The 55,356-nt window shown below is 55.1% G+C and carries 53 protein-coding genes, 1 tRNA gene and 1 pseudogene (2 of these 55 only partly in view); 29 read left to right on the plus strand and 26 right to left on the minus strand.

Annotation, left to right across the window (positions count from 1 at the left end):
• The 10 genes from ispG to ACT3UM_RS16820 form a co-directional block, all read right to left on the minus strand.
• Positions 1 to 257: the beginning of a flavodoxin-dependent (E)-4-hydroxy-3-methylbut-2-enyl-diphosphate synthase gene (ispG, locus tag ACT3UM_RS16775; RefSeq protein WP_035576671.1), read on the minus strand. It extends 859 nt beyond the left edge of the window; only the first 257 of its 1,116 coding nucleotides appear in the window; it begins with the start codon at positions 255 to 257; its stop codon lies off the left edge, out of view.
• An 8-nt stretch (positions 258 to 265) separates the two neighbouring features.
• On the minus strand, positions 266 to 1,318 hold the full coding sequence (locus ACT3UM_RS16780) for a RodZ domain-containing protein (protein ID WP_498900638.1): 1,053 nt from the start codon (positions 1,316 to 1,318) through the stop codon (positions 266 to 268).
• Between the two features lie 47 nt (positions 1,319 to 1,365).
• Entirely contained in the window at positions 1,366 to 2,100 is a 735-nt protein-coding gene (gene pilW / locus ACT3UM_RS16785) for a type IV pilus biogenesis/stability protein PilW (protein WP_498900640.1), read from the minus strand.
• A gap of 116 nt (positions 2,101 to 2,216) precedes the next feature.
• Positions 2,217 to 3,413 (minus strand): dual-specificity RNA methyltransferase RlmN, encoded by a 1,197-nt coding sequence (rlmN, locus tag ACT3UM_RS16790; RefSeq protein WP_498900642.1) that lies wholly within the window; start codon positions 3,411 to 3,413, stop codon positions 2,217 to 2,219.
• Positions 3,414 to 3,502: 89 nt separating this feature from the next.
• Positions 3,503 to 3,928, minus strand: coding sequence for a nucleoside-diphosphate kinase (gene ndk, locus ACT3UM_RS16795; protein ID WP_008959763.1), 426 nt, complete (start codon positions 3,926 to 3,928; stop codon positions 3,503 to 3,505).
• Positions 3,929 to 4,173: 245 nt separating this feature from the next.
• Positions 4,174 to 4,500 carry a HesB/IscA family protein gene (locus ACT3UM_RS16800; protein WP_498900644.1) on the minus strand — a complete coding sequence of 109 codons (327 nt, stop codon included), beginning with the start codon at positions 4,498 to 4,500 and terminating at the stop codon, positions 4,174 to 4,176.
• A gap of 12 nt (positions 4,501 to 4,512) precedes the next feature.
• Positions 4,513 to 5,697, minus strand: a complete 1,185-nt coding sequence (locus ACT3UM_RS16805; protein ID WP_498900646.1) for an aminotransferase class V-fold PLP-dependent enzyme — start codon at positions 5,695 to 5,697, stop codon at positions 4,513 to 4,515.
• 39 nt (positions 5,698 to 5,736) lie between these two features.
• Positions 5,737 to 6,204, minus strand: a complete 468-nt coding sequence (iscR, locus tag ACT3UM_RS16810; RefSeq protein ID WP_498900648.1) for a Fe-S cluster assembly transcriptional regulator IscR — start codon at positions 6,202 to 6,204, stop codon at positions 5,737 to 5,739.
• A 78-nt stretch (positions 6,205 to 6,282) separates the two neighbouring features.
• A complete protein-coding gene (cysE, locus tag ACT3UM_RS16815) occupies positions 6,283 to 7,146 on the minus strand; it encodes a serine O-acetyltransferase (protein ID WP_498900650.1) in 864 nt (287 codons plus the stop codon).
• A gap of 168 nt (positions 7,147 to 7,314) precedes the next feature.
• Positions 7,315 to 8,067: an RNA methyltransferase gene (locus tag ACT3UM_RS16820; RefSeq protein ID WP_498900652.1), complete on the minus strand. Its 753-nt coding sequence runs from the start codon at positions 8,065 to 8,067 to the stop codon at positions 7,315 to 7,317.
• Between the two features lie 172 nt (positions 8,068 to 8,239).
• Between ACT3UM_RS16820 and ACT3UM_RS16825 the strand changes: the two genes are divergently transcribed.
• On the plus strand, positions 8,240 to 9,034 hold the full coding sequence (locus tag ACT3UM_RS16825) for an inositol monophosphatase family protein (protein ID WP_009288412.1): 795 nt from the start codon (positions 8,240 to 8,242) through the stop codon (positions 9,032 to 9,034).
• 87 nt (positions 9,035 to 9,121) lie between these two features.
• On the opposite strand, the gene secF is transcribed toward ACT3UM_RS16825, so the two are convergent.
• The 5 genes from secF to queA all read right to left on the minus strand — a co-directional run bounded on the left by secF (position 9,122) and on the right by queA (position 14,780).
• A complete protein-coding gene (gene secF / locus ACT3UM_RS16830) occupies positions 9,122 to 10,048 on the minus strand; it encodes a protein translocase subunit SecF (RefSeq protein WP_498900655.1) in 927 nt (308 codons plus the stop codon).
• Between the two features lie 49 nt (positions 10,049 to 10,097).
• Positions 10,098 to 11,951 carry a protein translocase subunit SecD gene (secD, locus tag ACT3UM_RS16835; protein WP_498900657.1) on the minus strand — a complete coding sequence of 618 codons (1,854 nt, stop codon included), beginning with the start codon at positions 11,949 to 11,951 and terminating at the stop codon, positions 10,098 to 10,100.
• A gap of 132 nt (positions 11,952 to 12,083) precedes the next feature.
• Entirely contained in the window at positions 12,084 to 12,410 is a 327-nt protein-coding gene (gene yajC / locus ACT3UM_RS16840) for a preprotein translocase subunit YajC (RefSeq protein WP_007111584.1), read from the minus strand.
• A 122-nt stretch (positions 12,411 to 12,532) separates the two neighbouring features.
• Positions 12,533 to 13,654, minus strand: a complete 1,122-nt coding sequence (tgt, locus tag ACT3UM_RS16845) for a tRNA guanosine(34) transglycosylase Tgt (RefSeq protein WP_498900798.1) — start codon at positions 13,652 to 13,654, stop codon at positions 12,533 to 12,535.
• A gap of 94 nt (positions 13,655 to 13,748) precedes the next feature.
• A complete protein-coding gene (gene queA, locus ACT3UM_RS16850; protein ID WP_498900659.1) occupies positions 13,749 to 14,780 on the minus strand; it encodes a tRNA preQ1(34) S-adenosylmethionine ribosyltransferase-isomerase QueA in 1,032 nt (343 codons plus the stop codon).
• Between the two features lie 114 nt (positions 14,781 to 14,894).
• Here queA and ACT3UM_RS16855 point away from each other — a divergent pair.
• The 3 genes from ACT3UM_RS16855 (at position 14,895) to ACT3UM_RS16865 (ending at position 15,757) form a co-directional block, all read left to right on the plus strand.
• Positions 14,895 to 14,981 (plus strand) — tRNA-Leu (locus ACT3UM_RS16855).
• A 141-nt stretch (positions 14,982 to 15,122) separates the two neighbouring features.
• Positions 15,123 to 15,455, plus strand: a complete 333-nt coding sequence (locus ACT3UM_RS16860) for a type II toxin-antitoxin system RelE/ParE family toxin (protein WP_498900661.1) — start codon at positions 15,123 to 15,125, stop codon at positions 15,453 to 15,455.
• Positions 15,452 to 15,757, plus strand: coding sequence for an addiction module antidote protein (locus ACT3UM_RS16865; RefSeq protein WP_295714944.1), 306 nt, complete (start codon positions 15,452 to 15,454; stop codon positions 15,755 to 15,757). The genes ACT3UM_RS16860 and ACT3UM_RS16865 overlap by 4 nt, the downstream gene beginning before the upstream one ends.
• Before the next feature lie 2 nt (positions 15,758 to 15,759).
• On the opposite strand, the gene ACT3UM_RS16870 is transcribed toward ACT3UM_RS16865, so the two are convergent.
• Positions 15,760 to 16,044: a helix-turn-helix domain-containing protein gene (locus tag ACT3UM_RS16870; RefSeq protein ID WP_498900664.1), complete on the minus strand. Its 285-nt coding sequence runs from the start codon at positions 16,042 to 16,044 to the stop codon at positions 15,760 to 15,762.
• 109 nt (positions 16,045 to 16,153) lie between these two features.
• Positions 16,154 to 17,524: a glycosyltransferase gene (locus ACT3UM_RS16875; RefSeq protein WP_498900666.1), complete on the minus strand. Its 1,371-nt coding sequence runs from the start codon at positions 17,522 to 17,524 to the stop codon at positions 16,154 to 16,156.
• Between the two features lie 188 nt (positions 17,525 to 17,712).
• Here ACT3UM_RS16875 and ACT3UM_RS16880 point away from each other — a divergent pair, with 188 nt between their 5' ends.
• The 9 genes from ACT3UM_RS16880 (at position 17,713) to ACT3UM_RS16920 (ending at position 26,174) form a co-directional block, all read left to right on the plus strand.
• Positions 17,713 to 18,480, plus strand: a complete 768-nt coding sequence (locus ACT3UM_RS16880; RefSeq protein WP_498900668.1) for a helix-turn-helix transcriptional regulator — start codon at positions 17,713 to 17,715, stop codon at positions 18,478 to 18,480.
• 193 nt (positions 18,481 to 18,673) lie between these two features.
• On the plus strand, positions 18,674 to 19,030 hold the full coding sequence (locus ACT3UM_RS16885; protein WP_498900670.1) for a RidA family protein: 357 nt from the start codon (positions 18,674 to 18,676) through the stop codon (positions 19,028 to 19,030).
• A 1-nt stretch (position 19,031) separates the two neighbouring features.
• Complete coding sequence (lhpI, locus tag ACT3UM_RS16890; RefSeq protein WP_498900672.1) at positions 19,032 to 19,973, plus strand: bifunctional Delta(1)-pyrroline-2-carboxylate/Delta(1)-piperideine-2-carboxylate reductase; 942 nt, start codon at positions 19,032 to 19,034, stop codon at positions 19,971 to 19,973.
• A gap of 78 nt (positions 19,974 to 20,051) precedes the next feature.
• On the plus strand, positions 20,052 to 21,125 hold the full coding sequence (dctP, locus tag ACT3UM_RS16895) for a TRAP transporter substrate-binding protein DctP (RefSeq protein ID WP_498900674.1): 1,074 nt from the start codon (positions 20,052 to 20,054) through the stop codon (positions 21,123 to 21,125).
• A 123-nt stretch (positions 21,126 to 21,248) separates the two neighbouring features.
• Positions 21,249 to 21,794 carry a TRAP transporter small permease gene (locus ACT3UM_RS16900; RefSeq protein ID WP_498900676.1) on the plus strand — a complete coding sequence of 182 codons (546 nt, stop codon included), beginning with the start codon at positions 21,249 to 21,251 and terminating at the stop codon, positions 21,792 to 21,794.
• Positions 21,791 to 23,065 carry a TRAP transporter large permease gene (locus tag ACT3UM_RS16905; RefSeq protein WP_498900678.1) on the plus strand — a complete coding sequence of 425 codons (1,275 nt, stop codon included), beginning with the start codon at positions 21,791 to 21,793 and terminating at the stop codon, positions 23,063 to 23,065. The genes ACT3UM_RS16900 and ACT3UM_RS16905 overlap by 4 nt, the downstream gene beginning before the upstream one ends.
• 21 nt (positions 23,066 to 23,086) lie before the next feature.
• Positions 23,087 to 24,118 carry a histone deacetylase family protein gene (locus ACT3UM_RS16910; protein ID WP_498900680.1) on the plus strand — a complete coding sequence of 344 codons (1,032 nt, stop codon included), beginning with the start codon at positions 23,087 to 23,089 and terminating at the stop codon, positions 24,116 to 24,118.
• On the plus strand, positions 24,115 to 25,221 hold the full coding sequence (locus tag ACT3UM_RS16915) for a class II histone deacetylase (protein ID WP_498900682.1): 1,107 nt from the start codon (positions 24,115 to 24,117) through the stop codon (positions 25,219 to 25,221). Before ACT3UM_RS16910 ends, ACT3UM_RS16915 begins: the two co-directional genes overlap by 4 nt.
• Positions 25,218 to 26,174: a branched-chain amino acid transaminase gene (locus ACT3UM_RS16920; protein WP_498900684.1), complete on the plus strand. Its 957-nt coding sequence runs from the start codon at positions 25,218 to 25,220 to the stop codon at positions 26,172 to 26,174. The genes ACT3UM_RS16915 and ACT3UM_RS16920 overlap by 4 nt, the downstream gene beginning before the upstream one ends.
• Positions 26,175 to 26,681: 507 nt before the next feature.
• Here the strand turns inward: ACT3UM_RS16920 and ACT3UM_RS16925 are convergent.
• Positions 26,682 to 27,560: a LysR family transcriptional regulator gene (locus ACT3UM_RS16925; RefSeq protein ID WP_498900686.1), complete on the minus strand. Its 879-nt coding sequence runs from the start codon at positions 27,558 to 27,560 to the stop codon at positions 26,682 to 26,684.
• 291 nt (positions 27,561 to 27,851) lie between these two features.
• On the opposite strand from ACT3UM_RS16925, the gene ACT3UM_RS16930 reads away from it, so the two are divergent.
• The 5 genes from ACT3UM_RS16930 (at position 27,852) to ACT3UM_RS16950 (ending at position 33,071) form a co-directional block, all read left to right on the plus strand.
• Complete coding sequence (locus tag ACT3UM_RS16930; RefSeq protein WP_498900688.1) at positions 27,852 to 28,886, plus strand: amino acid ABC transporter substrate-binding protein; 1,035 nt, start codon at positions 27,852 to 27,854, stop codon at positions 28,884 to 28,886.
• 131 nt (positions 28,887 to 29,017) lie between these two features.
• Complete coding sequence (locus tag ACT3UM_RS16935) at positions 29,018 to 30,175, plus strand: amino acid ABC transporter permease (protein ID WP_498900690.1); 1,158 nt, start codon at positions 29,018 to 29,020, stop codon at positions 30,173 to 30,175.
• 9 nt (positions 30,176 to 30,184) lie between these two features.
• Positions 30,185 to 31,285, plus strand: a complete 1,101-nt coding sequence (locus tag ACT3UM_RS16940; RefSeq protein WP_498900692.1) for an amino acid ABC transporter permease — start codon at positions 30,185 to 30,187, stop codon at positions 31,283 to 31,285.
• Positions 31,282 to 32,079, plus strand: a complete 798-nt coding sequence (locus ACT3UM_RS16945) for an amino acid ABC transporter ATP-binding protein (protein ID WP_498900694.1) — start codon at positions 31,282 to 31,284, stop codon at positions 32,077 to 32,079. The genes ACT3UM_RS16940 and ACT3UM_RS16945 overlap by 4 nt, the downstream gene beginning before the upstream one ends.
• Complete coding sequence (locus ACT3UM_RS16950; protein WP_498900696.1) at positions 32,076 to 33,071, plus strand: isoaspartyl peptidase/L-asparaginase family protein; 996 nt, start codon at positions 32,076 to 32,078, stop codon at positions 33,069 to 33,071. The genes ACT3UM_RS16945 and ACT3UM_RS16950 overlap by 4 nt, the downstream gene beginning before the upstream one ends.
• 308 nt (positions 33,072 to 33,379) lie before the next feature.
• Here the strand turns inward: ACT3UM_RS16950 and ACT3UM_RS16955 are convergent, their stop codons facing one another.
• The 6 genes from ACT3UM_RS16955 to ACT3UM_RS16980 all read right to left on the minus strand — a co-directional run bounded on the left by ACT3UM_RS16955 (position 33,380) and on the right by ACT3UM_RS16980 (position 41,085).
• A complete protein-coding gene (locus ACT3UM_RS16955) occupies positions 33,380 to 34,504 on the minus strand; it encodes a pyridoxal phosphate-dependent aminotransferase (RefSeq protein WP_498900698.1) in 1,125 nt (374 codons plus the stop codon).
• 56 nt (positions 34,505 to 34,560) lie between these two features.
• On the minus strand, positions 34,561 to 35,940 hold the full coding sequence (locus tag ACT3UM_RS16960; RefSeq protein ID WP_498900700.1) for an FAD-binding oxidoreductase: 1,380 nt from the start codon (positions 35,938 to 35,940) through the stop codon (positions 34,561 to 34,563).
• A 48-nt stretch (positions 35,941 to 35,988) separates the two neighbouring features.
• Positions 35,989 to 37,629: an ABC transporter ATP-binding protein gene (locus tag ACT3UM_RS16965; protein ID WP_498900702.1), complete on the minus strand. Its 1,641-nt coding sequence runs from the start codon at positions 37,627 to 37,629 to the stop codon at positions 35,989 to 35,991.
• Positions 37,630 to 37,638: 9 nt separating this feature from the next.
• On the minus strand, positions 37,639 to 38,472 hold the full coding sequence (locus ACT3UM_RS16970) for an ABC transporter permease (protein ID WP_146876019.1): 834 nt from the start codon (positions 38,470 to 38,472) through the stop codon (positions 37,639 to 37,641).
• A complete protein-coding gene (locus ACT3UM_RS16975) occupies positions 38,469 to 39,449 on the minus strand; it encodes an ABC transporter permease (protein WP_498900704.1) in 981 nt (326 codons plus the stop codon). Before ACT3UM_RS16975 ends, ACT3UM_RS16970 begins: the two co-directional genes overlap by 4 nt.
• A gap of 79 nt (positions 39,450 to 39,528) precedes the next feature.
• Complete coding sequence (locus ACT3UM_RS16980; RefSeq protein WP_498900706.1) at positions 39,529 to 41,085, minus strand: ABC transporter substrate-binding protein; 1,557 nt, start codon at positions 41,083 to 41,085, stop codon at positions 39,529 to 39,531.
• A 253-nt stretch (positions 41,086 to 41,338) separates the two neighbouring features.
• Between ACT3UM_RS16980 and ACT3UM_RS16985 the strand changes: the two genes are divergently transcribed.
• The 7 genes from ACT3UM_RS16985 to ACT3UM_RS17015 all read left to right on the plus strand — a co-directional run bounded on the left by ACT3UM_RS16985 (position 41,339) and on the right by ACT3UM_RS17015 (position 51,258).
• Positions 41,339 to 42,064, plus strand: a complete 726-nt coding sequence (locus ACT3UM_RS16985) for a GntR family transcriptional regulator (protein WP_498900708.1) — start codon at positions 41,339 to 41,341, stop codon at positions 42,062 to 42,064.
• Positions 42,042 to 43,064 carry a histone deacetylase family protein gene (locus ACT3UM_RS16990; RefSeq protein WP_498900710.1) on the plus strand — a complete coding sequence of 341 codons (1,023 nt, stop codon included), beginning with the start codon at positions 42,042 to 42,044 and terminating at the stop codon, positions 43,062 to 43,064. Before ACT3UM_RS16985 ends, ACT3UM_RS16990 begins: the two co-directional genes overlap by 23 nt.
• Before the next feature lie 101 nt (positions 43,065 to 43,165).
• Entirely contained in the window at positions 43,166 to 46,831 is a 3,666-nt protein-coding gene (locus tag ACT3UM_RS16995) for an ATP-binding protein (protein ID WP_498900712.1), read from the plus strand.
• A complete protein-coding gene (locus ACT3UM_RS17000; RefSeq protein WP_498900714.1) occupies positions 46,828 to 47,463 on the plus strand; it encodes a hypothetical protein in 636 nt (211 codons plus the stop codon). Before ACT3UM_RS16995 ends, ACT3UM_RS17000 begins: the two co-directional genes overlap by 4 nt.
• Before the next feature lie 2 nt (positions 47,464 to 47,465).
• On the plus strand, positions 47,466 to 48,713 hold the full coding sequence (locus ACT3UM_RS17005) for a hypothetical protein (RefSeq protein WP_498900800.1): 1,248 nt from the start codon (positions 47,466 to 47,468) through the stop codon (positions 48,711 to 48,713).
• The gene (locus ACT3UM_RS17010) at positions 48,710 to 49,579 is read left to right on the plus strand and encodes a DUF7281 domain-containing protein (RefSeq protein ID WP_498900716.1); all 870 of its coding nucleotides are present in this window, start codon (positions 48,710 to 48,712) and stop codon (positions 49,577 to 49,579) included. Before ACT3UM_RS17005 ends, ACT3UM_RS17010 begins: the two co-directional genes overlap by 4 nt.
• Before the next feature lie 557 nt (positions 49,580 to 50,136).
• Positions 50,137 to 51,258 carry a DNA cytosine methyltransferase gene (locus ACT3UM_RS17015; RefSeq protein ID WP_498900718.1) on the plus strand — a complete coding sequence of 374 codons (1,122 nt, stop codon included), beginning with the start codon at positions 50,137 to 50,139 and terminating at the stop codon, positions 51,256 to 51,258.
• Between the two features lies 1 nt (position 51,259).
• On the opposite strand, the gene ACT3UM_RS17020 is transcribed toward ACT3UM_RS17015, so the two are convergent.
• Positions 51,260 to 52,270 carry an O-methyltransferase gene (locus ACT3UM_RS17020; protein WP_498900720.1) on the minus strand — a complete coding sequence of 337 codons (1,011 nt, stop codon included), beginning with the start codon at positions 52,268 to 52,270 and terminating at the stop codon, positions 51,260 to 51,262.
• Positions 52,270 to 53,667 carry an ATP-binding protein gene (locus ACT3UM_RS17025; RefSeq protein ID WP_498900722.1) on the minus strand — a complete coding sequence of 466 codons (1,398 nt, stop codon included), beginning with the start codon at positions 53,665 to 53,667 and terminating at the stop codon, positions 52,270 to 52,272. The genes ACT3UM_RS17020 and ACT3UM_RS17025 overlap by 1 nt, the downstream gene beginning before the upstream one ends.
• A 320-nt stretch (positions 53,668 to 53,987) precedes the next feature.
• On the opposite strand from ACT3UM_RS17025, the pseudogene ACT3UM_RS17030 reads away from it, so the two are divergent.
• The 4 genes and pseudogenes from ACT3UM_RS17030 to ACT3UM_RS17045 all read left to right on the plus strand — a co-directional run.
• A pseudogene (locus ACT3UM_RS17030) lies at positions 53,988 to 54,163 on the plus strand (MBL fold metallo-hydrolase); the annotation flags it as partial.
• A gap of 147 nt (positions 54,164 to 54,310) precedes the next feature.
• Positions 54,311 to 54,589: a type II toxin-antitoxin system RelE/ParE family toxin gene (locus tag ACT3UM_RS17035; protein WP_498900724.1), complete on the plus strand. Its 279-nt coding sequence runs from the start codon at positions 54,311 to 54,313 to the stop codon at positions 54,587 to 54,589.
• Positions 54,589 to 54,882: a HigA family addiction module antitoxin gene (locus ACT3UM_RS17040; RefSeq protein WP_179916518.1), complete on the plus strand. Its 294-nt coding sequence runs from the start codon at positions 54,589 to 54,591 to the stop codon at positions 54,880 to 54,882. The genes ACT3UM_RS17035 and ACT3UM_RS17040 overlap by 1 nt, the downstream gene beginning before the upstream one ends.
• Before the next feature lie 119 nt (positions 54,883 to 55,001).
• Positions 55,002 to 55,356, plus strand: the 5' portion of a protein-coding gene (locus ACT3UM_RS17045; RefSeq protein WP_498900726.1) for a ribonuclease Z. 608 nt of this gene lie beyond the right edge of the window; 355 of the gene's 963 nt are visible here — the first part of the coding sequence; the start codon lies at positions 55,002 to 55,004; the stop codon falls past the right edge of the window.

The raw sequence follows: 55,356 nt of genomic DNA on the forward strand, positions 1-55,356 counted from the left end.
TCGGCAACGAGCGGTACATTGACGAGCTTTTTGATCTGACCAAAGGTTTCGGCGGCGTCCATATCGGGCACTGAGACGCGCACAATATCCGCACCGGCTTTTTCCAACTGCTGGATTTGCGCCACGGTGGCGGCGACATCCAGGGTGTTGGTATTGGTCATGCTTTGGACGGCAATGGGGGCATCACCGCCCACCGCGACGTTTCCGACCTGAATCTGACGGGAAAGGCGGCGTTTTATCGGAGAAGGGGCGTGCATAGGACGGGTCACTCTCCCAAGGTAAATCGGGCGACGTTGTTGGCGCCTGCGCGGGCGGGAAGGTCAACTTCCTCGCCTTGGTAGCGCAGTTCGACGCCGGTGGCATTACCCACGGTTAATCGAAACGGGGGCTCGCCCTCGACGGTCGTCGAGGTGCCAGGCGTTTGCAGGCCAACGAAGACGCGCTGGTTGGTGGCATCGAAAATTTCAGTCCATGACTGCTCGTTAAACGTCAGCTCAAGGACAGTGGCATTGGCGGTCTGCTCGGCAGCGGCTGTTTGCTCGCTGTCCGCACTGCTCTGTGCTTCACTGTCTTGTTGGGTACTGGCCAGCTCGTCGCTTCCATCAGCACTACTGGCGGTGTCGTTTGAATCGTCTAGCACTGACTCGTCGAGGCCAGCGATGGCGTCAGCATCATCTTGAGCGCTGGGCGTTGGATCTTGCGTAGCCGTCGCTGAAGGTGTGACGTTGGTGGCATTGCTGGGCAGCGTCGCGCTTTCGTCACCACTGGTGAAGCTTGAACTCGCGCTCCCTTCTGTTTCAGCGGGTTCACTGGCCGGCTCTGCAGGGGCGGTAGCGGTCTCTTCCGTGGAGGTGGAGCCAAAGCCCGGCGGCTCGTTGCCACCCCGGCTTTGCCACCACATCACCGTCACCGCGATAAGGCCCACAATGACCAACAAAGTCACCAGCTTGAACAGCCAAGCGCCAATCCGGGAGGGCGGCCTTGCCGTAGAGACCGGGGTGACTTTGCGTTCGGTATCGGTACCGCCACTGCGGGCCTGATAAGCCTCGAGCACCAGACGATCATCCAACCCCAGGTATTTAGCGTAGGAGCGCAGATAGCCGCGGCGATAGGCCGCGACAGGAATTTCTTGGTAGTTGTCCTGCTCAAGCCCGCCCACCACGGCGGGGCGCAGGTTTAGCGCCCGGGCCGCATCGGCGAGTGGAATACCTAACTGCTCGCGCTGGCGAACCAGCAGTTCGCCGGGAGAGGCGCTAGTGTTTTGGTCGTTCGTGATAGTGCTATCAATGACGCTTTCTTGTGACTGTGTATCGCTCATGGCTGAGCATCCTTCATTTAATAAGCGGTGATCAGGGCGTCAATCAGTCAGTCGTTGCCAAGCAGGCGCTGGTATTCGGCGGCGGTGCTATGCTCGCCCCGGGCTTGGGCGATATCAATCGCCATTGTTAGCGCTGCTTGGTCGGGCTCGGCGAGCTGTAAATAGGTTTGCAGCGGCGCCCAGGCCTGAGAGTAATTGCCCTGCGAATATTCGAGTTCAGCTAACATTAAATAGCCGCGTGAGTTACGCGGATCGATACTTTGCGCGCGCTTCAACCGAGCGCGCGCTTTATCAAATTCTTCCAGCGCCAGATAACACTGCCCTAAATTGGTAAATAACTGGGCACGGTTGGCGTACTGGGCATCCTCTGATGCGATTTCTAACTGCTCACAGGCGGCGTCGAACTGGCCCTGACCGTATAAGAACGCCGCGTAGTTATTGCGGGCGCGGGTGTAGTCAGGTTCGGCGTCCACCGCCTGTTGGAAGTAGTCATTGGCAAGGGCGCTTTCGCCCTGACGCTGGTAAACAAGGGCCAGCGCCTGCAGTGCTTCGGCATGGCGAGGGGCGATTTCCAGCGCCCGATCCAGTGCGTTGAGTGCGCGGGGGAGATTGTTGCGCTCCAGATAGGCGACGCCAAGCTGGGTATAGGCCTCTGCCGCCGCGGGATTGGCTTGCGGTGTAAGGTTGTTGGACGATGCACAGCCGGCTAGCCACAAGCTACCGATCAGCACGGTGAGCATGGGCACCCGCGATGGGTGTTGGCGCCTGCGGTGAGCGATCATGTAAATCCTCTTGTGGTGAACGTCCGAAAACTAACCCTATGCTACATAAAAACCGTGTCCATCAAAGCGCCGTGCCAAGCGGAAGTCAAGATAAGCCCAATTTTCTACACCTCACCCTAGTCCGCATCAAGCTGTACCGACTGGATATAGCGCGCGCTGCGTTTGGTACGGTCTTTCACGCGACCAACCAGCTGGCCGCAGGCGGCGTCAATGTCTTCACCTCGGGTCGTTCTCACCGTCGCGTTGTAGCCTAAATCGTATAGCCACTGCTGGAAGCGCATCACCTGATTGCGCGACGGTTTCTCGTACCCTGAGTTGGGGAACGGGTTAAACGGTATTAGGTTGATCTTACACGGCAGCTCTTTGAGCAGTGCGGCGAGCTGCTCGGCGTGCTCCTGCTGATCGTTGATGTCTTTGATCAGCGTGTACTCAATAGTGACCTGACGATTGTCCGGGCACTTGGCAAGATAGCGGTGGCAAGCGTCCAACAACGCGCGAATATTGTACTTACGGTTGATGGGCACCAGCTCATTGCGCAATTCGTCAGTCGACGCGTGCAGTGAAATGGCTAAGCTGACGTCCATTTCATCGCCGAGTTTGTCTATCATTGGCACCACGCCAGAGGTCGATAGCGTCACCCGGCGCTTGGACAGGCCGTAGCCGTTGTCGTCGAGCATTAGCTTCATGGCAGGTACAACGTTGTCGAAGTTGAGCAACGGTTCGCCCATGCCCATCATCACTACGTTGGTCACCGGACGGTTCGCCGTATCACGCCGCGGGCCAACGCTGCGCTGGGCGACCCATACCTGACCGATAATTTCAGCGGCGGTTAAGTTACGCTGAAAGCCCTGCTTGCCGGTGGAACAAAAACTACAGTCCAGCGAGCAGCCGACCTGGGAGGAAACGCACAGCGTGCGGCGCTTACCGTTCTCCGCCGGGATCAATACCGTTTCTACATAGCTGCCATCTTCCACTTCCAGCACCCACTTACGGGTGCCGTCGCTGGAAGTGCCCTCATAAATCACCCCTGGGCCACGAATTTCTGCCAGCCGGGCCAGTTTTTCACGCAGTGCTTTGGAAAGGTTCGTCATGGCAGCAAAGTCATCACTGCCTTCCTGGTGAATCCACTTCATTAGCTGTGCGGCACGGAACTTCTTTTCGCCGATCGACAAAAAGAAGGCTTCCATCTGCTCGCGGGACATGCCAAGCAGGTTTTGCCGCTCAGGCGTCGCTTTGGCAGCAGGCGTGCTGGCGGCGTCTGAGCTATCGGCGTCACGGGGGGCGGGCGTATGTTGGGCTACAGTGGTGGTCATGGCGGTCAGCGTTATAGAAAGGGGCGGGGGACAAACCCCCGCAAAATGGCCGGCAACGAAAGTTGATTCGGCGGCGCTACCTTGAAGGCTTAGCGCGGGCAGATTTCGTCGTTGCCAAAGAAGTAGCTAATTTCGCGCTCAGCGCTTTCTGGAGAATCAGAACCATGGACAGCGTTAGCGTCGATTGTTTCCGCAAAATCGGCGCGAATAGTGCCGGGAGCCGCTTCTTTCGGGTTGGTTGCACCCATCAGATCGCGGTTTTTAGCGATGGCGCCTTCACCTTCAAGCACTTGAACAACCACCGGGCCAGAGGTCATGAAGCCAACCAGGTCTTTAAAGAACGGACGCTCTTTGTGTTCTGCGTAGAAACCGCCAGCCTTCTCTTCGGAGAGGTGAACCATCTTCGCGGCAACAACGTTCAGGCCAGCTTTTTCAAAACGGGCGATGATCTCACCGATCGCATTTTTAGCAACGGCATCAGGCTTGATAATAGAAAGAGTGCGTTCAGTAGCCATGTTAATGGTCTCCTCAAAAAGGCTTAAGCAAAAAGTGCCGCCCCAGAAGGCCAGGGCGGCCCAGAAAATGATTCGGTTAATGGCGCTTCAGCAGCTAACGTTTAATCAGCTAGCATTTTAAAAAGCATGCGGGGTACGACCCAGCTGCCAGAGCGTTTTTATCCAGGTGCGCGATTATAGCGCTTAAGCCCGGGGATGAATACCGGCGATGAAACTCGACACGACCAAGCTCGGCACAACAAGGCTTAGACGGTGAAGCTTTCGCCGCAGCCGCACTCATCTTTGACGTTCGGGTTATTGAAGCGGAAAAAGCGGTTCAGCCCTTCGCTGACATAATCCACTTCACTGCCGTTAAGCATCTCCACCGCATCGGGCGCGACATAGACGCTGGCCCCGTGAGCTTCAAAATGCACTTCTTCGTCGCTGATAGTGTCGGCAAAGTCGAGCACGTAGCTATAGCCGGAGCAGCCGCTGGGCTTGACCGAGACGCGCAGGCCGAGCCCTTGGCCTCGCTCGTCAAGCACGTTGCGAATCTGTTGTGCGGCAGCCGGGGTAATATTGAGTGTTGCCATGAGGCGTCCTCCTTAAAAAGTGTCAGCCGCTTTGCGTGGCGGTGTCCGTAAACCGCTCACCGCATGGCGTATGAGCGTTAGCGCATGATCAATGTCGGCTTCAGTGGTAAAGCGCCCGAAGCTAAAGCGCAGCGACGAAAGCGCCAGCGAGCGCGGCGTGCCGATGCCGAGCAGCACGTAGGACGGGTCGACGCTGGCTGAGTTGCACGCCGAGCCGGTCGAAACCGCCACATCGCGCAGCGCCATCAGCAGCGACTCGCCGTCGACGCCTTCAAACGCCAGATTGAGAATGTTGGGAACAGCGTGGTCTAAGGGGGTATTGGCAAAAACACCCTCGACACCCTCAAGGCCGCGCAAAAAGTGCTGCTGTAGATGTGTAATATGGGCGTTGTCTTCGTCGTATTGCTGGTGCATTAGCGCAAAGGCTTCACCCATACCCGCAATCTGGTGGGTCGGTAGTGTGCCGGAGCGCATGCCGCGCTCATGGCCACCGCCATGAATCAGCGCTTCCACGCGAATGTCCGGGTGGCGCTTCACATACAGCGCGCCCACGCCTTTGGGGCCGTAGGTTTTATGGCCGGACAGCGACATCAGGTCAATCTGCTGGGCCACAACGTCTAGCGGAATACGCCCTACCGCCTGGGCGGCATCAGTATGAAAGGCCGCGCCAAACTCATGGGCAACGGCCGCCAGGGCCGCGATATCGTTGATGCTGCCCAGTTCGTTATTAACCGCCATTAGCGAGACCAGCGCGGTGTCGTCGCGCATCGCCGTGCGCAGTTGTTCGGGTTGAATACAGCCATCTCGCCCCGGCGTTAGCCAGGTGATCTCAAAGCCCTCTTTTTCCAGCGCAAGGGCAGTGTCTACGATGGCTTTATGCTCGATGGTCGAGGTGACTAAGTGTAGGCCACGTTCGCGGTTGGCGCGCATAAAGCCAATCAGCGCTAAGTTATCTGCTTCTGTCGCGCCGCTGGTCCAGACGATCTCTCGCGGATCGGCGCCAATGGCGTCGGCCACCTGGCGGCGCGCCTGCTCAATCACCTGTTCTGCCTGCCAGCCGAGCATATGGCTGCGCGACGCCGGGTTGGCGAACAGCTGGTCAACCGTCAGGTAGCGCTGCATCACCTCAACCACGCGGGCATCCGCCGGATTGGTAGCGGCGTAATCCAGGTAAATGGGCAGCGTGGGTGTGGTCATCGTTACGTTCCAGCGGTTGTTCGGTCAGGGAAAGTGGGATTAGGGTGCCGAGGCGAGAATACCCGCCTCAGCACGCTGTTTCTGTCGCGATGCAATACGTATGACATCAGGGCGCAGCATCAGTTGTGCCAGCGTCATATCATCCAGAAAGCGGCGTATCTGCACGGAAAGCTCGCACCACAAATGGTGCGTCAAGCAGGTGTCACCCTGCTGGCAGTCGGAAAGCCCCTGGCAGCGGGTGGCATCAACGCTTTCGTTCACCGCGTCAATCACCTTTGAAACACTAATCACGTCCGCGGGTTGGGAAAGCAGGTAGCCGCCGCCCGGGCCACGCACACTATTGACCAAGCCTGCACGGCGCAGGCGAGCAAAAAGCTGCTCTAAATAGGAGAGCGATATCTCTTGGCGCTGGGAGATATCGCTTAGGCTGGTCGGGCCGTTGTGGGCATGCAGGGCTAAATCAAGCATGGCGGTAACGGCGTAACGGCCTTTGGTGGTCAAGCGCATGGCAAGCCCCTCGACGCTGAATGCTCAGCGCACTAACGGCAAATGTGCTGCCATTATGGGAAAACCTGAGTGCTTTGGTCAACCATTACGCGGCGGCAGCGTTTCTTGCTCACTGGCCGTCGCCTCTGCCGAGTGCTTGCCTACGCCAGAGCAGCCAGTATCGTTTTCGTCCAGAATATCGGCAAAATCTTCATCGCGCAGCGCTGGTAGCTGCCCATCGCGGTAGTTGTCATCTAACTTGCGCAAGGTAGAGCACATACGTTCAATACGCTCATCCACGGCGTGCATGTGGTCGAGCATGGCCTGCATCGAGCGGGCCACCGGGTCGGGCATATCCTGGCTGACGCCGTAGGCATCAAAGCCAAATTTCTGGCAGATGGCTTCGCGGCGGGCAGGATCGACGTCCAATGCTTCTTCCACATCAGGGTCGGCACGTTTAACAATTTTGCCGGGAATGCCAACGACGGTAGACCCCGGCGGTACTTCTTTGGTGACTACCGCGTTAGAGCCGATTTTGGCCCCGGCACCCACGGTGAAAGGACCGAGTATCTTGGCGCCTGCACCGACAATGACGCCATCGCCTAGAGTTGGGTGGCGCTTGCCTTTGCTCCAGCTGGTGCCGCCCAGGGTGACCCCTTGGTAGAGCGTGACGTTGTCGCCGACCAGCGCCGTTTCGCCAATCACCACGCCCATGCCGTGATCGATAAAAAAGCGCCGCCCAATAGTGGCACCCGGATGAATTTCAATACCGGTCAGCCAGCGTGAAAACGTCGACAGCGTCCGCGCCAGCCATTTGAGGTTTTTCTTCCACAGCCAGTGGCCGCAGCGATGCAGCAGCAGGGCGTGCAGGCCAGGGTAGTTGGTCAGCACCTCAAGAAAGTTCCGTGCGGCCGGGTCGCGGTCAAATACGCTGTTGATGTCTTCACGTAGACGTTGAAACATGAGGTGTTCCTTGGCGTTATAAAGGCGGCGTCTAGCTATTGAACTATTCGAACGGATTCTTGAAATATCACCGGCTCTTGGAATATCAATAGAGAAATCACGTTAGCAGAATAGCGAAGTTGGGGCACGCAGCATCAACTTCAAGTTTAGCGTTTCCTGCCTAATAAATTACGGCTTGGGTGGCTTGGTGTTCGCCGCCTTTTCGGTGGCCGATAGAATTCCGCGCAAAATATTCATTTCCATGCGCTCTGGGCGGGCGCGCAGGTATAAACGGCGCAGTCTTGCCATCAGCTGCCGCGGCTGATCGGGGTCGTGAAAATCAATACCAATCAGCGTGCGCTCTAAATGTTCAAAATAGCGCTCAAGCTCGGCGTGGGTGGCCAGATCATCGTCAGCATGAGTTTCGACTGCGGGTGCGTCAGCCTGGCTCAACCAGGCCATACGACACTCATAGGCGAGTACCTGAACCGCCGCAGCCAAATTAAGCGAGCTAAAATCGGCGTTGGTGGGAATATGCACATGGGCGTGGCAGCGCTGTAGCTCTGCGTTGGTCAGGCCGCTGTCTTCGCGCCCGAATACCAGCGCCACACGGGCATCAGCAGGCTGGCACTCGCCGGGCAGGCGATCAGCTAACTCTCTGGGCGAGAGCATTGGCCAGGGCAGCGTGCGCGAGCGTGCACTGGCGCCCACCGCCAGGGTGCAATCAGCCACCGCCTCTTCGAGTGTGGCATGCACGCTGGCTTGATGGAGGAGGTGGTCAGCGCCGGACGCCCGGGAAATACTGTCCTGAGCAATCACTTCACAGCGGGGGGCAACAAGGGCTAAGTCTGCCAAGCCCATATTGTGCATGGCGCGTGCCACGCCGCCGATGTTGCCAGGATGACTGGTGCCGATTAAAACAATGCGAATGCGCTCAAGCATGATAGGGCCCGGTGAAATAGTGCTCGGTAAATAGGCGTAAAGCGCGCAGTCTAGCATGAGTCGATGGCATGCCCGAGAGCGGTCTGCTAGAATTACGCGCCAAAGGCGGATACTGCGCCGACCCATATTATTAGCATCACGTTCTTTAACATCACTGTGACAAGGCCCAACCATGAATCCGATGGTCCAATTTACGTTGCGCGCAGCGCGCAGCGCTGTTGAACACTTCCTACGCGTACGCGAACGTATTGAAAACGCGCACGATGAATTTAACCTTGACCGCCTGCTTGACGAGACGGCGCGCAAGGCCGAAGCGACGATTGTTCAGCAGTTGGAGCGCGGTTATCCCCAGCACGGTGTTACTGGCCGCTTTACGCCGCATCGCGCGGGTGAAGGTGAAGGCGCGGATATCGTCTGGAAAATTGAACCGATGCACGGCTACTCAAATTTAGCCGTTGCCGGTAAGGGCTTTGCACTCTCAGTGGTGTGTCTTATCAAAGGTCGTCCCGAACACGCAGTGATTATCTGCCCGTTCGCCGACGATGAATATATCGCCAGCCGCGGCCGCGGCGCCCAGCACAACGACAAGCGCATGCGCGTTAGCAAGCCGACTGCCATCAGCGGCACGCGCATGGCCATGAGCCTGCCGGAAGTTTGGCTGCGCCCGCGCAATTTACCAGCCTATCTAACCGTTTCACAGCAGCTTGCCCCACAGGTAGAAAACCTGCTGGCCACGGGGTGTGGGCTGCTGGATTTGTGCGAGTTGGCCACTGGGCGAGTGGATAGCGCTTTTGTACTTGGCTTGGAAGAGCAGGATATGCTGGTAGGTACGCTGTTCCTGAAAGAAGCGGGTGCCTTGATGGGAACGCCAGACGGCCAGCCCACGGTGAAGGTAGAAGGACAGTTAATGGCTGCCGGGCCGCGCCTTTATAAAGCGCTGATCAAACAGCTAACGCCGCACTTCTAAACGGCACTGCCTAAGCCGTTTACGGCGAATAAAAAAAGCCCCTTTTGGAAACCAAGAGGGGCTTTTTTGTAGCTGGAGAATCCGCTGTTAAGGCAGCTCTTCCTCTTCTTCGTCGAGCTCTTTCTTGGTGGGAATCAAATCTTCCCGCGACAGCTTCAGCGGTAGCAGCAGCGCCGCAGCAATGTAGATAGACGAGAACGTACCTATGACGATCCCGACCAGCAGCGCAATGGCGAAGTTCTTAATCATATCGCCGCCGAGCAGCAGCAGCGCGAGCAGGACCAGTAAGGTAGTGCCCGACGTTGCTAGCGTACGCGAGAGCGTGGCGTTAATTGCTTCGTTGAAGATCTGCGGCATGTCGTCGATCCGCGAAGTGCGGATGGCTTCGCGGACGCGGTCATAAACCACGATGGTGTCGTTCAGCGAGTAGCCGATGACTGCCAGGATAGCCGCCAGCACGGTGAGGTCGAAGTCGAGCTGAAACAGCGCAAAAAAGCCCACCACAATAATCACGTCGTGCATTAGGGCCAGCAGCGCACCAATCGCAAACTTATACTGAAAGCGGAAGGCGACGTAGAGCATGACCACGCCGAGGGCCACCAGCAGGCCGAGTCCGCTTTGGTCGCGCAGCTGGTCGCCGACCTGGGAGCCAACAAACTCAGAGCGCACAAGGTCGACGCTATCACCACTGGAGCGCAGCAGGTTAACAACCTCACCGCCAACATCGGCATCAAACGCCTGCTGGAGGCGGATCAATACTTCTGACGACGCCCCAAAGGTTTGCACCGAGACATCTTGGAAGCCGCTCTCTTCGAGCAAAACACGAATAGCGTCCAGGGAGGGTGCGGCACCGTAGCGCACCTCTATCAGCGTACCACCCGTAAAATCCAGCCCTAGATTGAGCTGCTGGAACAGGATGGCGCCAATCGACACGATCAGTAGCAATGCGGAGACGATATACGCGAGCTTGCGCCGCCCCATAAAGTCGATTTGCAAGTGTGACAGGGGTTTCATTACCACCTCTTAAATTCTGGGCTAAGCACGTGGTTTACATTCGTGCTTTTCAAATCCACAGCTTTTTGACGGGTTTGCTGCCATAGGTCAGGTTGACCATGGCACGAGTCACCATTAACGCCGTGAACAACGACGTTAAAATGCCGATAGAGAGCGTGACGGCAAACCCTTTAACCGGGCCAGTGCCAATCGAGAACAGGATAACGGCCACCAGTAGTGTGGTGATGTTAGCGTCGACGATGGAGGTGAAGGCGCGCTCATAACCGGCTTGGATCGCTTGCTGAACCGACATGCCGTTACGCAGTTCTTCACGTATTCGCTCGAAAATCAGCACGTTGGCATCCACCGCCATGCCCAGCGTCAGTACGATACCGGCAATCCCTGGCAGCGTCAGCGTAGCCCCCAGCATCGACATTACCGCGACCAGCAGCGTTAAGTTCAGCGCCAGGGCGATATTGGCAAATATCCCAAACACCTTGTAGCGCACCAGCATAAACAGCACGACCAGCAGCAAGCCGATCTGTACTGAAAGTAGCCCGCGCTCGATGTTCTCAGCGCCCAGGCTTGGCCCAATGGTGCGCTCTTGGACAAAGTAGATGGGGGCCGCAAGTGAGCCCGAGCGCAGCAGAAGCGCCAGTTCAGCCGCTTCTGTCGGCGAATCCAAGCCGGTGATACGGAAGCTGTTGCCCAGCGCACTTTGAATCGTCGCCAAGCTGATTAGACCGCGCTCAACGTAGGGCTCACGCTCAATAGTCTCTTCGCCGGTTTCCGGGTCGGTGACTACCGTGTCTTCGCTTTTGTGCTCGATAAACAGCACCGCCATATTGCGACCAATATTGGTCCGCGTAGCGCGATTCATCAGCGTACCGCCGGTGCCGTCCAGATCAATATTGACCTGCGGGCGGCCATTCTCATCGAAGCTGTTGCTGGCACTGGATACACTATCGCCGGTTATGATCACATCGCGCATTAGTTCAGCGGTGCGCGAAGGCTCATTACGGAAGGTGAGGGTTTCCGTTTCGTTGTCCGGCGTATCGTTGCGCGCTTCCAGGCGGAATTCCAGGTTAGCGGTGGCGCCCACAATCCGCTTAGCTGCAACGGTGTCCTGGATGCCCGGCAGCTCTACGACAATTTGGTTGGGGCCTTGGCGCTGCACCATAGGCTCCGCGACACCCAGTTCGTTGACCCGGTTGCGTAAGGTGGTCAAGTTCTGGTTGATCGCGTAATCCTGAATTTCATTTACCGACTGATCGCTCAGCGTCATGACCAACGTTGAAGCGCGGCCATCGCCTTCACTGCTGTATTCAAATTCAGGAAAGTCACGGCTGATCAGGCTGCGCGCGGTATCGCGGTCTTCGGCGCTGGCAAAATCGATCGACAGCGAGCGCTCTTCGATATCGGTATTGCGGTAACGAATACGCTCGTCGCGCAGCAGTTCACGCATGGCGCTGGCGTTAACTTCCAGGCGTTGAGTTAGCGCGGCTTCCATATCGACTTCGAGCAGGAAGTGCACACCACCGCGGAGATCAAGACCCAGCGTCATGGGCGAGGCGGAAAACGCCTGCAGCCATTCGGGGGTTGCTTCAGCGAGATTAAGGGCTACCGTTGCCTCATCGCCTAACAGGTCAGTGGCAATGTCGCGTGCAGGAAGTTGATCATCGTCGTGGCGCAAGCGAATGAGCCACTGCCCGTTCTCTTCTTCGAGCGCTTTGATCGCAATATCGTTTTCGCTGAGCGCGGTTTCGACACGGTCTATCTGACGCGCATCAAGCGAGTCGCCTTGGGCGCTGCTAATTTGGATGGCGGGATCTTCGGGGAATAGATTGGGAAGCGAGTAGATAAGGCCAGCCACCAGGACGACCAGTATCAGCAGATACTTCCACAGGGGGTAACGGTTGAGCATGCAAGCCCTGCCTTCAATTACAAACGGAATGCTGTGCACGGACACGCCGTGCACAGCAAAGTTCACCATCATTTATACCATGTCACCCCTGCCGGGGTGGCTGGCACTGGTCGGCAGGGGAAATTACAAGGCTTAGATGGACTTGATGGTGCCTTTAGGCAGTACGGCGGCAACGGCGTTCTTCTGCACGTTAACTTCGGTGCCTTCAGAAATCTCGATAGTCAGGAATTCGTCGCTCACTTTAGTAATACGACCCACCAAACCGCCGCCAATGACGATCTCATCGCCTTTATCCAAGTTGGTGACCAGCTGCTTGTGCTGCTTAGCGCGCTTGGCCTGCGGGCGCCACAACAGGAAGTAGAAAATCAGCACGAAGCCAACCAGCATGACGATTTGCGCAATACCACCGCCGGCGGCGGCTTCTTGGGCATGAGCTGGTGAGATGAAGAAATCCAGCATTGCAGAGAACTCCTGAGTTAGAAAAAGCTTAGGTTTGTAGATGCTTGGTTTTTAAAAGCTTGGTTTTTAAAACATAGCCAAACAGTTTAAACCACGCGCCAAGGCGCGTGGTGATTAATTCGTCAGGGCTGGCTTAGCGGAGGCACTGGCAAGCCACGCCGCGCATAAAAGCCTTCCACAAAGGCCGTCAATGTACCCGCTTCAATTGCCGCGCGCAAATCAGCCATTACACGCTGGTAGTAGCGTAAGTTGTGGATGGTGTTGAGCATCGAGCCAAGCATTTCATTGCAGCGATCCAAATGGTGCAAATAGCCCCGCGAGAAATGCTGGCAGGTATGGCAGTCGCACTCTTCATCAAGCGGGCGAGTATCGAAACGATGCTTGGCGTTACGGATTTTGACCGTGCCTTCCGAGGTAAACAGGTGGCCGTTACGGGCATTGCGGGTAGGCATCACGCAATCGAACATATCCACACCCCGGCGCACGCCTTCCACCAGGTCTTCGGGCTTGCCGACCCCCATTAAATAGCGTGGCTTCTCATCGGGCATCCAGGTGGGCAGGTAGTCGAGCACCTTGATCATCTCTTCTTTAGGCTCGCCGACGGAAAGGCCGCCAATCGCCAAACCATCAAAGCCGATCTCCAGCAGCCCTTTGAGCGAGCGTTCGCGCAGTTCGGGGTGCATACCGCCCTGAATAATGCCGAACAGCGCGGAAGGCGAGTCGCCATGGGCATCCCGCGAGCGTTTGGCCCAGCGCAGCGACAACTCCATGGATTTCTCGGCTTCCTCAAAGGTGGCCGGGTAGGGCGTGCACTCATCAAAGATCATGACCACATCGGAGCCCAGCGAACGCTGCACCGCCATGGACTCTTCCGGACCCATAAACACTTTGCTGCCATCCACCGGCGAGCGGAAGTGCACGCCCTGCTCGGTTATCTTGCGGGTTTCGCCCAGGGAGAAGACCTGGAAGCCGCCGGAATCGGTGAGGATCGGTTTATCCCACTGGGCAAAATCGTGCAGGTCGCCGTGGGCTTCAATCACCTCGGTACCGGGGCGCAGCCAGAGGTGAAAGGTGTTACCCAGGATGATTTCGGCGCCGATCTCTTTGACGGAATCTGGCGTCATGCCTTTCACCGTGCCGTAGGTGCCTACTGGCATAAATGCTGGGGTTTCCACCGTGCCGCGGGGGAAATGGAGACGTCCACGACGGGCGCGGCCATCGTCGGCCAGGCGCTCAAAGCGCATAAAACATTCGTTTCGCATATAAAGTAACTCGTTAATCTCGTTCGTTTGGCGCGACGGGTGCAGGGCCAGCGGGTCAACAATCAGCAGTCAACAACTAGCGGGTCAGTAGCATGGCATCGCCATAGCTAAAAAATGCATAGCGCTCGGCCACTGCCCGTTGGTAGGCGTGCATGGTGGTGTCATAGCCCACAAAGGCGGAGACCAGCATCAGCAGCGTCGATTCAGGCAAATGGAAATTGGTAATTAAAGCATCCACACAGCGCCACTGGTAACCGGGGTAGATGAAAATGTCGGTGTCGCCGCTATAGGGCGCGATCTGCCCATCGCTGCTTTTCATGCAGGCGCTTTCCAGGCAACGCACGCTGGTGGTGCCGACCGCCACTACACGTTTGCCTGCTGCCAGGGTCTCGCGCACCTGCCGGCAGGTCTCTTCGGTAACTTCGATCCACTCGCTGTGCATATGGTGTTCAAGAATATTGTCCACCCGCACCGGCTGAAAGGTGCCCGCGCCCACATGTAGGGTAACAAAGGCGCGGTTAATACCTTTATCCGCGAGGGCATCCAGCAGCGGTTGGTCAAAATGCAGCCCCGCCGTAGGCGCCGCCACCGCGCCGTCACGCCGCGCGTAAACAGTTTGGTAGCGCTCACGGTCGCTGAGCTCATCTTCCCGGGTGATATACGGTGGCAGCGGCATATGGCCGTGCTTTTCCAGCAGCGCAATCATCGGCGTATCGCCCAGAAAGCGCAGCTCGAACAGCGCATCGCGGCGGCCTTCTACGACGGCGTGAACGTCACCTTCGAAAATCAGCTCGGTACCAGGTTTCGGCGATTTGCTTGAACGAATATGCGCCAGGCCACGGTGAGCATCCAGCGGGCGCTCAAGCAGCATCTCCACCTTGCCGCCGCTGGCCTTATGGCCGTGCAGGCGCGCCGGAATCACCCGGGTATCGTTAAACACCAGCAGGTCGCCGGGCTCTAAAAGCTTAAGCAAATCAGGAAAACGGCGATGCTCCAGCGCACCGCTCTGGCCATCCACGCACAGCAAACGGCAGTCGCTACGCTGCTCAGAAGGGTAGCGAGCAATTAATTCGTCGGGTAGCTCGTAATGAAAATCCGCGCGCTGCATGGCGTATAACTCTTAGCGTTGATCAAACAGGCGGCATAGGATAGCGCTTTGGCTGGATAAAGTCAGTCAATGTGATTGACCTAACTAGAAATTTACGTATACTACGCACGCATTGCCGGTATGGCGGAATTGGTAGACGCAGCGGATTCAAAATCCGCCGCCTTTACGGGTGTGCCAGTTCGAGTCTGGCTACCGGCACCAAATTTAAAATCAGGCACTTAGGTGCCTTTTTTTGTGTCTGTAATTCCCATCGTATGCGTGTTTGGTCGCGTTTTGGTCGCACCAACACAAATATATTAGTTGACGCCTGCAAGGTTGTAGCTTTTAGGCTACATTGTGTTTATGACGTCACTCTCGCATTACTTGACCGCGGATGGTCATGATCCCTTCCAAGCTTGGCTAGATGCTACTAAGGCGAAAGATCGGCAGGCTGTTATGCGCGTATTAACGCGCCTTAACCGACTTGTCGCCGGTAATGCGGGCGATACTAAAAGTGTCGGCGACGGCGTTATAGAGCTTCGTATCGACTATGGCCCGGGCTATCGCGTCTATTACGCTAAAGTGGGAAGACGATTGGTTCTGCTACTAACTGGCGGTACTAAAAAACGCCAGCAGGCTGATATTGAACAGGCTAAGGCATTTTTAGTGGATTACCGTAAGAGGTTGAAGAAATGAAAAGCCATGATGATGCTGTGATTACCATGCTACGTGAAGACCCTGATATGGCTATCGATTATTTACGCACTGCTTTTGATGAGTTGGATGAGGAGGGCGGTGAAACGGCCTTTCTAATGGCGCTTCGTCATGTGGTGGAGGCCCAGGGTGGAATGGCAGTCGTGGCTGAACGTGCCAAGCTATCAAGGGAAAGCCTGTACCGCGCGTTATCGCCTAAGGGTAACCCTACTTTGCGCACAATGACCGCGGTCATAAAAGCCACTGGTGTGCACTTTCATGACTTAACCCGGCAGGCTTCGTGAGCCTAGCTAGATAGCTTGGGCCTGTTGGCGTTACTAACATCGCGCTCTAATTGAGCCAAGCATTCCTGCATTTTCGCTTCACTGATTTCTCGAAACTGGCCTTTTAGCAGGGCAGACATTTTAGGCTGAGGTAAGCCTGTTAATTCACTCGCTTGCACGTGGGTGAGACGGCGTTGTTTGATCACTTCGCCAATGGTGGCGGCAAGCCGCGCTTTGAGCAGCATTTCTTTAACATTATTGCTGTGAATGTCGCCATAAACATTTTCAGTGCTTTCTTCAATGTGCATGAGTTTCCCCCTTGGTGTGCTTTCCACCGATTTTAATCGCTTTCGAGTTTTCTGAATATTGAACTTGGGCAGTCACTTTAGACTCTTAAGGAAAGCTAGATTTTCGCGCTTAATTATTCGCATTAGCCAACCGCTCATCCGTAAGCTTTCGGTAAAGAGCCACAAGCTCTTCGCTTTTGGCATCCTCGTGCCAACTGGCAGCGTAGCTTTGGGCGCGTTCGGCGAGCTGTTGGCGCAGGGGTTCATCACTTAGCAGGCGATTTACCTTGGCGGCGAAGTCGTCATGGTTATCCTCGGCGATTAGACAGCCTTCACCTTCTTTCAATACATCCAGCGTGCCCATCATGGCGGTGGAAACCACCGGCGTGCCCAGTGCCATCGCCTCCAGCAGGACTAGTCCTTGGGTTTCCGTGCGTGACGCAAACACAAACACGTCGGCGGCGCGGTAGGCGGCTTGCAGTGGGCCGTTGCGGCCGAGATAACCGAGAAACAGCACCGCGTCTGCCACGCCCACTTCCTGGGCGCGCTGAACAAGCGAGTCATGGGCCGGGCCTTCGCCGGTAATGATGAGCCGGGTGGTGGGGTGTTCGGCTAATACCTTGGGCAGCATGTCGATCAGAAAGTCTATGTTCTTCTCAAAAGCGGCGCGGCCTACATAGAGCAGCAATTGTGCTTCTTGTGGCAGGTTGTAGTGGGTGCGAAAGTCGCTGTCATCCTGACCACCCTGTGAGTGGCAGAACGACTCCAGCGCCAGGCCGGTAGCAATTACCGTGGTAGGCGTGGTCACACCGTAGCGGGAAAGTGCGTCCTGCATTGCCCGTGAAGGAGCGACCAAAGCGTCGAGCTGCTGGCACTGGTGCACTGAAAGCCTGCGCGCGGCAAGGCGCAGCCAGCGTCGCGGAAGCCAGCGGATATAGTGATGAATATACTCTTCAAAGAGCGTGTGATAAGTGGCTATCACTGGAATGTTGAGCCGACGACCCAGAGCAACACCGGCATAGTGAGCGGTAAAGGGGGTGTGGACATGAATAAGGTCAAAAGCCACATCTGCAAGCTGCGGTGTCAGGGCGAGCAGATCCCTGTAGCGCATCATGCGATCTTCCGGGTCGCCGGGTATCCGGCGCGAACGGATGCGCATCACGCCTGGTTCGGCCACTTGGCCCAACGGGTAGTCGGGGCAGATCAGCGTGACCGAGTGACCCAGGCGTTCCAGGGCGCCGAGAAAGCTGGCGATAGAGGTAGACACGCCGTTGACGCGGGGGAAGTAGACATCCGAGATCATCAATATTTTCATGCTTCCCGGCTGCGCCTCAGCCGTTGACGCCGTAGCGTGAAGCAGCGTCAACGCAGATGCCTGCCGTGCCTGGCGGTCAGCTTCACGCTGCCGGTGCAGCGCATTGCCGTTGGCTAACTGGGTGAGGGCCGCAACTTCCTGGTCACTGAGCGGAGAGTTGAGAGGGGGGCGTCGACGCTGTGGCATGTTGTTTAAACTCTTATGGCAGCTTATTTCCACCCTAACCCGAGCCCATGACTGGCAGATGACAGCTTTTCATCCGCATTGCGCCACTTTGGGAGAGCGTTAACCCACAGTTGGCTACCACCTCGCTTTTTGTTGCTTAGCCGTTTTATAGTGAATAACTCGCATTCGACGAAAGATGGTATTTCACCATGGCCCTTTTTGAGCTGCATAGCCGCAACTTAGCCCAAGAGCAGGTGGCCCATACCCACGATTTTCACCAGCTGATTTTGGCTACCTGTGGCGTCACAGAGCTTTCCATGGAAGGGCAAGGGGAAAGGGTGACCGCCCGCCGCGGCTGTCTGATTCCCTCGTCGCGTCATCACGAGTTTCAGGGTGATGGCAGCAACCGTACCTTGGTGCTGGATATCCCGGTTGCGCACTTAGCCACGCTTGAAAAAGGCAGCGAGATTGAGCGCCTGTTCGATAAGCCGCGCTTTTTTAGCGTGCCTCCGGCGTTAAACCAGCTCACCCACGCCTTGGCCAATCAGCTTGAACAGTGCCCGGCGCTACAGAATGAAATTGCGATTCTGCTGCTGCGCGCGCTTTATATGTATTTGCAGGATGCGACGCCTACCGCCGCTGGGCAGCTGGGGCAGCACTGTATTAGTGAACGCCTCGACCTAGCCCGTTTGGATGCTTGGCTGGATCAGCACCTGGCCGACGAGATCCGTGTGGAGCAGCTCGCCGCGCTGTGTGCCTTGAGCCCCGGGCATTTTCACAGCTGCTTTCGCGAGCTGACCGGCGTAACGCCGCTGGCCTATGTGCAGCGCAGGCGCTTGGAACATGCGCGTACGTTAGTCCGCCATAGCACGCTCAGTCTGGGGCATATCGCCATGCTGGTCGGCTTTCGCGATCAGGGCAGTTTCTCCCGCGCCTATCGGCGTTATTTTGAGCTTTCCCCATCTTCAGATCGTTAGGCCCTCATCTCTCTCATCTGACCGCTAGTCCCTCGCCTGACCGTAAGTGATAAAATTTTCATGCCTGCATGACTTGCGGGCAAATCTACCTCAGTGTCGGGCAAGTAATTTGCCTGCTAGCGCTTTAGTCTTTGACTAATCCCTTATATCAACACCCTTTATATCAGCAGCACCGCTTTCAAGGAGCAACACCATGAGCGTTACCTATCAAGACAGCAATGCGCGTATGAGCCAAGTGGCGATTCACAACGGCACCGTTTACCTCGCCGGCCAGGTTCCCCCTGATGCCACGGCGGATATGCGCGGCCAAACCGAGCAGGTGCTGACGCGTATCGATCAACTGCTAGCCCAAGCGGGCACCTCGAAAGAGCATCTTATTTCAGCGCAAATCTGGGTCACCAGCATGGCGGAGTTCGACCAAATGAACGCTGCCTGGGACGCCTGGGTCGTGCCCGGTCGCCCGCCTGTGCGTGCAGCGCTTGAAGCCCAGCTCGCCAAGCCTGAGTGGAAAGTGGAAATCATGGTGGTAGCCGCGCTGCCGGAGGCCTGATATGCGGGTTGTTTCTGCCGAAGAGGTCACGCGCCACCTGACGTGGGATGGCTTGATTAAACGGCTACATACGACGTTCGTGAACGGCGTGGAGTCTCCTCCTCGCCATCACCATGCGATGCACCGGCCGGATGGCGAAGCCACCATGCTATTAATGCCCGCCTGGGAAGCGGCGGGCTATATCGGCGTCAAGATGGTTAATGTGTTTCCGCAAAATGCCGACTATGGTATCCCGGCGATCTCTGGGCTTTACCTGCTCAGCGAGGGCAAACACGGCCAGCCGCTGGCGTGTATCGATGGCAGTGAGCTTACCCGGCGCCGCACGGCGGCTGCTTCTGCGCTGGCTGCCCAAGCCTTGGCGAATGAGAATGCAGAAACGCTGCTGGTAGTGGGCACGGGCAAGCTGGCGCCTATGGTGATTGAAGCCCACGCCAGCGTGCGGCCTATCAAGCGGGTGCTGATTTGGGGGCGTAACCCCAGCAAGGCGGCGTCGATAGCCGACGAGTACGCCGAGCGTTTTGAGACCCATGTAGTGGAAGCGTTAGCGGACGCAGTAGCAGAAGCGGACATTATTAGCTGCGTGACGCTCTCCAATCAGCCGCTGATCAAAGGCGAGTGGCTAACGCCCGGCACCCACCTGGATTTGATCGGCGCATTTCGTCCCCAGATGCGCGAAACCGATGCGCTATGTTTGCGATGCTCAGAAGTATTTGTAGACACCTACGCCGGTGCCAAAGGCGAAGCGGGCGATATTCTGCAAGCCATTGAAGAGGGCGAATTCCAGTTCGACCAGATTCAGGCGGAGCTTGCAGAGGTGTTAGCAGGGACGAAATCGGGACGCTCTGGGATGGAGGCTATCACGCTATTCAAATCGGTAGGCGCGTCGCTTGAAGACTTGGCCGCCGCGATAGAAGTATGGGAGTCACTGCCCGCACAACCATAACAAGACCGACATCGCTACCGTTCAGGTGGCACCGCCAGCCATAACGAAGACCGACTAATAATCAAAACGAGGTATGTTATGAACGCTAAAAAATCTGTACTGATCGCCGCCTTGGCGGCACTTCCTCTGGCTATTGCCAGTGCTAATGCGCAAGCACAATCCTATGAGATGGTGATCGCTACTCAGATTCCGGAAGATATGAGCAACAACGAAATCTATCCGGCGCTGGTGCATTTCAAAAACCTGGTGGAAGCACGCACCGACGGGGATCTTGAGGTCAATATCTTCGGCGGCGGGCAGCTAGGCTCTGAAGTGGAGAACGGCTCGGAAGTGCAGGGCGGGCGTACGCTACAGTCGACCATTATGTCGGCCGGGGCGATGTCCTCCTTCTACGAAGACTACCAAGTCGTCACAGCCCCCTTCCTGTTCACCAACTGGCGTCAGGCATGGAGCTTCTTTGATAGCGAATGGTTTGCTGACTTTATGTCCGGCACCGTCGAAGCCGCCGATATGCGTTATTTGGGCACCTTCGACGATGGCGGCGGTTTTGTTGCCTTCACCAATAACGTGCGCTTGATTGAGACCGTCGAAGACTTGGAAGGCCTCAATATTCGTACCGAAGAGAACCCCGCCCACGTGGCGATCATGCGCTCGCTAGGTGCTTCTGCCACGCCGCTGCCCTGGGGCGAGCTGATCACCGCGCTGGAAACCGGCCTTGCCGATGGCCAGTTCAATGCGCCGGTGCTCAATACCACCTTCAACTTCGATGCGGTCACCGACTACACCACGCTCACCGGGCATGTGTATAACAGCGCGCCCTGGATGGTTAGTGAGTCCTGGTACCAATCGCTACCCGAGGAGTATCAGCAGGCGTTGGTCAGCTCCGCGCGGGAAGCGATTCAGTTGAGCCATGGCATGTCAGGCGCTTTGGCGACCGCAAGCTGGGTGGAGTCTTGCGAGCGCTTCGAAGCGTGCTACCTGATGCCTGACGCCGAGCGTGAACGCATGGCGGAAATTGCTCGCCCCGCTTGGCAGGAGTGGATCGTCGATGACTTCGGTATGGACGAAGCTCGCGTGCAGGGGCTGCTGGACGAAGTCGAGCGCGTCGGCCAGCAGTTAGCGGACGATGACTACCGCATCTATGGTCAATAGATTCAGGGTCAATAGATTCAGGGTCAATAAAGCCGGGGTCAATCAAACTGGGGTCAATAACAGTGCGGCCAGCTGTTAATTAACGCCGGGGCGGCAATGCCCGCCCTGGCGTGAGGAAGTGCTATGGGCGTATTACAACCTTTGCGCCGCCTGAGCGATAGCGTCAATCAGGTGGCCATCGTGGTGTGTGTGGGCTGTATTCTGGCAATGCTAGGCATCTCGTTTACCGCGTTTCTCTATAAGTTGATCACTGGCAGCACGCTAAGCTGGACCTACTCGCTGGCGCGGCTGTTTCTGCCCTGGATCGGCTTTCTCTCCATGACGATTTCACTGCGCTACGGCGAACACGTCGCCATGACGCTACTGGTTCGCAGCTTGCCCCGCGTGATGGTGCAGGTGGCTGCCGGACTCTGTTTGGCGGTAATTGGCCTGTTTGCACTGATGCTGACGTGGTACGGCTGGGATTACTTCACCAGTGCCACCCAGGTCTACATGGTCTCTGATCAAATCCGCATTCCCAGCAAGTTCACCGCCATTGTCATACCCATTAGCGGTGTGATCATGCTGCTGCATCTGGTGCATGGCTTTGCCCTGCTGGAGCACTTCATCGATGAGCAGGACGTGATTGGCGAACTCATCGACACCACTGATGGGGAGCACCGCTCATGACTCCTGCGATTATTGCGTTTGTCGTGCTGCTGTTTATCGGCGCACCGGTGGCGGTGGTGATGGCGATGTCGGGGCTGGCAGGCGGCTTTGCGTTAGGTGGCGAGCGCATGCTGGGGATTATCGCTGACCGTATGTTCTCCGGCGTTTCGGGCTTTTTGTTGATCGCCGTGCCCTACTTTATTTTCACCGCTGAGCTAATGAATCAGGGCGGGCTGACCCATAAGCTGATCGCGTTTAATAATGCGCTGTTTGGCCGGGTGCGCGGGTCGCTCTCCCACGTGAATATCTCAGTCTCGGTGTTTTTTGCGGGTCTTACCGGCGCGGCGGTCACCGATACCGTTGCGATTGGCAAAATCATGATCCCTGAGATGAAAAAGCAGGGCTACGATGCCGAATATGCCGCCGCGGTCACCGCCTGTTCATCGATCATCGGGCCGATTATTCCGCCCAGCGTGGTGATGGTGGTCTACGCCACGCTGCTACGGGATATCTCGGTGATTGACCTATTCGCGGGTGGCATCATTCCCGGCCTGTTGATGGCGCTGGCGCTGCTGGGCGTTAGCTTCTTCCTGGCTTGGAAGCGCAACTACCCGAAACAGGCGCCGACACCCTTTAAGGCAGCCATCATTGCGCTGTTGGTTGCGCTACCTGCGATGGTAGTGCCGCTGATTATCCTCGGTGGAATTCTTTCGGGGCTGACCACGATTACCGAAGCCTCGGGCTTTGCGGCGGTTTACGCCATTGTGATTGGCGTGGTGTTCTACCGTAATCTTACCTGGCGCAAAATTTGGGATTCGCTGGTGACCACGGTGCGCTTCTCCGGGGTAGTGTTTTTTCTGCTGGCAACCTCAGCGGTGCTGGGCTGGTTCGTCACCCGCTCGGGCATCGCCAGGGATGCGGCCAGCATGATCACCACTTTTAGCGATGTGGCCTTTGTGCAACTGATGCTGGTGTGTCTGCTACTCTTGGTGATTGGCACAGTGATGGACGTGCTGCCTGCCCTGGTGGTGATTGCACCAGTGCTGGTGCCTGCGATGATTCAACTCGGTTTTGACCCGCTGCACTTCGCTATTTTGATGATCGTGGTGCTGAATATTTCCAACGTGACGCCGCCGGTGGGGATGACGCTGATGACCGCCGCGCGAATAGCCGAGGTGCCCTACGAACGGGCGATTGTGGCCTCGCTGCCGTTTTACGTGTCGTTTTTAGTGGTGATTGTGTTACTGGCGGCGTTCCCTGCGCTCTCCACCTGGATTCCGTCACTGCTGTAATTTAGCTAAGGACTGCGACCCATGAAGTGTTTTTATCACCCTGATCAGGCGTTGCATGCGCCGCCGACCTTTCTGCTGCGCGGCCAGCCCGCCGCGTCGCCGGAAGGCCCGGTGCGTGCCGAGCTGCTTACCCAGGGGCTGGCAACGGCAGGGCTGACCCTGACCGCGCCTGCTGAGGCCGATTCGCCAACGCTGCGTAAGCGCTTAGAGAAGATCCACTCGCCGCGCTACCTATCGTTTTTGGAAACCATATATGAGCGTTGGCAGAAGCTGCCTAACGCTGCAGAGTTTGTCGCGCCCAATATTCACCCCTGTGGAGGCGGCCACCACTACCCGCGCCACCCCATTGGGCAGGCAGGCTGGCACCTGCACGACATGGCCTGCCCGCTGAGTGCTACTAGCTTTCGTGGAGCGCTGGCTTCTGCCGCCACTGCGGCTGCGGCAGCCGAAGAGGTGCTAAATGGTGCGCCAACGGCCTACGCGCTATGCCGCCCGCCGGGTCACCATGCCGGGCCAGAGCGCGCCGGTGGCTTTTGCCTGCTGAACAACTCAGCGCTGGCCGCCACGGTGCTGCGTGAACGCTTTGCCAAGGTGGCGATCATCGATGTGGATCTCCACCACGGCAACGGCACCCAGGATATCTTCTATCACCGCAGCGATGTCTGGACGGGCTCGCTGCACGCGGACCCTAGCGATTTTTATCCCTTCTTTTGGGGCGGCGCTGATGAAGAGGGCGGAGAGGAGGGCGTGGACGCTAACGTTAATCTGCCCTTGCCGGTAGGCAGCGACGGTGAGGTTTATCTTGATGCTTTGGCGATTTTGATTGATCACCTGCAGCGCTACGAGCCAGAAGCCGTCGTGGTGGCGCTAGGGTTAGATGCTCATAAAGATGACCCGCTAGCGGGACTTACGGTGGAAACCGAAGCGTTTGTCGAAGTAGGCAAACGCTTGGCGGCGCTGTCGCTACCCATGGTGATTATTCAGGAAGGCGGTTACCCCACTGAACACCTAAGCGCCAATCTGACCGCGTTTATGCAGGGTTTTACGGCATGAGCAGAACCGGTTTTTACTGGCACGAACGCTGTTTCTGGCATGATTTGGGCGCCATTGGCGTGTTCTCCGCGCCCGGTGAGTTCTTGCAGCCCCAAGCCGCTTCGGAAAGCCCGGAAAGCAAACGGCGGCTGAAGAATATTCTTGAGGTCAGTGGGCTGATTGACGAGCTTCGCGTGGTGAAACCGCCTGCCGCGACGCTGGATGATCTGCTGCGCTTTCATACCCCGCGTTATTTAGATGAACTGCAGGCGGGGGATAAAGCGCGTGGCGGCAATGGTGGCGACTGCGCGCCTTATATGCCCGGTAGTTGGGCAGCGGCCACACAGTCCGCCGGGTTGGCCATTGCCGCCGTTGAAGCCGTGGCGTTGGGTGACGTAAGCAACGCCTACGCCCTATGCCGCCCGCCAGGCCACCATGCTGAAGCTGACCAGGGCCGCGGATTTTGTCTGCTCGGCAATATACCCGTGGCGGTCAAGCGCGCCCGCGCTTTGGGGCAGGTGAACCGGGTGGCGATACTCGATTGGGATGTTCACCACGGTAACGGCCAACAGGCGGCGTTTTATAGCGAACCAGAGGTGTTGACTGTTTCCATCCACCAAGCGGAAAACTACCCGCTAGAAACCGGCGGTTTTGACGAGCTAGGCGAGGGTAAAGGCCGTGGCGCCAACCTTAACCTGCCGCTACCCCCCGGCTGTGGTTTGGGTGCCTACGCCTACGCGATGGAAACGTTAGTGCTGCCCGCGCTTGAAACCTTTGACCCCGAACTCATCGTGGTGGCCTGCGGTTACGACGCCTGTGCCAAAGACCCATTAGGCAAAATGTTGCTCAATAGCCAAGCGTTCGCCACCATGACCGCCCAGCTTAAAGCACTTGCCGATCGCTGCTGCGATGGCAAGCTGGTGTTTATTCACGAAGGCGGCTATTCGGAAGGCTATGTGCCGCTGTGCGGCCACGCGGTGATCCAAACCTTGGCGGGCAGCGCCATTGCCGTGCCCGACCCACAAAACGACGAAATTGCCGCTTGGGGCTATCAGGCCCTGCAACCGCACCAGCAAACCTTAATTGATAGCTGGCGCCAACAGTGGGAGCAACTCAAACAATGACACCGCTTTATGATCGCGATGGTTGGATTTGGCAGGATGGTGAATGGCGCGCGTGGCGCGACGCCAAGGTGCATGTGTTGTCCCATACATTGCACTACGGCATGGGCTGTTTTGAGGGCGTACGAGCCTACGCAGGCCCCAGCGGCACGCATCTTTTCAGAGCCGCTGAACATACCCGCCGTTTGGCAGAAAGTGCCCATTCGCTGGATATGCCGCTGCCGTTTAGCGAAGTGGAACTGATCGACGCCCAGCGCCAGTGCTTGGCGAAAAACAACCTGAGCAGCGCCTATCTCAAGCCCACGGTGTTTTTCGGCGCGGAAGGTATGGGATTGCGTGCTCAAGGATTAACCACCCATGTAATGGTGGCCGCCTGGGATTTAGGCCCGTACATTTCACCCCAGGCCGCGACCCATGGTTTGCGCGCACTGACCTCCTCCTGGGCGCGTCACCACGTTAATATCAGCCTCTGCCGGGCGAAAACCAATGGACACTACGTCAACTCGATACTGGCACTGAATACCGCGATCAAGGCCGGTTTCGATGAAACCATTATGCTCGACCCGGAGGGCTACGTGGCCGAGGCCTCGGCAGCCAACGTCTTTCTGCTGCGGGATGGCGTGCTGCATACGCCAGAAGTGACCTCATGCCTTCAAGGCATCACTCGGGATAGCGTGATTCAGCTGGCGCAAAAGGTGCTGGGTATTGAGGTGCGCGAGCGGCGGATTACCCGCGACGAGCTCTACACCGCCGATGAAGCCTTCTTAACCGGCACAGCCGCTGAAATACTGCCGCTGCGCGAGCTAGATGGTCGTCGTATTGGTGGACGTGCTGGCTCTCCACCCATCAACGAACCCATCAGCCCCGACAGCGTCACTGCTCAACTGCAGGGTCTATATCGTCAGGCGGTGCGCGGCGAGCTGGATGACTTCGGCCACTGGCTCACTCCTGCTTAAGGTATCGTAAATCATTATTTATACCTTTTGACGTATTCCTAGCCCAGATTTTTTATAGCGCCTCAGCTAGGGCCTGCTGACGTTTCATCGCGAACCGCGTTGCTGCCTCAAAGAGTGCCAAACAAGGCGCAATCCGAAGGGCTGGGTCCGTTCTTACATGCGGCGGCGCTAGTCGTCGTTCATTTGGAATAACCAAAAATTTCTCCTCCTGCCTTGCCGCGAATAAAAACGGGCGCCAGCGCGGTCGTGAGTGAAACGTCAACAGGCCCTAGAACCACACTGTCGCTAATGTCCTATTATCGTGAATCAGGTTGTTCATTTTTTAGTCCATTTCCGTCGTCCAGATGTCCCTACCCGTTTACTCCATTGCGTCGGATTGGGGCGCCTGAGCATTCAGCTCGATACTGTGCCAATCGTTTGACGAGACCGGATAACTCAGTCTTGAAGAGATAACTCTCACTCATCAGCGCGTATTGCGGATAGTGTCCAAATTACTCGTCATCAAGGCTAATTGCTGCCAAGACGCTTCCAGAAAGTATCAGCGGCTGCATTATGATTGCCTAGCCATCTCACTAAAATTATCTCCAAATGATTCGTGGGCATCTTGGGGTATAGTCTAACTAGCCGGCCTTCCTCGATTAGAGGGGCTATCATGTTATGTGGCATACAAGCGATCCCCATTCCTAACGAGACCATAGGTTTGAGCGCTTCCGATACAGTTGCTTCGAAGGTTCTTTTTAGGCGATTTGGTTCAGGATGGCGTGCTACTTGAGGTCGCGATAATTCATGTAATTGCGCCGACCTGGCATAAGTGAGCCAAGGAATTGTGCCACAAGACTCTTGGCATAATTTGGCCATCTCTGGTGTTCCTACCCAATAAAGCTCTTCTGTTCCTAGCGATAGCACTTCAAAGTCATCGCGCTGAAAATATCGCTCCGATTCAGTGTCACGGTAGAACAGAATAAAGTCGCTGCGCCCAGACACGAGTGACATGTAATAATTTTCGGTACTTTTATGCCCAGTATCGATCCGTGTAAATAATGGATCATCGAGAGTGGAGTACTGAGATATCCATTGTGGAAAGAAGTTACAGGCAAGCGTATGCAACGACGCAAAGGTCAGAGGGTGGTCAAGGACTCTTACACTCTGTTCGCATTCTTGAGAGAGCCGTACTAGTTCAGCCGCAGTAGGCGTAAGCGCATTACCAGATGGGGTCAGGCGAATAGGTGTGACATGTCGATCAAACAGCTGTGTGGATAGGTGATTTTCCAGCAACCGAATTCTGCGACTTAAAGTCGATTGCGAACATTGCCTTAAGCTGGCAGCGGCTGTGAATTTGCCCGTTTCAGCAAGTGCTAGAAAGTCTTGGTACCAATTAATATCCATGTCGTCTCCAGATAGACCTTAGGGATAGCAGTCTCTGTTTGTAAGCCATATGCGGAGTTCAATAAAATTGCTAACCAATATTACTTGAGAACTGCACTGGAACTGGTAGCTAGTGTGCCAGATTAGCGGGCATCTTTAATATTAGGCTATCCGTATATTAGATACTGAGTGCAAGAATGGCGATCAGTCAGCACTCGCGACAGATTCTTAGGGGGGGTAGAGTTATTGAGCAGAAGAAAACCAATATCATAATAAGTCAGTTTAAAAACTTGACGAAACAGGGATAAAGATATGAAACAACCACTCTTATTGAAAAAATATGCAGTCTACGGTGTTCTAAGTGTTGGTATCTCCATGATGAGCAGCGCTCAAGCCAGTCTTCTCGAAGATGTGAAAAATCGTGACACATTGCGCTGTGGTGTCAGCAGCGATAAGGCAGGTTTCTCTTACCTGACCGATGACGGTGAATGGATTGGGATGGATGTCGATCTCTGCCGCAGCGTAGCCGCAGCGGTACTCGGTGATGCCAGTAAGGTCGATTTTGTGATCACTACGGCGAAAAACCGATTTACCGCACTCGCCTCAGGAGAGGTAGATGTGCTGGCTCGCGCTACTACTTGGACGGCTTCACGTGATGCCAACCTTGGAGTTGACTTCACAACACCTTGGTTTTATGACGGTCAGGGTGTAATGACTCATGCCGACTTCGGTGTTAGCGCTATCGAAGAGCTTGATGGTGCCGTCTTCTGCCTCTCGCCTGGTACAACCTCCGAGCAAAATCTTGAAGACTATTTTGGCCGTCGCGATATGAGTTATAGCACCGTAGTGATTGAGAAGAGCACTGAATTGTATAACGCCTTTCAGCATGGCCGCTGTGATGCCATCACCAATGATATGAGCGGTCTTGCGTCAAGGCGAACACAGTTTGCTGACCCAGATGCCTTTACCCTTCTACCCGACGCCATTTCAAAGGAGCCTTTGGGTGCTTATGTCCCTCAGGGTGACGCTCAATGGCGCGATATTGTTACCTGGACTGCCTTTGCATTGATGAATGCTGAAGAGCTCGATGTGACGTCAGAGAATGTCGAAGAAAAACGCAACAATTCTAACAACCCCAGTGTTGCGCGGCTGCTTGGTAGCGATGGTCATATTGGAGAGAAGTTCGGGCTGGATGATGCATGGGCATATCAGGCCATCAAGCAGGTCGGAAACTATGCAGAAATTTTTAATCGCAATGTCGGTCCCGATACTCCACTGAGTTTCGAGCGCGGGCTTAACCGTCTGTGGAGTGATGATGGCATCCTCTACGCTGCTCCCGTTCGATAAAACTGTCCCTGCTTAGTAGGCATCGATTGACTGGGGCGTTCGGATCATAAAGCTATCAGGCCGCCCTTGTATTGTCTCTCATGTCTCAACTGCTATTTCGTCATCACACGGCCTAACAACAGGTAACACCTATGTGGACCAAGATTGCTCATAATGCCCGCGTACTAAGCGCATTACAGCAGTGTATTGTGCTAGCCGTTGTTGCTGTTGCTTTCTATGTGCTGATCAGTAATGCCAGTGCAAATCTTGATGCTTTAGGCATCACCTCGGGATTCGGTTTTCTTCAAGAACGGGCTGGCTATGCGATCAGCTTTCAACTGATTGACTATAGCCCGGATGATACCTATTTGCGTGCTTACGCAGTTGGGCTTCTCAACACATTATTTGTCTCAGTATTGAGTATTGTTTTCGCGACGATTATTGGTGTCTTCCTTGGCGTATGCCGTGTTTCTGAAAACTGGTTGCTGGGGCGTCTTAGTCATCTAGCAGTTGAATTCCTTAGAAACGTGCCACTCATTGTGCATTTGATTTGGTGGTACGGACTTATGCTGGCCCTCCCTAATGTCCGCCAAGCTATTTCTTTTCAGGATAGTGCCTTTCTTAGCAATCGCGGATTGACCGTTGCATGGGCATCCGATGGTTCGCTGGTCGGCTGGGGGATCGTGTCTATCATTGGAGGCGCCGCTCTCGGTTACGCACTGATTGCACGTCATCGAGCAGGTTTACAGTGGAAGGGGTTTGGCCCTCCAGTGTGGCCAGCGATATTGGCTGGTGCCATTGTAGTTCCGGTACTCGTATACATCTTTACTGGAAGTTCTTGGCAATGGGATGTGCCAGTTTCGCAAGGTTTTGGCTTTAAAGGTGGAGTCAACTTACCTCCGGAGCTGCTAGCACTTTGGTTAGCGCTCTCCTTTTATAGTGCCAGCTATATTGCCGAGATCGTGCGGGGCTCGATTCAGTCCGTTTCACGCGGCCAGTACGAAGCAGCCAGCGCCCTAGGCTTCTCTGAAATGCCTGCCATGCTGCGCCTGATCGTGCCCCAGGCAATTTACCCGATGGTTCCCCAAGTCACCAGCACTTACCTCAATATCATTAAGAATTCTTCTCTGGGCGTGGTTGTAGGCTACATGGAGTTAGTATCTGCCACGGGAGGTACAACACTTAACCAAACTGGTCAGGCGATCGAATGTATTGCCTTAGTGATGGCTACCTACTGCGCTATCAGCCTTATTACATCGCTGCTGATGAACATTTACAACTACCGCATCAGCCTGCGCACCCACGGTTAAGGAGCGATGATGACCGTATCAGCTACACAAAGTCATAGTGATGTACAAGCACCGCCTCGCCATCCTTTGGGGCATCAAGTGACTCGATGGATCAAGAAGCAACTTTTCCCTACTCCATTTCAGTCTTGTTTGAGCCTAGCCACGCTGGCGCTATTGGTATGGTTCATTCCGCTCGCACTGGATTGGTTGCTATTCTCCGCTACCTTCGTTGGCGACAGTAAGGCCGATTGTGTCGGTGATGGGGCCTGCTGGCTACCAGTGACACAACGTATCGAGCTGTTTGTCTATGGGTTTTATCCTGATACCGAAATCTGGCGCGTCAATATCGCATTCGGTCTAGCTGCGGCGATTTTACCTTTGCTGTATATCAAACAAATTGATCATCGTTGTGTGTTGGGATACCTAATCGTTCTTCCGTTTTTGATGTGGTGGCTTCTAAAGGGCGGGGTTGGCCTGCCCGAGGTCTCTTCGACGAAGTTTGCAGGGATTCTGGTGACCGTATTTCTTGGCGTAATCGGCATGCTATTCGCGCTACCGATGGGGATTCTACTCGCCCTTGGTCGACGCTCTCAGAAGCCAGCGATCAAACTACTTTCAGTCCTTTATATCGAGCTCGTGCGCTCTGTACCGGTCATCACTCTGCTGTTTATGGCGTCGCTGATGATCCAGCTGCTATTTCCCGAGGGGATGACCATCGACATTTTCCTCCGCGTGCTGATCGTGTTGATCATGTTCACTGCGGCCTATATGGCAGAAACCATTCGTGGCGGCCTGCAGGGTATGCCAAGTGGGCAATATGAAGCCGCAAAAGCCCTAGGGTTCTCCTATTGGAAAACGATGGGGCTGATCATCCTGCCGCAGGTCTTACGTAACACCATACCTCCACTGCTTACCCAGTTCATTGGCCTCTTTAAAGAGACCACCCTCGTGGTGGTGGTCGGCGTGCTTGATGTCGTCGGTATCGCGATGAGTACCACAGCAGCTCCTGAATGGCTCGGACTCGAGCATGAGGTCTATCTCTTCCTTGCCTTATTCTTTTTTACGATCTGCTTCACATTGTCTCGCTACGCGCGACATTTGGAAAAACAAATGGAAAAGAGTCGCTCATGAGTACTGCATCCCAATTCAGTGGCACAGTATCTGCTAACCACGACACTACTGCGATCAACATCGACAACCTCAACAAGTGGTATGGAGACTTTCACGCGCTAAAAAACATTTCTCTCGAGGTAACCAGTGGCGAGCGTATTGTGGTTTGTGGACCTTCGGGATCTGGAAAATCAACGCTGATCCGCTGCCTCAATCAGTTGGAACGGCATCAGCAAGGGACACTGACCGTGTTAGGAGAAACGCTGGATGAAAACCGTAAGCGTCTGCAACGGATCCGCCGCAACGTCGGGATGTGTTTTCAGCATTTCAATCTTTTTCCTCACTTGAGTGTACTCAAGAATTGTACGCTGCCTCAAACAGCAAACTTGGGGGTGTCCCAGACGGAAGCGATTGAGTATGCGCTGTCTCTTCTGGACCGTGTTCAGATGCGAGAGCACGCCAATAAATACCCTGGCCAACTTTCAGGTGGCCAGCAGCAGCGTATCGCTATAGCTCGAGCATTGTGTATGCGGCCAAAAATAATGCTCTTTGACGAACCTACTTCGGCACTAGATCCCGAAATGATTGCTGAAGTACTGGAGGTAATGGTGGATCTTGCCAATGATGGCATGACCATGCTGTGCGTCACTCATGAAATGGGGTTCGCGCGGCGCGTCGCCGACCGTGTTGTCTTTATGGATCAGGGCGAAATCGTTGAAGAAGCTCCACCGCAGCAGTTCTTTGATACCCCTCAGTCAGCCCGTACCAAGCGATTCCTGACACAGATTCTCGACCATGGAGTAACTGCTGCATGAATAAGCCCCCTATCGCCATTGCGATTCACGGTGGCGCCGGTGTGCTAACCCCCGGCTTGTTGTCGCCTCAGGATGAGGACGCGATTCATGAGGCCTTGCGCCAAGCTATTGATGCTGGCCATCGGATACTGGCAGCAGGTGGCACCAGTCTGGATGCAGTTGAGGCCTGTGTCGTGTCGCTAGAAGAGTGTTCCTGGTTCAACGCAGGCAAAGGTGCTGTGTTCACTGCAGACGGCATTCATGAAATGGATGCTGCTATAATGAACGGAGCTGATCGGAGCGCAGGTGCCATTGCAGGTGCTCATTATGTCCGTAATCCGATCCGTGGAGCTCGTGCTGTTATGGAGCACAGTGATCATGTCATGTTGGCTGGAGAAGGCGCCGATCGTTTCTTGCGTGAGCAGAATCAGCCTCAAGTAGCCAATGATTGGTTTGATACCGAGCTACGCCGTCGTCAATGGCAGGGCAACCGCTCTAGCTCAACAGCCCCCAGTCTCGAACCAAGCCACGCTGATCATCATATTGAAGAAACTGCGGTAAATGATAACTCGGGACATAAATTTGGCACCGTAGGGGCTGTTGCTCTTGATAGCCATGGTCATGTCGCAGCCGCCACCTCGACCGGCGGCATCACTAATAAACGTTACTCACGTATAGGCGATACGCCGATTATTGGCGCGGGCACTTGGGCAGACGACCGTAGTGCAGCGATATCGGCGACAGGGCACGGTGAATACTTCATGCGTGCTGTAGTAGGGCATGACATAGCTGCCCGCATGCGTTTTGCTGGCCGCGATCTTCATAGGGCCTGTGACGAAGTCGTCCATCAGGAGCTAAAAACGCTAGGAGGACAGGGTGGCGTTATCGCCGTGTCACCAAATGGAAAAACCCAGTTGAGCTTCAATACACCTGGCATGTATCGGGCGTGGCGGGATGATTACGGTAGGCTTCACACTGCGATTTATGCAGAAGACGACCGATTGCATGATTAATCAGGTACGAAGGAAAAAAGATAATGGGAAGCCAATGTCTTCCCATTATGGTTCCTATAACCTGGGACTCAATCAATAAGTGAAGCACCTGCGGTGTTCGGTACTCAGTCCTTTGCACAGCAACGGTGGACACTGGTTTAAAAGATTATCCGAGCTGCAAAAGCCTCTGGGCTGATCATCCCGATTGCACTATGCCGGCGCTGCTTGTTGTAGTCGATTTCCTCTCCTTCGGTGGTTTGTCATGCAGTTATACTTTGCTTTAAGAAATCCTAGTTAGCTATCCACACGCTTATAATTTACCTATTGAATCAGGCGTGTTCTTTAATAGCCTTTTCCAGAGCCTTCAATCTTCCTTGCTCCAGCGCGGCTTGCACCGCTGTAATTCGAATCACATTGGCAAGCTCTGGATGTGTCAGGCGAGTGACCAAAACGCCTTCGGCGAGCAGCTGCTGATGCACCTCGGCAGCGAGGTCGGCGCTGGGTAGGCGAATGCCGATAAAGTTGGTGGCGCTGGGGAGTACGTCGGCACCGAGGGCGTGAAAGTGCTCCGCCAACTGCTCTCGGCGGGCTTTTACATCAGCAACGTGCTGGTGCACTTCCTCAGGATGATCAAGCACCACTTCCGCAGCGGCCAGGGTCAATGACGATACCGCGTAGTGAATACGTACTTTCATCATCATCGCCAGTACTTCAGGGGCGGCGATGGCGTAGCCAATGCGTAGGCCCGCCAGACCGTGAGCCTTGGATAGCGTGCGTAGGCGAATCACTCCCTGTATTGCTTTAGCAGCGAACTCGCTACCTGCGTCATCGCGGAAATCCCCATAGGCTTCGTCCAACAACAGCCAGCAAGTATCGGGCAGCGCATCGCGCAGCTTGAGGATGTCGCTGTCGCTGTGTAAGTGGCCGCTGGGGTTATCCGGGTTGGCCAGATACACCAGCCGCGCGCTTTCCTGATGCGCCGCTGCGATAAGGGCTTCCAGATCGGGAGCCAGCACGCCGGGCGCCTCAAAATAGCTGGGCTCAACCAAGCGGCAGCCCTGGCCTTTGGCAAAATAGCCCAAGGTGGGGTAGGTGCCTGCAGTGCTCACCACGGTTTCACCCGGTTCGCAGGTGGTGCGCAGGGCCAGGGCGATTAAACTGTCGGCCCCGGCATCTACCAGCATCGTTGCCAGCGCAATACCTTGCTGTGCACTCAAGCGCTGGCGCACGCCCAGCGCTTCGGAATCGCCGTAGCAGTAAACGTGTTCGGCCAGCGCATCGCCAAAGTGATCGCGCAGGGCGCGGTGAGGCATATCCAGGCCTTCGTTAGAGCCCAGCCGATGAGGAATTTCACGACCAAGTCGACGCTCAAGCACCTTAATGCCCGGAAACGGATTAACAGGGCCTTCACTCAGTAGGTGGTTAGGGTAACGGGGCGTGCTTTGAGAAGGCATAACGATTCCTAAAAACGTTTTCAAATCAGTATTAATGATTAACGTAGCGCGTTTATTTAAAGTACTTTACCGCGATTCAATAGATTAAGTGGGTCTAGCGCCTGCTTAAGCGTCTGCATCAGCTCGATCTCGGCGCTAGAGCGGCAGGTGCTTAGCCAGGGGCGCTTCTCCAGGCCAATGCCGTGTTCCGCGGAGACTGAACCGCCAAGTGCTGCCAGCGGCTGGTAAACCATGGCTTCCACTTCACGGCGTACTTTGATCTCAGCGCTCCCCACGCTAACGGAAATATGCAAATTGCCATCGCCGAGATGACCAAATACCACCAGTTTCGCCTCTGCCCACCGCTGGGTTAGCTGGGCTTCCAAAGCATCGGTGTAGCGCTGCATATCGGCAATCGGCAGGCTAACATCGAAGGTGAGCACCGGCGCGAGGCCTTTGACCAACCCCTCAATATCTTCACGAATGGCCCATAGCCCATCGCGCTGGGTAGTCGACTGCGCAATCACCGCATCGACAATCAGCTCGCTCTCTAACGCACTTTCTAATGCTTCGCTGAACTGAGTGGCATTGCGCTCGGCGTCGCTGCCCAGTGAATCAATGATCACATAAAACGGGTGCTCGGTGACAATAGGCGGGGTGTGGCGGCCCAGGATTTCAGTGAGCAACCGGTAGTGGTTTTGCCACATCACCTCAAAAGCGCCGAGGCTGCCGCCAAGCGCTTTACCCATATGGCTGAGCAGACCAGTGAGTGCCTCAAACGAAGGGCAGGCCACCATCGCCGTTTGCTCGCTGGGGGTGGGTGGCTGTAGCCGCAGCACAGCCCGAGTCACAATGCCCAGAGTGCCTTCGCTGCCGATAAACAGCTGCTTTAAATCGAAACCGGCGTTATTTTTCAGCATGCGGTTCATGGAACTGACCACCCGGCCATCCGCCATCACTGCTTCCAGGCCGAGCACCTGCTGGCGCATCATGCCGTAGCGGATCACCCGCACTCCCCCGGCGTTGGTAGCGATATTGCCGCCAATCGTACAGCTACCCCGTGCGCCCAGATCCAGCGGAAATTGCAGCCCTACCTCTTTAGCGGCTTCCTGAACCCGTTGCAGTGGTGTCCCGGCCTGAACACTAAGCGTACCGCCTACCTGGTCTATCTCTTCAATCGCGGTCATCCGCTCTAGCGATATCACCAGCTCATCTGGGCTCGCCTCAGCGCCGTGTACCAAGCCTGTTAGGCCACCGTGGGTCACCACCGGCTGCTGCACCTGATGGCAAGCGCGCATCACCGCGGCGACTTGTTCGGTATCCGCCGGGCGTACAATAGCGCCTGCCTGGCAGGGCGCGCCGGTCATCCAGTCCACGCGGCGGCTATGCACATCGTCGCCGGTCAACACATGGGCAGAGCCCACAATAGCGCGCAGCGTCTCCAGGGTTATTTGCATGGGTGTTCCTTAACTCGTTTTGTACATATTGAACCTGCGTTTGAAAACCTACACTGCTTCCGCTACGGGCGCTTCGCGGCCAGGAATTGCTTTGAGCAGATCCTGGGTATACGCCTCACGTGGGGCGAGGAAAATCTGCTCCGCACTGCCTTGCTCAACAATTCTCCCATGCTGCATGACCACAATGCGGTCACAAATATGCGCAGCGACGCGCAGATCGTGGGTGATAAACAGCAGTGAAAGTGAAAGCCGCTGTTTTAGCTCCTCCAGAAGCTCCAAAACCTGGGCCTGAATCGACACATCCAGCGCCGAGACGGCTTCGTCCGCCACAATCAGTTCGGGGTTTAGCGCCAGCGCCCTGGCAATACCAATGCGCTGGCGCTGGCCGCCGGAAAATTCGTGGGGAAAGCGCTCCACAGCACTAGCGCCCAAGCCCACCATATCCAACAGCTCGCCCGCCTGTTTAAGCGCCGCAGCTTTGGGTGTGCCGTTGGCGATCGGCCCCTGGGCGATGGCCATGCCCACTTTGGTGCGCGGGTTGAGCGAAGCGTAAGGGTCTTGAAAAATCATCTGAACCCTATGGCGCTCACGGCGCAGCGCATCGCCTTTTAGCTGGGAAAGGTTGACGCCATCCAGCAGCAGCTCGCCGCTGTCGGGGTGCTCCAGGCGAACGACACAGCGCCCGAGGGTGGACTTGCCCGAACCAGATTCACCGACGATGCCGACAGTTTCGCCCCGGGCTAAGGTAAGCGATATGTCTTTAAGAGCATGCACTTCCCGGGCCGGTTTAAACAGTCCGCCCCGGGAGCGAAACACCTTATTGAGCTGTTTGATCTCCAGCAGCGGCGCCACTTGGCTGGTCTCGCGATGAGGCGGAACCGCATTGCTGGGAATCGCTGCAATCAGCGCTTGGGTATAGGCGTCCTGGGGGTTCTCCAGCACCGCTTTCGCTTCGCCCAGCTCAACAATCTTACCGTGGCGCATCACACAGACCCGGTTGGCGATCTCCGCCACCACGCCAAAATCGTGGGTGATAAACATCACCGACATGCCGCGGCGCTGCTGAAGATCGCGAATCAGCTCCAGAATCTGCGCCTGGGTCGTCACATCCAGCGCAGTGGTGGGCTCATCGGCAATCAGCAGAATGGGTTCCAGGGCGAGTGCCATGGCGATCATGACCCGCTGGCGCTGGCCGCCGGAAAGCTCAAACGGGTAGGCCCGAATGGCCTTCTCCGGCTGTGGAATGCCCACTTCGATCAGCAGTTCCAGCGCCCGAGCCTGTCGCTCCTTAGGTGTGAATTGGCCGTGGGCCTCAAACACTTCGGCAATTTGCGCGCCGACCCGCATCAGCGGGTTGAGGGCGGTCATCGGCTCTTGAAAGATCATGCCAATTTTTAGGCCACGCAGGGCGCGGTGCTGCTTCTCCGTTAGGGCGAGCAAGTTCTGCCCTTCAAACAGTATCTCGCCCTGGGTGGCGTTTACGCCCTTGGGCAGCAGCCCCATCACAGCGTTGGCGGCCATCGATTTACCAGAGCCAGACTCACCCACCACACACATGATCTCCCCGCGCTTCACCTCGTAGCTAACGTCCTCCACCGCCAGGGCGCGATCCGCCCCTTTTGGGAGCGCAATGTTTAGAGCGCGAATGCTGAGGACGGTGTCAGCCGATTGATTCTCTGTAATAGGCATATAAGGTCCTTAGCGCTCGCGTGATAGTTTGGGGTTCAAGGCGTCATCTAACCCTTCGCCGACGAGATTTAACGCCAGCACAGTGAGCAGAATCGCCACCCCCGGGAAGAAGCTCAGCCACCACGCCTGGCGAATCACCGTGCGCGCGGCGCCAATCATATAGCCCCAGGACATCACGTTTGGGTCGCCCAGGCCGAGAAATGACAGCGCCGACTCCAGCAAAATCGCCGTGGCCACCATCAGGGAGGCCAGCACGATAATCGGCGACAGCGTATTGGGCAGAATTTGGCGCAGAATAATCGTGGTGTTGGACTGGCCGACCAAGCGCGCGGCCTCGACATACTCGCGGTTGCGCAGCGACATAAATTCGGCGCGCACCAAACGCGCCACCGGTGGCCAACTGACAATCGCAATCGCCAGCACAATCGAGGTGATGCTGGGCTGCATAATCGCCACCAGCACTATCGCCAGCGCGAAGTTGGGGATGGTCTGGAAAAACTCGGTGAAGCGCATCAATACGTCGTCAATAATGCCGCCGTAGTAGCCAGCGATTGCCCCCAATGGAACGCCGATTAGTAGCGCTACGCTGGTGGATACCAGCCCGATTAATAGCGATACCCAGGCGCCATGCATTAAGCCAGATGCCACATTGCGGCCCATGGTATCGGTGCCCAGGGGAAAGCCATCCTGTGAGAGCGGCGGTAAAAAGGGCCGCTGCACCATGCGCCAGGGCGATTCAGGAAACAGCAGCGGCGCCAGTATCGCCATGGCGATAATCACCAGCAGGATAATCAGCCCTACCAGGGCGCCACGGTTTTGCGCGAAGCGTGCGAAAAAGCTCATGCGGCCCCCTTCTTGATGCGTGGATCAGCCAGGCTGTACACCAAATCGGTAATGATATTGAAGACGATGACCAAGGCCGCCGAGAAGAAGAAAATGCCCAGCAGCAGGTTGTAATCGCGCTGCTGCAAAGCTTCGAACATCAGCCGCCCGATGCCGGGCCAGGCAAAGACGGTCTCGGTCAGGATCGCGCCGCCAACCATCTGCCCCGCCTGCAGGCCCGCTAACGTGATGATCGGCAGCAGGGCGTTACGCAATACATGGCGCCGCTGAATAATGCTGGGCTTCAAGCCTTTGGCGCGGGCGGTTTTGACGTAATCTTGCTGAGCGGCATCCAACATCGAAGTGCGCGTCATGCGGGTGTAAATCGCCATAAAGAACAGCGCTAATGTCGTCGCTGGAAGGACTAGGTGTTGGGCAACATCAATCACCAGAGCAAACCCCGTGTGGCCGGCCCCCACGGTATAAAGGCCGTAGGCGGGCAGCCAGCCGAGGTAAACCGAAAACACCACCACCGACATCAGCGCGACCCAGAACAGCGGGGTGGCGTAGAACACCAGCGCCAGCGCCATAATCAGCGAGCCGGAAGGCTTCTTGACCCGCGCCGCGGCCATGGAACCCGCCACAATGCCCAGCACCAGGGAAAGCACGAAGGCAGTGCCGGTAAGCAGCAGGGTGGCGGGCAAGCGATCCATAATCAGATCAAATACTGGAACGCCCAACCGGTAGGAGTAACCAAAATCGAGCATGGCGATGCCGGAAACGTAATGCCACAGCTGCACGTACATCGGCTGGTCGAGCCCGAAGCGTTCGCGCAGTTGATTGAGAAATTCTTGGTCAGCGGCGCCTGCTTCGCCAGCCAGAATGGCAGCCGGGTCGCCGGGAGCCAGTTGAATCAGCAGGAAATTAAAAATAACGATTAAAAACAGTACAATAACGGCCTTGAAAAGCCGCATAAGAATTAGCCGAGCGTATACCATAAATAGTTTCCTGACTCAGACCTTCAAGAAATAGCTGAAACACCCAGGCAGCTCTCGCTACCTGGGTGGAGTCTCGGACTTAGCGGTCTAGCCAAGCATCCTTAAAGCCGTCGTTAACACCCACGCCGGAGGTGACCAGGTTCTGCACATCGCAGCGATAGAGTGTTGGGAAGCCCAGCTCCATCAGCCAGCCAACAGGGACATCTTCGTGAAGGATTTCCTGTACTTCGCGGTAAAGTTTTTCGCGCTCTTCGTCAGGGTATGCCGTGGCGGCCTCGTTGAACAGCTCGTCAACACGCTCGTTTTCGTAACCTTCCACATTATTCCAAGGCGAGCCCTTGGCAATGTTGTCGGAAAGGTAGGTGCGTGAAATGCCCAGTGCCGGGTCGCCGTATTGGTAGAGATAGGTAAAGGCGAGGTCATAATCCCAATCGCCCAGGCGCTGGTTCCAGCCGCCCACGTCGGTGGCTTGGGTTTCAACGTTAATACCCACTTCGCGCAGGTTCTGCTGCACGGCTTCCGCCCAGCGCGTCCAGGTTTCGCCGTAGGGCAGCGGCAGAATGGTGATCTCTTCGCCGTCGTAGCCCATTTCATCCAGCAGTTCCCGAGCGCGGTCTGGATCGTGGTCGTAGGGTTCCAGGTCTTCATTCTGGAAACGCGCATTAGAGCCAAAGGCGGAGAGTGGCACATTGCCCAGGCCATTCCACAGCACATCTTTGGCGAACTCGCGATCCATGGCGTACATCACCGCCTGGCGGAAGCGTTTATCCGCCGTTGGGCCTTCGCGGTTGTTCATCCACAGCATGGCAAAGGGGCTGAAGTACTCGTGGCCCTCTTCGGTCATGCAGACGTTATCCATCTCGGCCAGACGGGGAATATCGAAGTTCTCGACGGTGCCGCTGGGCAGCACGTCAATGGTCTCGTTCTCGAAGGCTACTGCACGGGAAGCGCCGTCAGGAATGATGTGCCAGTTCACGCCATCCAGGTAGGGCAGGCCGTCTTCGTAGTAGTCGTCATTTTTGACCAGCTCAATCACCGTGCCGCGCTCCCAGTTGGAGAACTTGAATGGGCCGGTGCCTATCGGGTGGTCGTTGTGCTCGTTATTGCGGAAATCAGTGCCCGCGTAAAGGTGCTCCGGCACCATGGTGAAGGTGCCCGCTTCAAAGGAGAGCAGGAACGGGCCAAAAGGCTGCTTCAGGGTAAATACGACGGTGTGGTCATCGGTGGCTTCGATGCTCTCCACATGCTGGAGCACGGCGCGGGCGCTTGGGTTTAGCTCGCGGTGGAAGACATCGGCGGAGAACACCACGTCCTCGGCGGTGAAGGGTTCGCCATCGTGCCAGGTAACGTCTTCGCGCAGGTGGAAGGTGTAGGTGCGGCCATCGTCACTTACGTCCCAAGACTCCGCCAACTGGGGCATCGGTTCTAAATCGGTGGTGTAGCGCAGCAGGCCTTCGTAGATATTGCCCGCCACGGTTCGCGTGGGGGCGTTTTGAACCATACCCAGCACCAGCCCGGGCGGCTCGGGCTGGATGATAGTGTTTACCGTTCCTCCCGTTTTTGGGTCATCGGCCAGGGCGGCGGAAGTAAAAGCGAATGCTGCAGCGGAAATAGCCAAAGCTAAAGGTTTTTTCATGTTTCCTGCTCCTCGGTTATTAGTACGTAAAGGTTACGTAGTCGTTAGGCGAGCGAGGCGTGTCAGACCCTGTTGTGATGTTTGTTGGGGATCTGTTTTAAAACTAGCATTTTTAGAATCCGGCACTTTAAAACCAGCCTTTTTTGAAAATAGCAGCATGCGGTAAAACTGTCGACAGTCGGCAATCGTTCGTCGACAAGTAAGCATTTTTCGTCATACTGGAAAGAACATGTCATACCCATGAGTGAATGCGATGGCCTTACCAACGGCGGCTCCCAGGGCTTTTATCCAGCAGCAAAACCTGGTCGAGCAAGTTGCTGACTATTTGACCCAAGCTATTATTCAGCAACACTTTTTACCCGGTGAACGGCTTTCTGAAGTGCAGCTTTCCCGGGACTTGGGTGTTAGCCGCGCGCCGGTTCGCGAGGCCGCTCGTTTGCTGGAAAGCCGGGGGTTATTGATCTCAAAACCCCGCCGTGGCTTCTTTGTTCGCGCGTTGAATGCCGTTGAACTCGAAGATGTGTTTGATCTGCGGCTGTGTCTTGAACGCCATGCCATCCACCGTTTGGTGGAGCGCTATACGCCTGAGGCCAAGCGCGCACTGGAATTGCAGGTAGAGGTGCTGTGCGAAGCGGCCACGGGTAACGATGGCACCCGACGCATCGAGGAAGATTTGCAGTTCCACCGCCTGATGCTGCACTACGCGGGCAATGAGCGGCTGCTGCGCGCCTTTGATGATCTGACCCATGAGCTGCGCCTGTGCATCACTCTAATCACCAAGACCCATGAAGCCCCTGACACCATCGCCACCAGCCACTTCAAATTGCTCGACGCGCTGGATAGCGGCAGCCCTGCCGCTTGCCGCGAGGCGATTGACTACCATATTGGCGTGGCCCGCGATTTCGTGGTCAAGGGGGTGGGCGAAACCGGAGATAGTTCTGATGGAGATAGTGCCAATGAAGACGTTCTTTCACGCTGATCAATCGCTTCATCGGCCGCAAACCTACTTCTCCCGGGGCAAAATGCGCACGCCCCAGGAAGTGCCTGATCGCGCCACGCACCTGTTGGCAGCCGCCAAGCAGCTAGGGTTTGATATTCACGCTCCCGGTGATTATGGCGTGGCGCCGCTAAGGGCGGTACATTCGCTGGCCTACCTGCGTTTTCTGGCAAGCGCCCATCAGCGTTGGCATGGCCTTGAAGAGGACTGGGGTGAAGAGGTGATCTCCAACATCTTCGTGCGTTCACCCAACGCCCTGCGTGGAATCCTGGCGGAAGCCGCCCGCTACCTGGCCGATGGCAGCGCACCGGTGGGGCAATATACCTGGCAGTCGGCATACTGGTCAGCGCAAAGCGCGGTGGCCGGTGCCGAGGCCCTGCTGGCCGGAGATCGGTTTGCCTATGCGCTATCGCGCCCGCCGGGCCACCACGCGGGCATCGACTCCGCCGGAGGCTTCTGTTTTCTCAACAATGCCGCCATTGCTGCCCAGCATCTTAAAACGCGCTACCCGCGCATCGTGGTGTTAGACCCTGATATGCATCATGGCCAGGGCATTCAGGAAATTTTCTACCAGCGCGACGATGTGCTGTATATCTCGATTCACGGCGATACCACCAACTTCTACCCGGCGGTGACGGGCTTCGAAGATGAGCGCGGGCAGGGTGATGGGCTGGGCTATAACATCAACCTGCCGATGCCCCATAACTCAGAAGAGTCAGTATTTTTTGACCGCCTGCAGCAAGCCTGCCAAGCCATTCGCCTGTTTGAGCCTGACGCCATTGTGCTGGCGCTGGGGTTCGATATCTACGAACTCGACCCGCAGGCCAAAGTCGCCGTTTCAACCGCGGGGTTTGGTGAGCTTGGCCGCAAGGTAGCGGGCCTGAACGTGCCCACGCTGGTGGTACAGGAAGGCGGTTACTACCTGGAAGGGCTGGAAGCCAATGCAGTGAGTTTTTTTGAGGGGTTGCTGGGTAAGGCGTAATGAGTAAGACAAGCCATCAAGGTGTCTGGCAAAATGGCTACCTTCAGCGATCAGCAAAACGATCCGGATCGTCATTGAAATAGTCATCGAAAGGACACGGCATGGCCCACCTGCTACGCATCGTGATGATTCACGGCCACCTGGAAGGGGTGGTAGAACTGAGTGTGGACGGCCACACCAATATTTGCGGCACCAACGCCTCCGGTAAAACCACGCTACAGCGGCTGGTGCCGGTGTTTTATGGCGAGCTACCCAATAAGGTGGTGCCCAAAACCCGCATGAAGTTTGATGCGTTCTACTTGCCCAACCGCAACAGCTACCTGGTGTACGAATACCGCCGCGAAGCGGGCAACATCTGCCAGGCGGTGCTGACCCGCAAGGCCGAGGGCGGGGTGGAATACCGCTTTGTCGGCGCGCCCTACCAGCCGGAAGACTATCTGGTGGAAAGCGACGCGGGCGTGGCGGCGCTGGACTACACCCAGTGGGCCAGCGGCCTGCGACGAAATGGTACGCCGGTGTCGCCTAAGCTGGGCGCTACCTCTGAATTCCGCTCAGTAATCCAGAACGACTTTACTCAACTGCACGGCAACAGCCGCGACGGCCTCAAGCTGCGCCAGATCGCGTCGCAGTTCAGCCTTGTGAAACCCGAGCGACGCATCCGCCATATCGAAAAGCTGGTTTCTGCGGTGCATGCCAAAGAGGGCAAGATGGACACCCTCAAAACCATGCTAGCGGCGATTTTCGAAGAGGATGGTGTTGAACTGCCGGTGACCCGGATTCGTAACACCAAGGCGCGGGAGTGGATCGCCCAGATGCGCCAATCCATGCGCCTGGAACCGCTGCAGGCCTCTCTCGCCCGGCTCGCCGGTATCGATCGTGAACTCGCCGACCTGGATGCCACGCTCTGGCAACTGAAACCCCAGTTGGAAGACGACCGCCAGCAAGCAGAGCGCCGCATGGCCGATGTGGATGCCGAGCTTGCCCGCCACCAGCGCGAATTCCAGCAGCGGGAGAGCGACTATAGTGAGGCGCGGGATAAGCTGAACGACCGCCACAGCGAAGTGGTCAGCGATTTGCAGCAGACCCAGCGCCGCCTCAACGACCTGCAAACCCAGTACGAGCAATACGCCGATGCGGACATGCCCGCCCTGGAGCGTGACATCAATGCGCTGCCCCAGTGGCGGGAGCAGCGCGACCAGCTGCAAAAGCACCTGAACGTGATGCAGGACGCGGTCAAAGAGAGCCAGGCGCGCCTGGACGGGCGGCTGCGCGAGCTTTCCGAAGCATTGGCCCGCCAGACCCGTGAATCCCAGGAACTGATCGACGCCCTGGTCGAAGAGAAAGCCTTGCGCCGGGAGCAGCAGTGGGAATCCGAACAGCAGCTCAACGAGCGCTACCAGCAGGAGCGCCAACGCCTGGAGGGCGAGTACCAGGCGCAGTTGGAACTCGGTGTCGAGCAGCTAGCCGAACTCAAAGCGCAGCTCTCGCTCTCGACCCAGACCGCCGAAGAGGCATCCGAAGCGGAGCTTGCCCAGGCGCGCCTGGATCAGGCTCAGCAGGAGCGCAACGCATCGGCCGCTACCCTGGATGGCCTGCGCCGGGAGTTTGAAAGCCGCAAACGTGAGCGCGACAGTGCCGAACAGCAGCTGGTGCAACTTCGCCAGCAGTTGGAGCGCGCCGAGCAGCGCTGCTTTGCGCTCTATCAGCAGCGCGACCCGGAGCAGGGCAGCCTGCGCCACTTCCTGCGCTACCACCGCCCCGGCTGGGAGCAGCAGCTTGGCAAGGTGATTGCGCCGGAGCTGCTGGAGCGGCGTGACCTCGCCCCACAGCTGGCGGAAGGCGCAAGCGATGACTTGTTCGGGCTGGCGCTGGATCTCTCCGCCATTGCCCTGCCCGATTACGCCCAGGACGAAGCCAGCCTGCTGGCCGCCATCGAAGAAGCCGATAGCGCCAAACGCCGGGTGCAGTCAGAGAGCCAGGCCGCCGAGAAAGCGCTCAAACAGCATAACGAGCGGGTGCAGCAGGCCGATGAAGCCCAGGATCAGGGCCGCATGGCCCACAAGCGCGCCGAGCAGGAAGTCGAGTTTGCGATAGAGGCCCGCCGCCAGCAGCAAGAGCGCCACACCAAGCGCCAACAGGAGCGTCGCGCTGCCCATCAGGCAGCGTTAGCCAGCCAGGAGCAGGCGCAAAAAGAGCTGCGCGAAGAGAAGCAGCAGGCGCTTGCGGCACTTAGCGAGACCCATCAAAGCCAGCTATTGGAGCTCAAGGCCGACGGCCAGAGCCAGGTGGATAGCCTGGATGCCCAACTGCGCCAGTATAAGCAGCAGTTGAGCGACGCCAATGCCGAACACAAGCGCCAGCGTGCGGAACTGGAAGAGGCCTTTAGCCAGGAGCTGGCCGAGCAGGGCGTTGACCCCGCCAAACTCAAAGATACCAAGCAGCGCCTGGCGAGCCAGGACGAGCGCATCCGCATCACCGCCGCCCGTCAGGATGAACTCACCGAGTACACCCGCTTTATGCGCGTGGAGTGGGGCCAGCACAAACCACAGCTGGTCGCCCAGGAGGCCGAGCTGGAGCAGGCGGAACAGAAGCTGCAGCGTGATAAAGAGCATCTGAAAAACGACTTCCAGGCGGCGCGCAAAGCGCACCAAAGCACGGTCAGCACGCTGAAAACCCAGCGGGAGAGCGAATACGCCTGCCTGGAAGCCTTAAAGCCGCTACTCACCCAATTGGAAGCCTTGGCCATCGAGCCCGACGGCCAAGCCCCCAGCCCGCCCCTGGGCGATGTGGACGAGCGCATCGAACGCGCCCGCCAGGCGTTGGGCAATCGCCACCAGCAAATCGAGCAGTTGCGCCGTGGCTGTCTGGAGGTGGAAAGCCAACTGATCAAGGACGCCAGCAGCGGCTTTGCCGAAGCGCTGGAGAGCGAACGCAGCAAACTGCAGAGCGACAACCCGCGCCTACAACTGCCGCTACTGCGCGACATGCTCAAACTGCTGGAAGATCAACAGCAGCAGCTGATTCAGGAAGGGCGCAACCTAAGCGACGACCTGGATAAGTTCTTCACCGTGTTCCGCGATTTGAACCGGCGCATCAGCGCCCAGAGCCGCCGGCTCTCCGAGGAGGTCGCCGATGACCTGCGCCTGGAGGGCATCACCAAGGCCGAAGTGCGCATCCAGTCCACTATCGATGAACTGGGCTTCTGGGAGCCGCTGAAGCTGTTCGCCCAGCGCTACAAAGAGTGGCGGGAATCCGGCCAGACGCTACCCAGCGACGACTACCTCAACGCCCTGGCGGACGTGGTCGATTTGCTGCGCAGCGACCAGCAGTACAGCTTTGAGAGCCTGCTGCGCCTGGAGCTGCACCTGAACGAAGGCGGCACCGATCTGGTGATCAAAAACGACCGCCAACTATTGGAATCGTCCAGCCACGGCATGGCGTATTTGATTCTGTGCAAGTTCCTGCTGGCGTTTACCCGCCTGCTGCGCGGCGACGCCGAGATCGCCATCCACTGGCCCATTGATGAGATCGGCACCCTGGCCTATCACAACGTCGAAAAACTGTTCGACGCCTGCGACAGCAACCGCATTCATATCGTCGGCGCCTTCCCCAATCCAGAATCCGACGTACTGCTGCTGTTCGCTAACCGCTACCTGATCGACCGCGATGAGGCCAACCCCAATAAGCGGGTGTTAAAACGCATCGAGCCGCGGCTAAGCCGCCTGGCCGAGCGGCTCCAGGAACGTCAGCAGGAGGTGACAGCATGATCGAACACGGCCCACTGCTTGAACGCCTGCTGGCGGGGGAGTTTATCTGCCCGATCAGCGATGAGAGCGGCTATCGTCATTTAAGTAGCGAAGAGACCCGGGAGGCGATCGATACCTACCTGCGACCGCTAAACCGCCGTTTGGCCAGCAACGAAGAGGGTAGCGTCTACTTTCTGGCTTGGCGTCAGCTCAACGACAGCGCCCGGGATCAGCTCTCGCGGCAGTTGGGTGAGACACTTAATAGCCTGCTGCCGCTGTTGGAGTGGCTGCAACTGGTTCAGGAAGCGTTAGGTCGCGATACCCTGGCCGCCCCTGGCGACGTGCTCAAGCCCGCCGAGTTCAGCGCCAAGTGTGAAGATAACCAAAGCCTGCGCGAGCGCCTGGAGCGCTTGGCCACCGACAGCTTTTTCGGCTCCCAAAGTGACCAGTTAGATGCCCAGGTAAAGCAGGTCTTCAAGCGCCTGAAAGAGCACGGCTATTTGCTCCAGCCCCACTCAGAGCGGCAGGTGTTTGTAGTCACCGGCAAGATCGACTACCTGGTGGACTTGGTGCGCTTTATCCGCGATGAAGAGAACCTGCCCATCGACGCCGATAAAGAGGAGGGCTCCGGCGCCCAGGAGGCGCTGTTGTGAGTATGAGCGTGAACAGCAGTGGGAATGAGCTGGAAAGCCGCCTGCTGAAAACCGGCAGCGAACGGCTGGCGCTGTTGGGCAAGCATTCTGAAGCGCTAATGCAGGCCTACACCCGTGATGAAGTGCCGCTGGAATCGCTTAGCGATAGCGCGCTGCGCAAGCTGCTGGCGGCGCGCATTCTATGGCGGCCGGATGAGCAGAGTGGCGTGAAGCTGGCGCCCAAAGTGCGAGAACTGATCGCCGAAATGCTCGCCGATGAGACCCGCCGCCACGTGAACGCCGACGTAGCGGAAACCCTGGAGCTGATTCGCGCCCTGGTTCACAGCTACCGGGAAGCGCGCAGCCGCGGCGAGCACTGGCGGCTAGAGCAGCAGCTAATGCGCCTGCGCCAGGAGGTTGATGACCTGAACGGGCGCTTCGCCGATGCCATCGACAGCCTTTGGCAGCGGCTGAATAGCGATTTCGGCTTCGTCAGCCAGCTCAACGACAAGATCCGCGAAAACGACCGCGCCCAGAAGCAGATCGCTAGACTGCTGGATGGACTGGCGCTGATCGATTTCGACGAGCTGATCGAGCTGGTTGGCAGCGACGGCAGCCTGCGCAAGCTGTTGATCAGCCAGCTTCAACAGCAGTTAAGTAACCACTACACCGGCCTGCGCGAAGTGCAGCGGCGCCTGATCGAACTAATGGCGCGCTTTCGCAAGCAACAAGCGCGCAGCCGACTGATGAGCGGCATGGCCGCCTTTATGCGCGAACACCCCGGCTTTGTGCCCGGCAACTACGCCCGCCGCAGCGACGTGCCCACGCTGGTCAATCAAGCCGCCCCGCTAAGCGCCGCCGCCGCCCCGGCGCTGGATCGCAACCTGGATAGCCAGGTGCTCGCCGAACTGCTCCATCAGCTCCCCCAGCCGCGCCACACTACGCAAACGGTAGAAGCCGCAGCGCCTGCTCAAGCGCAGGAGAGCAGCCTGGCCGCCGCCCGCCAGCAGGCGCTCAAGCAGGATGTAGAGCACTTCTATTTAAGCGTGATCGATCAGCCCCAGGCGGAGCCGGTCAGCGCCCTTGAGTACCTGCACGCAAGCCCGCTGGAATGGCCGGATGAAATATGGCTCTTCCAGGTGATTTCCGAATACCAGGGCCTGCCACGCAGCGACCAGCGAGCGTTTAAGCTCAAACAGCAGGAGAGCCAGGCCAGCCAATTCAACCACCTGCGCCTAATCCACGACGTTGAGCTGCAGCTAGCCGTATGAACCTACCCGGTCGCGCCCGCAATGGGCTAAACGGTGTCGCCCGCGAACTTCTCCGCCAGCCCGCGGTGGAGAAACCGCGCCGCCAGTGGGTAGACGACGTGGTGGCCTGGTGCCATCAACACGACATAGACCTGGCCACGCGAATCAACGGTAAAACGCTGCGCTTTGACGCCGCCCTGCTGGCGCAAATTGATGATGTGTTAGAGAGCGCCCGAATAGCTCCGCTAGGCCGCTCACTCAGCGGCCTGACCAGCACCGCCCAGGCAAAAGAGGGCGTAGAAGAAGACAAGGCTACCCGCCAAAGCCCCCGTGCGCGGCGAGTACTCGTCAGCTTTCCGCCGCAGCCAATAGCAGGGCTTGCCAACGAACCACGCGCTATTCGCGATGTGGATGTTCTGGGGTTAAAGCTGAGCTCGTTTAGCGCTCTGGTGCAGGTCGAAAACCTGGACAGCTTTTATGAGTTTTCGCCAGATATTTCAGCGCTAAGCGGCTACGTAAACCCGCTGATCGTCTACCGTGGAGACAGCCACTACGGCGGTGGTTTTGCGCAATTGCTCAGTGCCTGGAACAAAACCCGACGACCACATATTTACGCCGGGGATTTTGATGTAAAAGGCGTGACGCTAGCGCTGGACAGCAACGCCACTCACTTACTCCTGCCCACTATCGAATGGCTCTCCCAAAACGCTACGCCATTGCATGTGCCTGCTGAGCAGTTTCCTTATCAGCGTAGGCTACGCAAACACCTTGCTGCGCTGTCATCCGCTCATCCATTGCGGGAGCACCTGATGCTGCTGCTTGAAAAGCAGAATGGGCTAAAGCAGCAATGGTTTGGTGGGGAGGTGGTTTGTGTGGTGCTTAGCTAGGAGCAACCGTGTTTGGACTGCATGCGTTTGGTCATAAAGCCATATGCAGCGCTTTAGCCATCAAAGCAGCTCTCCCAAGCTTTATCTTAGGGCAATCAAGTGTGCATGGCCTGACGCAATGACGTTCACCTTTTTGATATGGACGGGCAGCGTAATCAAGCTAGGCAAGTTCGATTACTTGATCACGTTATTAAATGCCGATGATTACGGGAAGCTGGCTGAACTTGGCCACCTGAAAATGCCTGCGTAAAAATAGGGAGCGGTAACTGACATAGCCGTTAGTAACAACGCTATTCATGTGTCCCTAGTTCATGCGATAATCTACACCTTCAAGCTTCAAGCTTCAAGAAGATAAGTCTGTAGGGGGGGAAGGGATATGAGCTAAAGGCTATAACTACATAAATTCAAAAAGCAGTATATAAAGTAGACTTGAATTTTATTTTTTAATAGTTTTCTCCTCACCTTGTAAATGTGAGTTTTTATGATTGGTATTTAATTCCACTGCTGAATTTTAATAGATTTTTGGCTTTCAATTGTTCTTACTACTGTGAATTTTAATGTCAAAATTTAAACCAAAGGTTATTGATCTTTTTTCTGGTGTTGGAGGGCTAAGCCTAGGTGCTGCTCGTGCAGGTTTTGATGTTCATTTAGCAGTTGAAAATGATATTCATGCTATTAAGAGCCATGCGATAAATTTCCCAAATTCACGCCATTGGAATAAAGATATTTCTAAAGTTGGAGGGGTGGATTTGCTAAATGAAGCAAGTCTTAAAGGTGTAGAAGGTATTATAGGCGGCCCCCCTTGTCAGGGGTTTAGTACAATGGGTAGGAGGAATGTTAAAGATCCTAGAAATGCTCTTTATTTACATTTTTACCAGCTTGTTCTTGATGTGCTACCATCTTTTTTTATTGCTGAAAATGTTCCGGGAATTCTTGCAGAAAATAATAAAGGTATATTGGATGAAGCAATGTCTATTGTTTCAGGAAAATATGATTTAATAGGCCCTTTTAAATTGAGTGCATCTGAATTGGGTGCTCCTACTACACGGACAAGAGTTTTTGTAGTAGGAGTTCGTGCGCCATATAGCAGTGAAAAAATCAAAAATAGAATTAGTAACCTAGTGAGCTACGATAAAATCTTTGTAAAGGATGCTTTGGTTGGGTTGCCCGAGGTAGTTGATCATAATTGGCGGCATGCAAACTTTAATCATTGGAAAGAAATAATTAAAATAGAAAGCGAACGCGATTTTTATAAAAAGCTCTATTTTGATGTGCCTAAAGGAATAGGTGATGAAGAAGCCCTGAGGCGTTTGTATTCTTTTAGCGAAGTATCCGGTTGTGTTGGTACTGTACACAGAACAGAAGTGGCTCAAAGATATGGCCTACTAAAGTCCGGAGAAATGGATCGGGTATCTAAATCAGTGAGACTCGATCCAAATGGTTTTTGTCCAACTTTAAGAGCAGGTACTGCAAGCGATAAAGGAAGCTATCAAGCAGTAAGGCCTATCCACCCATTTCAGTCTCGAGTAATAACCCCTCGTGAAGCAGCTCGACTACAGGGATTCCCAGATTGGTTTCAGTTTCATGAGACCAAATGGCACAGTTTTAGACAAATCGGTAATAGTGTTAGTCCTATTGTCAGTGAAAGTCTTCTCAAAGCTATTATTAATTCGGCATGAGCTACACCATGACTCGTGAAAAATGAGGAAGATGTCTATAGAGCTTGCTATAACTATCTATTATTTCTTTAGGATTTGATTTTTTTTGAAACAGGAAATGCAGCACTTCCGCTATTTTTTCTGGTTCGATAGAGTGTATTTTTTGATCCAGGAAAAGTCTTTCCCTAATAGAAAGCTCAGGTAGTAATATCATTGTGGGAGAGTGCCAATTGCAGTTCGCAATCTCCCATTTTTGCAGCACATTATTTTTGAAGTTCTCTTTATCTTCTTTCTTTAAAATTATAGTCGTTAATGTAAGCATCATATGCTCACTGTCTCTATATATAAAAGAGCTACATGGCTGACAGTATAGGTTTGAGTCTTTGGTAGCCATGTTGGCGCTTTTTTGCAAGCAGCGTAGAAGTGTGTTGGGTAATTCCTTTTCAGTTATATCCTTTTCTGAGACTCCAGATGGTAAGAATCTTCCCATACGGCTTTTTAGAGTATGCAGACGTTTTTTGTTTTTATCATCTGTCGTCGCTCTACGAATTTCATTTGTTAATTTATCTTTAACTGTTTCTGGGTTCCCTAAAGTTCTTGGGTTGGCATTAAGTGTTATTTTTACAACATCCATAGGCTTAAGCTTTTCAATGAGCTGACCAAATTCATCAACTTGCTCAAAGGTTTGGCTGGGGTTTGCATAATCTAGCCAAAAAATATAAGGAGTTTCATCGTTTATACTACCTTCAATAAATGCACTGCTGTCTTTTTGTTCGCAATGAATAAAGCCAAACGGTTGGTTAAAAGCTTGCCTAGCGAAGACATCCTCATCATTCTCTATCGAGATCATTTTAGTTAGCCCTAGCGTACCATGGATCCATTTAAAATCTTCCATGTATGGGCCGCCAAAACTAACATATGTATAGTCTTTGATTGAAGCTATGCCATTAATGTTTTGAAGAAAATCAATAAAAGCATTTCGATCAATAGCTTTATTTTGTCTCAGATGGTAAGGGACAGTTCCGCCGCTCATTATGTATACTCCTTAAGCACCCTTTCAAAACATAATTTTCCTATTTCAGATGCAGGAGCTTCAGGGTCTTCAAATAAAAATTCACCCAGTAACTTTATTTCATTAATATCTTTTGTGTATTTTATTACTCTAACTTTGTTTTTTATATCTGGAGTAGGTAGTGTCGGTAGGAAGCGGTTCTGTTCGACTTTTGAAGTTGAGTTGAATTTATTTTGTGGTTGGCCAAACTTATTACTTTCTTCTGCTTTTATTTGCTCAATTATTTTTTTGGCGGATAGCTTTTCTGAATTTATATAATGCTGACGCTCCTCCTCGCGATGTGATTTCCAATTATTTGTATAACTAATCAGTATTTTCATTCCTTCTCTCATGAATCTTTTTATATATAAATATATATCAGAGTTTGCATCCAAGCCTCGTTTGGTAGTAGTTAAAGGCAGTTGCTCGGCTTTAGTGCTCTTGAACTCTAAAATGCCGCTAATTGTAATAAATTGACTATGATATTGAGGTATGTCAGCATCTCCCCAACCGGTCATTCTTGATTTGTCATTAAGCAATACCACTCTTTCATTGCATATGACAGTCCAGCCAGCATCTTCTTTTTTATAGCGGACACGTTTTTCTTTTTCTTCGTCTTCTTCTGATATCATCGGATCTCTAAATCCTATTACCATTGAAACAGATATATCATCTATGATTGCTTCATATATATATGGCTTGATGCTTTCGCTAAGAGCAAAAGATATAGTTTTAGGTGCTATCGCGTAACCATTCACATTGAAACTGAATCCCTTTTGCATTATGTATGCAAAATGTGTGCTTATTTCTGTTATTAATTCTTCTTCAAATTCAGAGTCTTCAGCAAAGATTTGTTCTTTAACTTTTTTATGAAGTGATTTTATACTAATAGTTGTTCCGTTCTCGTCAAATATTTTTTTATCATGATCTTCGATATCAAAATGCCAGTCATTATTTTCAATCCAATCATCTGGTATCGTTACTGAAAAATAATCATTGTCAGTTTGAGTAGATACTTTTGCAGCATTACCAATTTTGAAAAAAGCACGCTTCATTCCAATGCCGTACATTCCTACAGTCGCTATGTCTGAATCCCGTTCAGCATTTTCTCTTCCCATTCTAAAAGCATAATTCTCTGCAATTTCTTTAGAGATGCCTCCACAATTATCTATAATACTAATTTCATCTTCAGATAGGTTAATATTGCAATAAAATCCATCGTAAGGCTTTTCTGCTATCTTGTCATCTTTTGTTTTCCGAAGAGCACCGTCAACACAGTTGTCTAAAAGATCTAGTAAGGCATCCTTTAATTCTATATCTCTTGTTAACATCGTTACGAAAAAAGATTTTGTTGGATGTGCGTTAGCAATTTTAGACATTTATTCTATCCGTTAATAGATTTTTAGTTTAATATTAAAGCTGTAAGATATAATGTTTATATACACATCTTGCCATAGTAGCAAAATTGTGACAAATAACTACTTATGCTTAAACGAATTTTGTTCACTGGCCTGCGGCTGAGCCATAGGCTTGGCGGGCGGGCGGGAAGCGTCAGGCGAGCTGCATTATAGCGGTCTAGGCGAGACTATACGCTTCATGAAGGCCGAAGTGACGTCAAAAGACCCAAGTAACCGATCTTATTGGAAGTCTATACGCTTACAGCCCATGTCCTGGGTTCTAGAGCGACCATGAACAAGCTATGAATCTACTGTTCCTAGGCACCTCCGCCGGTATGTACCCACTAAAACAAGAAACGTCTCCGGCCTCGCTTTGCGAGAGAGCAAAGGCAAAGGCTGGTACTTGATCGATTTCGGTGAGGGCACCCAGCATCAGGGCATGCACACGAAGCTATCGTTTCATTCGCTTAAAGCCATCTTTAGCGCCAGTTGGTATACGTTCGTAAAAGTGAGTGATGACAGGATCACCGTTATGGCAGTGATCACCCTCACACCGTGGGATCGGAAAAATCAATCATTATAAAACCTAGTTGTTGCTTGGTGCGCAACAGGCTATAGTTTCTTCATGATTAAGTCATTCCGTCACAAAGGACTGAAGCGGTTCTACGCTACTGGCAGCACCGCTGGCATACAGGTAGATCATGCCAAGAAGTTGCGTATGCAGTTGGCTGCTTTGGATACGGCTATTTCAGTGGAAGACATGGATATCCCCGGTTTTCGGCTTCATCCATTGAAGGGGAAAGACAAAGGGCGGTGGTCGATTTGGGTCAACGGAAATTGGCGCATGAGGTTCGAATTTCGGGATGGCAACGCCTACATTCTTGATTATGAGGATTATCACTGATGACAATGCATAACCCACCGCATCCCGGCGAATTTATCCGAGAGGTTTATCTAGAACCCTTTGGTATCAGTTCCCGTCAGCTTGCGTCCAGTTTGGGTGTTTCACCCTCCACCTTGTCACGGTTGCTCAAAGGGGATAGTGGCATTAGCCCCGAAATGTCGTTGCGCTTGTCGAAGGTTCTCGGACGTACCCCGGAGAGCTGGCTGGCAATGCAGGATATGTATGACCTATGGATGGCTCGCAGCACAATTAATTTGGACGACCTTCAGCCATTGGATTTTGAAGCCGCTTAACGATAGCTACTGTTGTCGTTGGCAACCCTGTCGTCAAAAAGCTGAGCAACCAAACGTATTGGAAATCTGTATGCCGCCAGCCTAGGTTCAGGTTTCTAAAGAGAAAGCACGGACGCGATATGAATCTACTGTTCCTCGGCACCTCCGCTGGTGTACCCACAAAAACCAGAAATGTCTCCGGCGTCGCCCTGCGCGAGAGCAAAGGCAAGGGCTGGTATCTGATCGATTGTGGTGAGGGCACTCAGCATCAGGTCTTGCACACGAAGCTGTCGTTCCATTCGCTGAAAGCCATCTTGATTACCCACGTGCACGGTGACCATTGCTATGGGCTGCCGGGCATACTGGCGAGTGCGGGAATGGGAGGCCGGAAAACGCCGCTGACCATAGTGGCGCCCGCAGGTATCAAAACATGGCTGGAGGCCACCTGTGAGGCTACACATCTATGTTTACCCTTCGCTTTGAAGTTTATCGACT

The sequence above is a fragment of the Halomonas sp. AOP13-D3-9 genome, from assembly GCF_052379125.1.
In the GTDB taxonomy this organism is placed as follows: domain Bacteria; phylum Pseudomonadota; class Gammaproteobacteria; order Pseudomonadales; family Halomonadaceae; genus Vreelandella.

What these genes read in the sequence shown, in the direction of transcription:
- ACT3UM_RS16860 (WP_498900661.1), top strand. Translation starts at nt 15,123, where the DNA reads ATGACGTCACTCTCGCATTACTTGACCGCGGATGGTCATGATCCCTTC.
- ACT3UM_RS16960 (WP_498900700.1), bottom strand. Translation starts at nt 35,940, where the DNA reads ATGCAAATAACCCTGGAGACGCTGCGCGCTATTGTGGGCTCTGCCCAT.
- ACT3UM_RS17020 (WP_498900720.1), bottom strand. Translation starts at nt 52,270, where the DNA reads ATGAGCGGCGGAACTGTCCCTTACCATCTGAGACAAAATAAAGCTATT.
- ACT3UM_RS17025 (WP_498900722.1), bottom strand. Translation starts at nt 53,667, where the DNA reads ATGTCTAAAATTGCTAACGCACATCCAACAAAATCTTTTTTCGTAACG.
- ACT3UM_RS16990 (WP_498900710.1), top strand. Translation starts at nt 42,042, where the DNA reads ATGAAGACGTTCTTTCACGCTGATCAATCGCTTCATCGGCCGCAAACC.
- ndk (WP_008959763.1), bottom strand. Translation starts at nt 3,928, where the DNA reads ATGGCTACTGAACGCACTCTTTCTATTATCAAGCCTGATGCCGTTGCT.
- ACT3UM_RS16825 (WP_009288412.1), top strand. Translation starts at nt 8,240, where the DNA reads ATGAATCCGATGGTCCAATTTACGTTGCGCGCAGCGCGCAGCGCTGTT.
- ACT3UM_RS16985 (WP_498900708.1), top strand. Translation starts at nt 41,339, where the DNA reads ATGGCCTTACCAACGGCGGCTCCCAGGGCTTTTATCCAGCAGCAAAAC.
- iscR (WP_498900648.1), bottom strand. Translation starts at nt 6,204, where the DNA reads ATGCGCTTGACCACCAAAGGCCGTTACGCCGTTACCGCCATGCTTGAT.
- ACT3UM_RS16880 (WP_498900668.1), top strand. Translation starts at nt 17,713, where the DNA reads ATGGCCCTTTTTGAGCTGCATAGCCGCAACTTAGCCCAAGAGCAGGTG.
- ACT3UM_RS16920 (WP_498900684.1), top strand. Translation starts at nt 25,218, where the DNA reads ATGACACCGCTTTATGATCGCGATGGTTGGATTTGGCAGGATGGTGAA.
- yajC (WP_007111584.1), bottom strand. Translation starts at nt 12,410, where the DNA reads ATGCTGGATTTCTTCATCTCACCAGCTCATGCCCAAGAAGCCGCCGCC.
- cysE (WP_498900650.1), bottom strand. Translation starts at nt 7,146, where the DNA reads ATGTTTCAACGTCTACGTGAAGACATCAACAGCGTATTTGACCGCGAC.
- ACT3UM_RS16800 (WP_498900644.1), bottom strand. Translation starts at nt 4,500, where the DNA reads ATGGCAACACTCAATATTACCCCGGCTGCCGCACAACAGATTCGCAAC.
- ACT3UM_RS17000 (WP_498900714.1), top strand. Translation starts at nt 46,828, where the DNA reads ATGATCGAACACGGCCCACTGCTTGAACGCCTGCTGGCGGGGGAGTTT.
- ACT3UM_RS17010 (WP_498900716.1), top strand. Translation starts at nt 48,710, where the DNA reads ATGAACCTACCCGGTCGCGCCCGCAATGGGCTAAACGGTGTCGCCCGC.
- ACT3UM_RS16950 (WP_498900696.1), top strand. Translation starts at nt 32,076, where the DNA reads ATGAATAAGCCCCCTATCGCCATTGCGATTCACGGTGGCGCCGGTGTG.
- ACT3UM_RS16870 (WP_498900664.1), bottom strand. Translation starts at nt 16,044, where the DNA reads ATGCACATTGAAGAAAGCACTGAAAATGTTTATGGCGACATTCACAGC.
- ACT3UM_RS16875 (WP_498900666.1), bottom strand. Translation starts at nt 17,524, where the DNA reads ATGCCACAGCGTCGACGCCCCCCTCTCAACTCTCCGCTCAGTGACCAG.
- secD (WP_498900657.1), bottom strand. Translation starts at nt 11,951, where the DNA reads ATGCTCAACCGTTACCCCCTGTGGAAGTATCTGCTGATACTGGTCGTC.
- ACT3UM_RS17005 (WP_498900800.1), top strand. Translation starts at nt 47,466, where the DNA reads ATGAGCGTGAACAGCAGTGGGAATGAGCTGGAAAGCCGCCTGCTGAAA.
- ACT3UM_RS16910 (WP_498900680.1), top strand. Translation starts at nt 23,087, where the DNA reads ATGAAGTGTTTTTATCACCCTGATCAGGCGTTGCATGCGCCGCCGACC.
- ACT3UM_RS16955 (WP_498900698.1), bottom strand. Translation starts at nt 34,504, where the DNA reads ATGCCTTCTCAAAGCACGCCCCGTTACCCTAACCACCTACTGAGTGAA.
- ACT3UM_RS16945 (WP_498900694.1), top strand. Translation starts at nt 31,282, where the DNA reads ATGAGTACTGCATCCCAATTCAGTGGCACAGTATCTGCTAACCACGAC.
- ACT3UM_RS16865 (WP_295714944.1), top strand. Translation starts at nt 15,452, where the DNA reads ATGAAAAGCCATGATGATGCTGTGATTACCATGCTACGTGAAGACCCT.
- ACT3UM_RS17040 (WP_179916518.1), top strand. Translation starts at nt 54,589, where the DNA reads ATGACAATGCATAACCCACCGCATCCCGGCGAATTTATCCGAGAGGTT.
- queA (WP_498900659.1), bottom strand. Translation starts at nt 14,780, where the DNA reads ATGCAGCGCGCGGATTTTCATTACGAGCTACCCGACGAATTAATTGCT.
- ACT3UM_RS16965 (WP_498900702.1), bottom strand. Translation starts at nt 37,629, where the DNA reads ATGCCTATTACAGAGAATCAATCGGCTGACACCGTCCTCAGCATTCGC.
- tgt (WP_498900798.1), bottom strand. Translation starts at nt 13,654, where the DNA reads ATGCGCTTTGAGCGCCTGGCCGACGATGGCCGCGCCCGTCGTGGACGT.
- ACT3UM_RS16925 (WP_498900686.1), bottom strand. Translation starts at nt 27,560, where the DNA reads ATGGATATTAATTGGTACCAAGACTTTCTAGCACTTGCTGAAACGGGC.
- lhpI (WP_498900672.1), top strand. Translation starts at nt 19,032, where the DNA reads ATGCGGGTTGTTTCTGCCGAAGAGGTCACGCGCCACCTGACGTGGGAT.
- ACT3UM_RS16780 (WP_498900638.1), bottom strand. Translation starts at nt 1,318, where the DNA reads ATGAGCGATACACAGTCACAAGAAAGCGTCATTGATAGCACTATCACG.
- dctP (WP_498900674.1), top strand. Translation starts at nt 20,052, where the DNA reads ATGAACGCTAAAAAATCTGTACTGATCGCCGCCTTGGCGGCACTTCCT.
- rlmN (WP_498900642.1), bottom strand. Translation starts at nt 3,413, where the DNA reads ATGACCACCACTGTAGCCCAACATACGCCCGCCCCCCGTGACGCCGAT.
- ACT3UM_RS16930 (WP_498900688.1), top strand. Translation starts at nt 27,852, where the DNA reads ATGAAACAACCACTCTTATTGAAAAAATATGCAGTCTACGGTGTTCTA.
- ACT3UM_RS16905 (WP_498900678.1), top strand. Translation starts at nt 21,791, where the DNA reads ATGACTCCTGCGATTATTGCGTTTGTCGTGCTGCTGTTTATCGGCGCA.
- ACT3UM_RS16970 (WP_146876019.1), bottom strand. Translation starts at nt 38,472, where the DNA reads ATGAGCTTTTTCGCACGCTTCGCGCAAAACCGTGGCGCCCTGGTAGGG.
- ACT3UM_RS16935 (WP_498900690.1), top strand. Translation starts at nt 29,018, where the DNA reads ATGTGGACCAAGATTGCTCATAATGCCCGCGTACTAAGCGCATTACAG.
- ACT3UM_RS16995 (WP_498900712.1), top strand. Translation starts at nt 43,166, where the DNA reads ATGGCCCACCTGCTACGCATCGTGATGATTCACGGCCACCTGGAAGGG.
- ACT3UM_RS16980 (WP_498900706.1), bottom strand. Translation starts at nt 41,085, where the DNA reads ATGAAAAAACCTTTAGCTTTGGCTATTTCCGCTGCAGCATTCGCTTTT.
- ACT3UM_RS16915 (WP_498900682.1), top strand. Translation starts at nt 24,115, where the DNA reads ATGAGCAGAACCGGTTTTTACTGGCACGAACGCTGTTTCTGGCATGAT.
- secF (WP_498900655.1), bottom strand. Translation starts at nt 10,048, where the DNA reads ATGAAACCCCTGTCACACTTGCAAATCGACTTTATGGGGCGGCGCAAG.
- ACT3UM_RS16940 (WP_498900692.1), top strand. Translation starts at nt 30,185, where the DNA reads ATGACCGTATCAGCTACACAAAGTCATAGTGATGTACAAGCACCGCCT.
- ACT3UM_RS16900 (WP_498900676.1), top strand. Translation starts at nt 21,249, where the DNA reads ATGGGCGTATTACAACCTTTGCGCCGCCTGAGCGATAGCGTCAATCAG.
- ACT3UM_RS16885 (WP_498900670.1), top strand. Translation starts at nt 18,674, where the DNA reads ATGAGCGTTACCTATCAAGACAGCAATGCGCGTATGAGCCAAGTGGCG.
- ACT3UM_RS16805 (WP_498900646.1), bottom strand. Translation starts at nt 5,697, where the DNA reads ATGACCACACCCACGCTGCCCATTTACCTGGATTACGCCGCTACCAAT.
- ACT3UM_RS16820 (WP_498900652.1), bottom strand. Translation starts at nt 8,067, where the DNA reads ATGCTTGAGCGCATTCGCATTGTTTTAATCGGCACCAGTCATCCTGGC.
- pilW (WP_498900640.1), bottom strand. Translation starts at nt 2,100, where the DNA reads ATGATCGCTCACCGCAGGCGCCAACACCCATCGCGGGTGCCCATGCTC.
- ACT3UM_RS17035 (WP_498900724.1), top strand. Translation starts at nt 54,311, where the DNA reads ATGATTAAGTCATTCCGTCACAAAGGACTGAAGCGGTTCTACGCTACT.
- ACT3UM_RS17015 (WP_498900718.1), top strand. Translation starts at nt 50,137, where the DNA reads ATGTCAAAATTTAAACCAAAGGTTATTGATCTTTTTTCTGGTGTTGGA.
- ACT3UM_RS16975 (WP_498900704.1), bottom strand. Translation starts at nt 39,449, where the DNA reads ATGGTATACGCTCGGCTAATTCTTATGCGGCTTTTCAAGGCCGTTATT.